This window comes from Mesorhizobium sp. M0037, from assembly GCF_040323635.1.
Lineage (GTDB): Bacteria > Pseudomonadota > Alphaproteobacteria > Rhizobiales > Rhizobiaceae > Mesorhizobium.
This window is the reverse complement of sequence record NZ_JAMYVB010000020.1, coordinates 57,672-115,342: the sequence shown is the minus strand read 5'-3', so window position 1 is coordinate 115,342 and position 57,671 is coordinate 57,672. Positions and strand designations below refer to the sequence as shown.

The 57,671-nt window shown below is 59.6% G+C and carries 45 protein-coding genes and 3 pseudogenes (2 of these 48 cut by a window edge); 25 read left to right on the top strand and 23 right to left on the bottom strand.

All coding sequences use genetic code 11. The features are described from left to right. The 3 genes from nifA to NKJ78_RS25665 form a co-directional block, all read left to right on the top strand. Window positions 1–560, top strand: partial view of a nif-specific transcriptional activator NifA gene (gene nifA, locus NKJ78_RS25675; RefSeq protein WP_352562718.1) — the end only. 1,204 nt of this gene lie to the left of the window's left edge; the window shows 560 of its 1,764 coding nt (coding positions 1,205–1,764); its start codon lies off the left edge, out of view; it ends in the stop codon at window positions 558–560. A gap of 235 nt (window positions 561–795) precedes the next feature. Further along, a complete protein-coding gene (gene hisC / locus NKJ78_RS25670; RefSeq protein ID WP_352520145.1) occupies window positions 796–1,935 on the top strand; it encodes a histidinol-phosphate transaminase in 1,140 nt (379 codons plus the stop codon). Between the two features lie 89 nt (window positions 1,936–2,024). Continuing rightward, the gene (locus tag NKJ78_RS25665; protein ID WP_352562717.1) at window positions 2,025–3,065 is read left to right on the top strand and encodes an LLM class flavin-dependent oxidoreductase; all 1,041 of its coding nucleotides are present in this window, start codon (window positions 2,025–2,027) and stop codon (window positions 3,063–3,065) included. A 555-nt stretch (window positions 3,066–3,620) separates the two neighbouring features. Here the strand turns inward: NKJ78_RS25665 and NKJ78_RS25660 are convergent. From NKJ78_RS25660 to NKJ78_RS25580, 17 genes and pseudogenes are all read right to left on the bottom strand, one after another. Next, the gene (locus tag NKJ78_RS25660; RefSeq protein ID WP_352562716.1) at window positions 3,621–5,513 is read right to left on the bottom strand and encodes an ABC transporter ATP-binding protein; all 1,893 of its coding nucleotides are present in this window, start codon (window positions 5,511–5,513) and stop codon (window positions 3,621–3,623) included. Further along, complete coding sequence (locus NKJ78_RS25655; RefSeq protein ID WP_352562715.1) at window positions 5,513–7,381, bottom strand: ABC transporter ATP-binding protein; 1,869 nt, start codon at window positions 7,379–7,381, stop codon at window positions 5,513–5,515. The genes NKJ78_RS25660 and NKJ78_RS25655 overlap by 1 nt, the downstream gene beginning before the upstream one ends. Before the next feature lie 85 nt (window positions 7,382–7,466). Then, entirely contained in the window at window positions 7,467–8,360 is an 894-nt protein-coding gene (locus tag NKJ78_RS25650) for an SIR2 family NAD-dependent protein deacylase (RefSeq protein ID WP_023712674.1), read from the bottom strand. A gap of 32 nt (window positions 8,361–8,392) precedes the next feature. Further along, window positions 8,393–8,605, bottom strand: coding sequence for a putative nitrogen fixation protein NifT (gene nifT / locus NKJ78_RS25645; protein WP_023672220.1), 213 nt, complete (start codon window positions 8,603–8,605; stop codon window positions 8,393–8,395). Beyond that, on the bottom strand, window positions 8,602–8,922 hold the full coding sequence (locus NKJ78_RS25640) for a nitrogen fixation protein NifZ (protein WP_023687354.1): 321 nt from the start codon (window positions 8,920–8,922) through the stop codon (window positions 8,602–8,604). Before NKJ78_RS25640 ends, nifT begins: the two co-directional genes overlap by 4 nt. 98 nt (window positions 8,923–9,020) lie before the next feature. Beyond that, window positions 9,021–9,215: a 4Fe-4S dicluster domain-containing protein gene (locus tag NKJ78_RS25635; protein WP_023672218.1), complete on the bottom strand. Its 195-nt coding sequence runs from the start codon at window positions 9,213–9,215 to the stop codon at window positions 9,021–9,023. Window positions 9,216–9,246: 31 nt separating this feature from the next. Then, window positions 9,247–10,725 carry a nitrogenase cofactor biosynthesis protein NifB gene (nifB, locus tag NKJ78_RS25630; protein ID WP_352562714.1) on the bottom strand — a complete coding sequence of 493 codons (1,479 nt, stop codon included), beginning with the start codon at window positions 10,723–10,725 and terminating at the stop codon, window positions 9,247–9,249. Window positions 10,726–10,949: 224 nt separating this feature from the next. Beyond that, window positions 10,950–11,107, bottom strand: a pseudogene (locus NKJ78_RS25625) (helix-turn-helix domain-containing protein); the annotation flags it as partial. Window positions 11,108–11,682: 575 nt separating this feature from the next. Continuing rightward, window positions 11,683–11,982 carry a ferredoxin family protein gene (locus NKJ78_RS25620; protein WP_352562713.1) on the bottom strand — a complete coding sequence of 100 codons (300 nt, stop codon included), beginning with the start codon at window positions 11,980–11,982 and terminating at the stop codon, window positions 11,683–11,685. An 11-nt stretch (window positions 11,983–11,993) separates the two neighbouring features. Continuing rightward, window positions 11,994–13,301, bottom strand: a complete 1,308-nt coding sequence (locus NKJ78_RS25615) for an FAD-binding protein (RefSeq protein ID WP_023687350.1) — start codon at window positions 13,299–13,301, stop codon at window positions 11,994–11,996. Window positions 13,302–13,311: 10 nt separating this feature from the next. Further along, window positions 13,312–14,421: an electron transfer flavoprotein subunit alpha/FixB family protein gene (locus NKJ78_RS25610; protein ID WP_023685019.1), complete on the bottom strand. Its 1,110-nt coding sequence runs from the start codon at window positions 14,419–14,421 to the stop codon at window positions 13,312–13,314. Window positions 14,422–14,439: 18 nt separating this feature from the next. Further along, window positions 14,440–15,291, bottom strand: a complete 852-nt coding sequence (locus NKJ78_RS25605) for an electron transfer flavoprotein subunit beta/FixA family protein (protein WP_023672212.1) — start codon at window positions 15,289–15,291, stop codon at window positions 14,440–14,442. Between the two features lie 185 nt (window positions 15,292–15,476). Then, window positions 15,477–15,857, bottom strand: coding sequence for a nitrogenase stabilizing/protective protein NifW (gene nifW, locus NKJ78_RS25600; RefSeq protein ID WP_031195875.1), 381 nt, complete (start codon window positions 15,855–15,857; stop codon window positions 15,477–15,479). Continuing rightward, window positions 15,854–17,062, bottom strand: coding sequence for a homocitrate synthase (nifV, locus tag NKJ78_RS25595; RefSeq protein ID WP_352562712.1), 1,209 nt, complete (start codon window positions 17,060–17,062; stop codon window positions 15,854–15,856). The genes nifW and nifV overlap by 4 nt, the downstream gene beginning before the upstream one ends. Window positions 17,063–17,087: 25 nt before the next feature. Then, entirely contained in the window at window positions 17,088–18,254 is a 1,167-nt protein-coding gene (nifS, locus tag NKJ78_RS25590; protein ID WP_023685015.1) for a cysteine desulfurase NifS, read from the bottom strand. Between the two features lie 36 nt (window positions 18,255–18,290). After that, the gene (locus NKJ78_RS25585; protein WP_352562711.1) at window positions 18,291–18,641 is read right to left on the bottom strand and encodes a hypothetical protein; all 351 of its coding nucleotides are present in this window, start codon (window positions 18,639–18,641) and stop codon (window positions 18,291–18,293) included. 55 nt (window positions 18,642–18,696) lie between these two features. Beyond that, the gene (locus NKJ78_RS25580; protein ID WP_023672207.1) at window positions 18,697–19,017 is read right to left on the bottom strand and encodes a HesB/IscA family protein; all 321 of its coding nucleotides are present in this window, start codon (window positions 19,015–19,017) and stop codon (window positions 18,697–18,699) included. A gap of 662 nt (window positions 19,018–19,679) precedes the next feature. On the opposite strand from NKJ78_RS25580, the gene NKJ78_RS25575 reads away from it, so the two are divergent. From NKJ78_RS25575 to NKJ78_RS25550, 6 genes are all read left to right on the top strand, one after another. Next, the gene (locus NKJ78_RS25575) at window positions 19,680–20,771 is read left to right on the top strand and encodes a hemin-degrading factor (RefSeq protein WP_352562710.1); all 1,092 of its coding nucleotides are present in this window, start codon (window positions 19,680–19,682) and stop codon (window positions 20,769–20,771) included. 61 nt (window positions 20,772–20,832) lie between these two features. Beyond that, window positions 20,833–21,381: a hypothetical protein gene (locus tag NKJ78_RS25570; protein ID WP_352562709.1), complete on the top strand. Its 549-nt coding sequence runs from the start codon at window positions 20,833–20,835 to the stop codon at window positions 21,379–21,381. Between the two features lie 237 nt (window positions 21,382–21,618). After that, window positions 21,619–22,836 (top strand): cytochrome P450, encoded by a 1,218-nt coding sequence (locus NKJ78_RS25565; RefSeq protein WP_352562708.1) that lies wholly within the window; start codon window positions 21,619–21,621, stop codon window positions 22,834–22,836. 39 nt (window positions 22,837–22,875) lie between these two features. After that, entirely contained in the window at window positions 22,876–23,067 is a 192-nt protein-coding gene (locus tag NKJ78_RS25560) for a ferredoxin (protein ID WP_081725572.1), read from the top strand. 331 nt (window positions 23,068–23,398) lie between these two features. Next, window positions 23,399–24,010, top strand: coding sequence for a nitrogen fixation protein NifQ (locus NKJ78_RS25555; RefSeq protein WP_352562725.1), 612 nt, complete (start codon window positions 23,399–23,401; stop codon window positions 24,008–24,010). A gap of 1,000 nt (window positions 24,011–25,010) precedes the next feature. After that, window positions 25,011–25,508: a hypothetical protein gene (locus NKJ78_RS25550; RefSeq protein ID WP_352562707.1), complete on the top strand. Its 498-nt coding sequence runs from the start codon at window positions 25,011–25,013 to the stop codon at window positions 25,506–25,508. 269 nt (window positions 25,509–25,777) lie between these two features. Here the strand turns inward: NKJ78_RS25550 and NKJ78_RS25545 are convergent, their stop codons facing one another. Further along, window positions 25,778–26,476, bottom strand: a complete 699-nt coding sequence (locus tag NKJ78_RS25545; RefSeq protein WP_352562706.1) for a hypothetical protein — start codon at window positions 26,474–26,476, stop codon at window positions 25,778–25,780. 313 nt (window positions 26,477–26,789) lie between these two features. Beyond that, entirely contained in the window at window positions 26,790–26,966 is a 177-nt protein-coding gene (locus NKJ78_RS25540) for a DUF6471 domain-containing protein (protein WP_352562705.1), read from the bottom strand. Window positions 26,967–27,056: 90 nt separating this feature from the next. On the opposite strand from NKJ78_RS25540, the pseudogene NKJ78_RS25535 reads away from it, so the two are divergent. From NKJ78_RS25535 to NKJ78_RS25510, 6 genes and pseudogenes are all read left to right on the top strand, one after another. Next, window positions 27,057–27,527: pseudogene (locus NKJ78_RS25535) on the top strand (transposase); the annotation flags it as partial. A 293-nt stretch (window positions 27,528–27,820) separates the two neighbouring features. After that, entirely contained in the window at window positions 27,821–29,254 is a 1,434-nt protein-coding gene (locus NKJ78_RS25530) for a hypothetical protein (protein WP_023706372.1), read from the top strand. Further along, window positions 29,247–30,062 carry a hypothetical protein gene (locus NKJ78_RS25525; protein WP_352562704.1) on the top strand — a complete coding sequence of 272 codons (816 nt, stop codon included), beginning with the start codon at window positions 29,247–29,249 and terminating at the stop codon, window positions 30,060–30,062. Before NKJ78_RS25530 ends, NKJ78_RS25525 begins: the two co-directional genes overlap by 8 nt. Beyond that, window positions 30,062–31,375 carry a hypothetical protein gene (locus tag NKJ78_RS25520; protein ID WP_023672193.1) on the top strand — a complete coding sequence of 438 codons (1,314 nt, stop codon included), beginning with the start codon at window positions 30,062–30,064 and terminating at the stop codon, window positions 31,373–31,375. Before NKJ78_RS25525 ends, NKJ78_RS25520 begins: the two co-directional genes overlap by 1 nt. Next, complete coding sequence (locus NKJ78_RS25515) at window positions 31,372–32,412, top strand: OmpA family protein (protein ID WP_031198812.1); 1,041 nt, start codon at window positions 31,372–31,374, stop codon at window positions 32,410–32,412. The genes NKJ78_RS25520 and NKJ78_RS25515 overlap by 4 nt, the downstream gene beginning before the upstream one ends. A gap of 59 nt (window positions 32,413–32,471) precedes the next feature. After that, window positions 32,472–33,626 (top strand): DUF4236 domain-containing protein, encoded by a 1,155-nt coding sequence (locus NKJ78_RS25510; protein ID WP_023672191.1) that lies wholly within the window; start codon window positions 32,472–32,474, stop codon window positions 33,624–33,626. A 33-nt stretch (window positions 33,627–33,659) separates the two neighbouring features. On the opposite strand, the gene NKJ78_RS25505 is transcribed toward NKJ78_RS25510, so the two are convergent. Beyond that, on the bottom strand, window positions 33,660–34,547 hold the full coding sequence (locus NKJ78_RS25505) for a thermonuclease family protein (RefSeq protein WP_352562703.1): 888 nt from the start codon (window positions 34,545–34,547) through the stop codon (window positions 33,660–33,662). A gap of 476 nt (window positions 34,548–35,023) precedes the next feature. Between NKJ78_RS25505 and NKJ78_RS25500 the strand changes: the two genes are divergently transcribed. The 3 genes from NKJ78_RS25500 to NKJ78_RS25490 all read left to right on the top strand — a co-directional run bounded on the left by NKJ78_RS25500 (window position 35,024) and on the right by NKJ78_RS25490 (window position 45,506). Beyond that, complete coding sequence (locus tag NKJ78_RS25500) at window positions 35,024–40,612, top strand: DUF3320 domain-containing protein (protein ID WP_352562702.1); 5,589 nt, start codon at window positions 35,024–35,026, stop codon at window positions 40,610–40,612. Between the two features lie 71 nt (window positions 40,613–40,683). Continuing rightward, complete coding sequence (locus NKJ78_RS25495) at window positions 40,684–41,943, top strand: metallophosphoesterase family protein (RefSeq protein WP_352522085.1); 1,260 nt, start codon at window positions 40,684–40,686, stop codon at window positions 41,941–41,943. After that, the gene (locus tag NKJ78_RS25490; RefSeq protein WP_352562701.1) at window positions 41,940–45,506 is read left to right on the top strand and encodes an ATP-binding protein; all 3,567 of its coding nucleotides are present in this window, start codon (window positions 41,940–41,942) and stop codon (window positions 45,504–45,506) included. The genes NKJ78_RS25495 and NKJ78_RS25490 overlap by 4 nt, the downstream gene beginning before the upstream one ends. 626 nt (window positions 45,507–46,132) lie before the next feature. On the opposite strand, the gene NKJ78_RS25485 is transcribed toward NKJ78_RS25490, so the two are convergent. The 3 genes from NKJ78_RS25485 to NKJ78_RS25475 all read right to left on the bottom strand — a co-directional run bounded on the left by NKJ78_RS25485 (window position 46,133) and on the right by NKJ78_RS25475 (window position 49,447). Then, entirely contained in the window at window positions 46,133–47,350 is a 1,218-nt protein-coding gene (locus tag NKJ78_RS25485; protein WP_352535966.1) for an MFS transporter, read from the bottom strand. A 57-nt stretch (window positions 47,351–47,407) separates the two neighbouring features. After that, a complete protein-coding gene (gene rpoN, locus NKJ78_RS25480; RefSeq protein WP_352562700.1) occupies window positions 47,408–48,844 on the bottom strand; it encodes an RNA polymerase factor sigma-54 in 1,437 nt (478 codons plus the stop codon). 69 nt (window positions 48,845–48,913) lie between these two features. Continuing rightward, window positions 48,914–49,447 carry a peroxiredoxin gene (locus NKJ78_RS25475; RefSeq protein ID WP_352562699.1) on the bottom strand — a complete coding sequence of 178 codons (534 nt, stop codon included), beginning with the start codon at window positions 49,445–49,447 and terminating at the stop codon, window positions 48,914–48,916. Window positions 49,448–51,106: 1,659 nt separating this feature from the next. Between NKJ78_RS25475 and NKJ78_RS25470 the strand changes: the two genes are divergently transcribed. From NKJ78_RS25470 to NKJ78_RS25440, 7 genes and pseudogenes are all read left to right on the top strand, one after another. Continuing rightward, on the top strand, window positions 51,107–52,309 hold the full coding sequence (locus NKJ78_RS25470) for a cytochrome P450 (protein ID WP_352562698.1): 1,203 nt from the start codon (window positions 51,107–51,109) through the stop codon (window positions 52,307–52,309). Between the two features lie 91 nt (window positions 52,310–52,400). After that, entirely contained in the window at window positions 52,401–53,690 is a 1,290-nt protein-coding gene (locus NKJ78_RS25465; protein ID WP_352562697.1) for a cytochrome P450, read from the top strand. Then, window positions 53,674–53,817: pseudogene (locus NKJ78_RS30835) on the top strand (ferredoxin); the annotation flags it as partial. The gene NKJ78_RS25465 and the pseudogene NKJ78_RS30835, both read left to right, overlap by 17 nt. 168 nt (window positions 53,818–53,985) lie before the next feature. Beyond that, entirely contained in the window at window positions 53,986–54,828 is an 843-nt protein-coding gene (locus NKJ78_RS25455) for an SDR family oxidoreductase (RefSeq protein ID WP_352562724.1), read from the top strand. Beyond that, window positions 54,828–56,171 (top strand): cytochrome P450, encoded by a 1,344-nt coding sequence (locus NKJ78_RS25450; RefSeq protein WP_352562696.1) that lies wholly within the window; start codon window positions 54,828–54,830, stop codon window positions 56,169–56,171. The genes NKJ78_RS25455 and NKJ78_RS25450 overlap by 1 nt, the downstream gene beginning before the upstream one ends. 121 nt (window positions 56,172–56,292) lie before the next feature. Next, the gene (locus NKJ78_RS25445) at window positions 56,293–57,294 is read left to right on the top strand and encodes a polyprenyl synthetase family protein (protein ID WP_352562695.1); all 1,002 of its coding nucleotides are present in this window, start codon (window positions 56,293–56,295) and stop codon (window positions 57,292–57,294) included. A gap of 145 nt (window positions 57,295–57,439) precedes the next feature. Continuing rightward, window positions 57,440–57,671 carry the 5' portion of a hypothetical protein gene (locus tag NKJ78_RS25440; RefSeq protein ID WP_352562694.1) on the top strand. 1,319 nt of this gene lie beyond the right edge of the window, so only the first 232 of its 1,551 coding nucleotides appear in the window; its start codon is at window positions 57,440–57,442; the stop codon falls past the right edge of the window.

Sequence of the window (57,671 nt, the reverse complement as noted above, 5' to 3'; positions counted from 1 at the left end):
TCAACGTGGTTCCCTTGCTGGTACCAGCATTGCGCCAAAGGCGCAGCGATATTCCGCTCCTCGCAGCTGAGTTTCTCAAGAAGTTCAACGACGAGAACGGCTGTACGCTCACCTTCGATCCGCGTGCGATTGAAGTGCTGATGAAATGTGAGTTTCCCGGCAACATTCGCGAGCTTGAAAATTGCGTGCACCGGACAGCGATCCTGGCCGAGGGACTGTCAATCGGGAGAAACGACTTTGCCTGCTCCCAAGGCCAATGCTTTGCCGAGGCGCTGTGGAAGTGCAGATCGGGCAAGGCCGCGCTGCAACCACCGCCGATCCTGCCGGAGTCAGCGAATTTGGCCACGCCCCCGGACGAGGCCGCCAGTTCGGCCGCGACTAACCCGCTTGCCGGCGCAACCCACCCAATTGGCGCGAGGACGCCCGATATAGAGCGCGTCATTGCTGCCATGGAAAGATGTGGCTGGGTGCAGGCAAAGGCAGCGCGCTTGCTTGGGCTGACCCCGCGCCAGATTGGCTACGTGCTGAGGAAATACGGCGTCGAGATCAAGCGTCTTTGAAAGCATGACCCTGGGCATGAGCTGAGCCGCTTAGCGCCTTGGCGCCGCGCAGCGATGCAGATCCGCGTCCGCGTCAACTCGATTCGACCGAGGACAGCCTGGCTGAATTCCCATCTCAGCCGGCGCTGCGCCCATTGTGTGAAAGGCAACCCTGCCATCGTCAATCCCGTCCGCCATGTTGCTCTCGTTGCGAGCTCATACGGATGCCCCCTGTGTGACTGAAACGGAGTTAAATATGTCCGACGCAAAACTGCAAACTGTGCTTTCGGCTCTTTCGCAAGTGACACGACAGTTGGATGCTCTGCCGTCCAACGGACCAGCGCCGGACGCAAATTTTATCAAGCTGAATACGAATGAGAACCCGTTTCCGTTGCCGCCAATCATAATGCAAAGTGCAGTGGCGGCCCTCAAGCGCCAGTATCTATATCCGGATGACGATAACTTCAGATTGAGGGAAGCAGCGTCCAGCACCTATGGCGTTTCCAGGGATCAGGTCATCGCTGGCAACGGGTCGTCTGAACTGCTCGGACTGATCTACAGAGCTTTCCTCGCACCCGGCGACAAGGTTGCGATGATGTCGCCAGGGTTTTCGTTCAACCGCAAACTTGCCATGCTTCAGGGCGCTGAGTTCCTCGAAATCGGATGTCAAGCTCATTCCCTGCCAATGGAGCAATTGCTTTCCGGTGCGGCAAAAGATGCCAAGTTTATTATGTTGGCCAATCCAAACAATCCGACCGGAACATTCCTCCCGATAAGCGATATCGAATGCCTCGTAGCACAATCGGACCGCTTGATTGTCCTCGATGAGGCCTACGTCGACTTTGCACCCGATCACGGACTGCGCCTCATCAGCCGGTATTCGAACCTTCTGATCTTGAGGTCATTCTCGAAAAGCTATGCCGCCGCTGGCATTCGCGTCGGTTTCGGTTTCGGTCACCCTGAAATTATTGGAAGGCTGCGAAACATCCAGAACGTCTTCAACATGAACGTGATCGGGCATGCCGTTGGTATCAGCGTGCTTGCGCATCGCGGCGCCTACGCAGACAACCACAAGCACATCAAGGATGAACGAGAGCGAGTGACAGTTGCACTATCGCAACTCGGATTTTCCGTAACACCCTCCCGCGCAAATTTCTTGCTGGCCCGTGTGCCCGCGGGACAGGACGGCTCATGGTGGCAAGCAGCATTGGAGAGGCAAAAGATACTTGTCGCGTTTTTTCCAGACAAAGGCTTGGAACACTGTATCCGCGTCAGCATCGGCACAAAAGAGCAGATGGATGAATTTCTTGCTGCCGCTGGCGACATTGCCGGAAGCTTAACGGTGCCAAGCTCCAGGGGCAGGGAAGCGTCAGGCTCTGCTTCTTCGTTACGCTGACGCTAATCGGCGATCACACACATCTCTTCCGACTTGCTTGGTGATCCCAGCAAGAAAACAGCCTGCTTTTAAAATCGGGGACTAAAAGAGTGACAAACGTCTTTCCTTCAAACCTAGCTTTCGGCATCTTCGATCATTTGGATGAGGATGGCCGCGATATAGGCCGGCAGTACGAAGATCGCCTCATATTAGCAGAGGCGTGCGATCAGCTAGGGTTCTATGCCTATCATCTCGCAGAACACCACTGTACTCCCCATGGGAGAGGTCCATCGCCGAATCTGTTCTTATCGAGCGTCGCCCAGCGCACCCGGCGCTTGCGTCTCGGACCCTTGGTGATGCTGCTTGCGCTTTATCATCCGCTGCGTGCGTTCGAAGAGATCTGTATGCTGGACCAGTTGAGCGGTGGCAGGCTCGAACTGGGCATAGGGCGCGGTGCTCTCCCGACCGAATTGGGCTACTTCGGGATTGGTGCGGACGCGGTGCCGGGCCGTTATGCCGAAGCCAGCGAAATTCTTATGCAAATACTTGTTAATTCGAGGGAGGTCGGCACGCTATGCTATCAAGGCCGCCATTTCGATCTCAATGACGTTCCTTTGACGCTAAGACCTCATCAGCGTCCACATCCGCCCACATGGCTCGCTGCCAATCGACCCGAGTCCGCAGCTTGGGCCGCTGCGAATGGAACAAATATCGCGTGTGTAGGACCTTCCTCTTCTGTTCGCAAAACTACTGATGCGTTCCGCGCCTATCGAGAGGACAACGCAGGCGGGGGGGATCAAGGGCGATTTGTCGGATTGCTCCGCATGGTCGTGATTGGGCGTTGTGACACACATGCCTATTCGCTCGCGGCACCTGCTTACGCACGCTGGCTCAAGAGCTTCCAATTCCTTTACGAGCTTAACGCTATCCCCACTCCACCAAACTTGCCGCTGACCTTCGATGCGGCAGTCGAGAGTGAATTGTGCGTGGTAGGATCAGCAGAGTCTGTGCGAAAAGCTCTGCTAGATCAGTTGGAAGAGGCAGGTGCCAACTACCTGCTTTGTCAAATGGCATTTGGAAATCTGCCGCTAGATGCTTCCCTTTACACCGCGAGGACCATTCAATCCGAAATCATGGCTCGACTTGGCTGACCATGTGCTCGAGCTTGCACGTGGTGGGGCAGGCAATCGGGAGTAGGCCAAACTGACGACGAGCAGGCGGCACAGAATACCAGCTTTGTGCGTTGGCTGGCGTCTGGGCCATCGTGTGAACATGCACGATCCTAAGGAGAGGGTAGCCGAGCGCGTCACGATGCCGGCACGCGTCTGCTCGTCGCGCTGGCGCTAGTCGTTGCCCATAGCCAGCCCAGGAGGTTCTTCTCGCCCGGTGCGGCGTCGGTGCGGCGCCCATTGATCCAGCTTCATCAGCGGCCCGTCGGTAGCAAAGCCGTCACTCGCTACGGCGCTATTGGGGGCGCGCTCGCGAGCGGCTTTGCGACGCCGAGCCAACACCTCGAGCGAGCTCGCCCGATGGATGGTGGTGCACCGCGGTCGGATACGATGCTGGAGGAAATCGTTCGCAGCCGGTCTTCACGAACTGCGAGGAGTGCTCGTGCTTGAATGCTGGCTGCTGGCCGGATGCGGTGGCCTGAGTGGTCTGCGGACACGCCCGAAAGTCAACGCCACTACCACAAGGCCGCCAAGATGTCAGGTCTGAGAGCCAGCTTGGACAGTGGTATCGTGTTCGGGAAGGTCGTCGAAGGAGGCGTAGTTGAGATAGTAGAGTTTGGAATACAGGCCGCCCATGGCTATTAGCTCATCGTGGTTGCCAGTCGCAACAACTTGGCCATTCTGAAGCACGACGATGCGGTCGGCCCCCCGGACCGTGGCGAGACGGTGGGCGATGACGAGGCCAGTCCGCCCTTCAAGCAGCTTGATCAGAGCCTTCTGAATCTGCAATTCCGTGTAGCTGTCGATGTTGGCGGTAGCTTCGTCGAGCACGAGGATCTTGGCGTCAGCGACGAGGGCGCGGGCGAAACTGATAAGCTGGCGCTGGCCGAGAGATAAGTTGTCGCCGCGTTCGCCAAGTTGGGTCTCATACCCGTCAGCGAGGCTCATGACGAAGTCATGCGCGCCGACGGCCTTGGCCGCCTCGATCACCTTGTCGCGCGTGGCTTCCGTCTTCTGGTATCGAATGTTCTCGAAGACCGTCCCGGTGAACAGGAATGGCTCCTGCAGCACCATGGCGACCTGGCGGCCGAGCGATTCCTGGGTGAGGTCGCGTACATCATGTCCGCCGACCAGCACCTGACCCTGCTGAACATCATAGAAGCGGTGGACCAGGGCCATCGCACTCGATTTGCCAGAACCGCTCGGTCCGACTAGTGCGACCGTCTCGCCCGGATTGACCTTGAACGAGACATTTTTCAGAACCGAACGGTTCGGATCGTAGCCGAAGGTGACGTCCCTAAACTCGACCGAGCCGTCCATTTCGGGCGAAAGCACCTCGGCATTGGGTTTGTCCTTAACATCGATCTTGACGTCGAGTACATCGGTCAGGCGCTTGCCTGAGGCCATGGCGCGCTGCATGACCGAATATTGCAGGGTGAGTGAGCGGATGGGGTCAAAGAACCGCTGGATGTAAAATAGGTAGGCTACCAACACGCCCACATCTATACGGCTATTCATGACCATCGAGCCGCCGACCACAATAACGGCGGCCAAGGCGAGGCCGGTGATGCCATCGACGAGGGGGACCATGACCAGTGCATATCTGGCAGCGACCAGGTGGGTCCTGAGGTTGGCATGGGCCCGATCGTCAAAAAGACTGAAATTCACCTGCTGGCGGTCCATCGACTGTATGGTCCGCACGCCGTGAATGGCTTCGGCCAGCGCGCCATTGACGACGGAATTGGTTTCGTGTGCAGCCATGAAGGCATCGCGGGCACGCGGCAGCCAGACAATGCGGACGATTACCAGGATCGGCAGAACCGACAGCGTCAGGAGGCCGAGGCGAAAGTCGAGCCACAGCATTACGAAAACGATGCCGAAGAGAAGCGCAACATCGCCTAGGGAATATACCGAGGTTTCCAGGAACTCCTGTATGGAGTTAACGTCGCCTTGCAGGCGCGACATCAGGCGTCCAACCTCGGTCTTGTCCATGAAAGAGAGCGAAACCTTTTGCAGATGGCCAAACATGGCGCGGCGGATGTCGAACAGGACAGTTTCGGCCATTTTCCCATCCAAGGCTTCCTGCATGTAGCCGGCGGCGAAATTGACCAAAATCGCCGAAACGAACGCGCCGACGGCCGCAAGCTGGGCTGAGCGATCGGGCCTTGCCGGGTTCATGCCGAGGTCGATCGCGTAGCGGATGATCAAGGGGATGAGAAGCTGCGTCCCGGTGAAGATCAGCATCGCGACAATCGTGACAACTACCTTTGCCCGGTAGGGATGGACGAAGCCCCAGATGCGACGGAGGATGCTCTTGTCGAAAGCCCGGCCGAACATCTCTTCCTCGATCCGGTGCGAGCCGACGACCGCGCGCGGAGGGCGTCTGCCGTCGTCACGTTCGGCTTCGAGTTCGCCGGGGCCCTGGTCCATCAGCGGGCGCCCCCATCCTGGCTAATAATGCTATCACCCGGGCGCGTCTGGAGATCGTAAAGGGCCCTGTAGCGTCCCCGCTTCGCCAGAAGCTCTTCATGCGTGCCGCGTTCTACGATTTCGCCCTTTTCGACAAAAAGGATTTGATCGGCATGCTTAAGCGCACTCAGCCGGTGCGCGATGATGATCGTCACCCGATCCTTGGCGAAGCGCCGCATCGCCGCGCGAATGCGCAGCTCGGTGCCGGCATCTATCGCGGCCATCGAGTCGTCGAAAATGATGACGGAGGGGCGCAGCATCATGGTGCGAGCAATCGTGAGACGCTGGCGCTGGCCGCCAGAGAGAGAAACGCCGCGTTCGCCCACGACCGTCTCATACCCTGCCGGGAGCCCGAGGATGTAGTCGTGGAGCTGGGCGAATTCTCCAGCGCGTTCAATTCGCTGTCTCTTCGCCCAGGGATCGCCATAAGCGATGTTGTTCTCGATCGTTGTGGTGAATAGGAACGCATCCTGCTGTACAACCGCGACCGCCTTGCGAAGGCTCTCGAGGGTGACATTGCGTACGTCCTGGCCGTCCAACGTGATGGCGCCATCGGTCACGTCGTAAAAGCGGGGGACCAGATGAGCCATCGTCGATTTGCCGGAACCCGGCGGACCGACGATCGCGATCGTCTCGCCTCTCCGGGCCTCAAAGCTGAGGTTCTTCAGAATGGCGCGGTTTTCGGCGTTGGGGTAGGCAAATGAGACATTGTGGAAGCGCAGAGTGCCGTCACTTATCTCAAGCGGTCTGGCCTCGAGAGCATCCCTGATTGTGATCTCCTGATCGAGGAGACCGAAAAGCCGCGAACCGCAGCTAGAAGCGCGGGCAAACGCATTGACCATGAGACCGATCTGGCGGACTGGCATTTGCAGCATGGTCATGAAGGTCAGGAAGGTCGCCATGGTTCCGACGCTGATCTCGCCAGCGACGAGCTTGTTGCCACCGATCCCAAGCACCAATCCCATTGAAAAAAAGTAGGACAAGGTCATCGCCGACGTGTTTGGTACGTAGATGTCAACGAGATCGTTGGCGAGGTCGAGCGCGTTCTTGGAAGCGCCGTCGAACTTCAGCATCTCATAGGATTGAGCCGCAAAAGCGCGGACCACACGGATACCTGCGAGATTTTCCTTCATCACGCGGCTTAGTACCGAAAGGCGCTCATAGAGGTCGAGCCAGGTGGCGCGCAGCCTAAGCTGTGTGGTCGATGAGCGCCAAGCGACAAAAGGCACGAAGCTGAGCGCGGCCAAGCCGAGCACGGGATCGGTCGAGATCATCATGTAAGCGCCAATCCCGATCAGCATCGCCAGCAGGAGCACCCGCATGAGCCCGGTGGAAAAAAACATCCGCACGCCTTCGAGATCGAGCATTCCGGCGGTTATCAGATCGCCTGAATGGACCCGGTCGTGAAAGGAAAAGCTGAGACGCTGGATCTTGTCGTAGTAGGCGAGCCGCAATTCGTACGCGACATGATGCCCGACGGCTTCGGCAAAATAGTTCTGCGCCATCGTGAAAACGCCGCGTAGCGCGCTGACGGCGAGCAGCAGGAGAGCCGGGGCCCAGAGCGCTTGTCCTGCCGCGGCCCCCGCGACACCGCCCCCGATAGCTGTCTGGGTCTGGTCGACAGCCCGGCCGAGAAGCTGGGGAATGAGCAACTGGAGGATTGCCGCCATGATCGTCGAGCCCATAGCGAGGGCAACCTGCCACGGATGGCGCAGATTCATACGCGTGATGCGCAACAGCGTACTCAAATCCCGGCCCCAGCGCGCCGCTTCAACATGGGCCAACGAATTCAGTGCGTTCGTTGCGCCGCTGACAGCTTCACTGTTCACGGGTGTATTCCCGACTGCATTTTGCGCCTTCGAGGAAAGCCGAAGCAGACATCATCAAAGGCATCCGCCATTGTTAATCCCGTCCTCAACCTGCAGCCGTGCCCGTTCCCACAAGCCGAGCCGCCGCTTGACTTAGTGGCATGTCGATCACCGTGATTCCGCTTGCCGCAAGGAAACGCGCTTCGTTTCTGGTCAGGGTTTCCGCGTCCATTACGGTGCAATAGGGACCGCGGGAGCGCTTCATGATCTGTCTGGCGTAGGTGCGCAGCATCTGATCGTTGAAGCGGCAGCCAACGAAGAAAAATCCACGGGTGATGCGCCGTTCCTTCACAGCGTCTGGGATCGGTGTCTGGATATCAATTTCGGACAGGACTTCGACGTAGTCGGAATCTGCGACGAGAAAGTTTTGCGCGGGCGTAATACTCCCGTGAGGTGAATAGAGAACCGTCTTGGCCCCCAATCGGGGGTCGAGCTCCCTCCCGGACAAATCGTAGGTTTTCGTCCAAATGTTGCCGATTTCATTCGCGCGCGTGACGCCTTGTATCTCAACGACGTCCGTTCGGCCCGTCTCTACCAGAGCCGTGCGCATCGCGCTGTCATACCAGCTGTCGATGATGAGGGAGAGTGGCAGCCTTGCGAGCCAGGCGTGGAAGGGGGTCGGCCCCACCGGCGCTGCGAATATGTCGGTCATCCAAGCTTGAAGGGTCCGGCGATGCCGGCGCTGTTCGATGAACTGCGCAACCGACCACATATTGGTGCGGATCCTGGAAGGGGCAGGAGCCCGTGCGTTGAGTGCCGCGGCAACAACCTCCGGGGTATGCGGCACAGGCGGTTCCACACAGTTCAACTCAAGAAGACCCGGACCGAGATAGGGGATCACCTCATCGGCGGCGAGCGCTCCCTTCGCCAGGTCAAGCAGCTTTTCAGCAAAACTGTCCCGCACAATGACGAGGTGGCCCGATGTCAGGATCGTGTTCATCTCGTTTCCTCGCGACGCACCTAGGGGCAGCATCAGCCCTCTTCGGAAATCTTCCTTGCCTCGACGGTGATCGGCAGACGCGTATCATGTGGGAGATCGGGTAGGAGGAGCCGCCACCCGTTCCTGAGCGTGACCGTTCCGCCCCACAACTCTTCCTTCTCCAGTTTGATGATCGGCTCTTCGAGGTCCTTTTTGGGGACATACGCCGACAAACCAGCATCGGTCCTGCGGATCATGACTTTCATCTGGCCGTCCCTTCATTGGTATTGCTTTCAGCACTGCAGGGCGCCTCGGCCTTGTCGAGGCTCATCAGTTCACGCGCTCGCATACCGACGACGGTGCCACGGTCGATCCACTCGACCGCATAGATGAAGAACTGCTGGAGAAAGGTGCCAATGTCGCGCACATATCCCTCGTCCCCCTTCCGCACGAGATTTTCGCCGATCTCCCTGCCAGGATAGGTGCCGTCATTCTTTATGTGGCGAGTGGCACGTACCCGCTCTCCCGGCATGAATCGTGGAGGCCTGCGGATTTCGATCTCCTCTTCGCGTCCGAGCGACATGTCCGTTCCCTGATTTCTCTTGCGGCTGAGATTGCGAACAAGGCGTTCCAGGCGTCCTGCGTAGGCAGCCCCCAACCATGTCGGCAGTCCAATGTCCGTTACGCAGGAACGCAGGTCTTCGGCACCGGACATACCGAGGCACATTGCTGCGCATCGAAGACCCCCTCGCATTCGGTGCACTTCTGTGACTCGATCACGTAGCTCTCGCCTTTGAACTTGATCGCGCCCGAAGGACATTCGAATTCGCAGGCGCCGCATTGGGTGCATTGGGATGCGATGATCTTGAAAGCCATTTTAACTCCTGGTCCGAATGAATGAGACAGCTCAGGCCGTCGCCGCGAGTGTGGGGGTCCCAGACGCGGCGATGTAAATCGCGCTGATTGCTGTCTCGATATAGTCATGGGCACAGGCGTCGGTGGCTCTGATTCCGGCCTCCGCGAGCTGATCCTGCGGGCAATTTCCGATCTTGGCGCACAGCACGATATCTATGCCTTGAAGCGCTGCGATGACGCCATCGAGGGCGGCTTCTGCGCCCCAGCCGCCGAGGCAATACTTGTCCACCTTCCGATGCCCGACGAAGCTGATCCCTTTCAGCGAGGCTTGATAAACCTGGAATTCCTTCGCATGGCCGAAATGCTCATTGACGCGGCCGCCGCCCTTGGTCGCCACCGCGAAGAGAAGGGACTTGCCGCGGCTCGCTGCCTTGACCAATCCGATCGCTTCTCTCCTAGCCTCGACGTGATCACGGCGCTCCTCCGCGACCAGCTCCCGATAGGCCTTGCGTTTGCTGGCATCGTAGGTGACCTCGCCGGGAATCCGGTCGACTGTGAATTCCTGGCCACGATCTTCTCCGAGCAGGCCCACGGCATCTGCCCGGCACTGCCGGCAGTGCCGCATCAACTGGGCGCCACCTTCGACACGATCCTGAAGAGCCTTCATCTCCATTGCGTTTGGGCCGCGCTGCCCGCTCAGACCGTAATGCGTGCCGTGGGCCGGGTCCGAAATCAGCGGCATAAGGTTGTGCAGGAACGCGCCTCGCTCCTTAATCCATCTATTCACCTCGATCAGATGCTCATCATTCACGCCCGGGATCACCACCGAGTTGATTTTGGTGAGGATGCCCCGCGCGGTCAGCATCTCCAGGCCCAACATCTGCCGCTGGTGCAGGATCCGGGTGGCTTCAATGCCGACGTAGCGGCGATGATCGTGAAAGATCCAAGGATAGATCTTTGCACCGACCTCAGGGTCGACCATGTTGATCGTGATCGTCACGTGATCGACATTCATGTCAGCAAGCTCATCGACATGGTCGGGCAGCGCCAGCCCATTCGTGGATATGCAAAACTTGATGTCTGGGATTTCCCTGGCGACCCTGGCGAAGGTCGCCTTCGTCTTCTTCCAGTCGTAGCAGGCGTCGCCCGGTCCGGCGATGCCGAGCACGGAAAGCTGCGGCACCTCATTGGCGACCGCGATCACCTTGCGTAGCGCCTGATCGGGCGTCAGCTTTTCAGAGGCCACCCCAGGCCGGCTTTCGTTGGCGCAGTCATATTTGCGATTGCAGTAGTTGCACTGGATGTTGCAGCCCGGCGCGACCGCGACGTGCATACGCGCGAAATAGTGATGCGCCTCTTCTGAAAAGCAGGGGTGATCCTTGATCTTCTCCCAGACAGCCGGATCCGTGTCGTCGGGCTTTGTCGACGAGCCGCAGGACGAAGACGCGCAGCCCCCGAGTTTCATGGTGCCAAGCAACTGGTCACCGAATGTCGTGCTGAGGCTCTCAAGCGAAATTGCCGGTGCAGACATGAACGGCTCCGTTGCTGCGTGATGTCGCAGTTCAATGCGCAAGAGCTATGCCAGCTCAAAGAGCTGTTTCGGTTCACGAATAGGCTTCTCGTGTCAGATTCCTTCGGATTGCTGCACACCTTTGTCGGGCTTACGACAGTGGACAAGCAAATAGGGTCGCGAGGCTAGCAGCCTCGGGCGCGCAGAGTGTGAGCGAGACCACTCCGGGCTGCTTACGCTTGACGTCATCGCGACGTCTGGAATTTCTTCACCCTGATACCATGCCGGCGCAGGGCGTAGCCGATTTGCCATGGCGTGAGGCCGAGGATACGAGCCGCCCAGGCAGAACCCAACCGGCCTTGTCAATCGCGTCGATCAGCCGGTTGCGTTCCGTCAGATGCGGGCGACAAGCGGCATGGTTCGGATGCGGCCGTAAGAGGAGATACCTTGCTGCGGAGGCGCCGATGCGACTGGCCGGCAGCTGCAATTCGCTTGATCTGTTACGGCCTGTGATATGAGGCGGCGAGTGCCTGATTGAGGTGCGTGGGTATTGCCGGCAGTGCCGGCAATCTGCGGCTCTCCTTCAGCGTCCAGGACGACGATCGCTCAATTACCCGTCTGCAGAAAGCGGGCAGGACGTTCACGACAATTGGCCAGCGTATGGCGAGCGTAATCTCCAGCTCGCTCGGGGCGGTCGGCACCTTCACATATCGTAGAGTCCCTGAGCGGGTATCTGCTTAGGGCATGCTGGATGGGCGGTTCAGGGCCTCGTCGACCCGATCTGCGGCCCGGTGGCTCATAGAGACGGACTTCAGCGGTTGTCGTCCAGAGTGAACCTGCATTTTTTATCTGAGGCTGAATTATGCAAGAACAGTATTCGTGCAATTTCTCTTCATTTAGTGGCGATTAAAGCAAAAATTGGCATGGCCGAGACTCAGCTGTACTGGATGATCGCCGCCTTAAGTGTGCGTGCGCCGGTCATCCGAATTTAAAGAGGATTCCGAAACCGCCGCGTGGATAGTTCCACTCGATCTCACCACTCGCCTCGCACAAAATCCGGCAGGTGCCGCACTCCATGCAGCCGTCGGCAGTGATCTCCACTTGACCCTTGTCGTTCAACTCATAACATTTCGCCGGGCAGACGTGGGTCAGCGCGAGCAAATTCGCGCTCGGCTTCTGGTGCGGTCGCACTTTGATGTGCGGGCGGCCGGAATCCACCAAGTAGCGGTTCTGGTAAAGCTTGTCCTCGACACGTGACTTCGTCGCTGCGCTGGTCATATCGTCTCCCCTCAGCGCCACGCCAATGCAAGGCGGACCGCGTCGCTGACCAGCCCCCAGCGCGAGCGCGCCTTGATGAAGGCCGCCGTGGTCGCCTTTTCCTTCTCGATCTTCGGCGTGCCGTCGACACGCATGAAGTTCTGCGCAGCTTGCGACATCAACCGAGGATAAGTCGTGAAATAATTGCTGGAATTGGTGTGGAGCAAGGCCGGCATGTCTTTGTATTTCCTCAGGTCCTTGACCACGAAGGACTTGTCCAGCATGGCTTTGTAAAGGGCGAGATTCCGTTTGTTCATCGGACCGTTGCGGCTCTTGACCTCGACGATTGCCTCAGCCGCAATGCGGCCGGAGGTCATGGCGAGGTTCGAACCCTCGCGGTGAATCGCGTTGTTCAGTTGCGCGGCATCGCCGACCACGACCCAACCATCGCCAAAGAGCTGCGGAATAGCCTTGTAGCCGCCTTCGGGAATGAGGTGTGCGGAATATTCTTTCACTTCCGAGCCGGCGATCAGCGGCCGGATCGAAGGATGGCTCTTCAAGGCATCAAGGAGAACGTAGGGGCTCTCGACCATCGCGGCAAAATCGGAGACGAGGCAGCCAATGCCCAGTGAGATGGACTCCTTGTTGGTATAGAGGAAGCCGAGCCCGGCCATGCTGCGGGAGGTCGTGCCCACCGCCTCGATCACGCAGCCCTCATCGCCCTTTACGCCGAACCGCTGCTCAATGACCTCTTCGGGCAAGAAATGCATTTCCTTGACGGCGAGGGCCACGGTTTGCGGCTTTGGCATCTCGCGCAGGCCGGCTCGAGTGCCAAGCAGTCCGCAGACACCTTCTGCGAGAACGACCACGTCCGCGTAGATGGCCCCGCCCGCCCGGTCTGTGCGGACGCCGATCACCCTGTCCTTGGCATCACGGATGAGTTCCGTCACGGTCGTCTCGCACAGAACGGTCGCGCCGGCCGCGCGCACCTTACGCGAAAACCATTTATCGAACTGGGCACGGATGATCGTGTATCGGTTGGGCTTCGCCTCATTGAAGTCGTCCGACCTATAGTGAATCCCGGTATGGGATGTGTCGTCCATCACCCAAAGCCGCTGTTCAACCAAATGCCGCTCGAGAGGCGCATCATCCCGGAAATCCGGGATGATCTTCTCCAGCATGTTCGCGTACATGATGGCACCCTGGACATTCTTGGAGCCCGGGTATTCACCCCGCTCCAACTGCAGCACCTTCAGGCCATGGCTGGCCATGGTGTAAGCAGCTGCGTTTCCGGACATGCCTGCCCCAACAACAATGGCGTCGAAGTTTTCCTCGATCATGTCCATCCCCTTAGCTCGAAAGCTTATCGCGACTGTGGGGCGACAGCCGCCGGGTGAAGGCTTCCGTCAGTGCGGGCAGGAAGCGGATCGCGTCGGTGACGATTCCGAGGTGAGCGAAATCGAAAATCGGCGCGTTCGGGTCGGTGTTGATGGCCACGATGAGATCCGCCCCCTCCACGCCAACCCGATGCTGGACGGCGCCGGAAATCCCGGCCGCTATGTAAAGCTTCGGCCGGATCGTCTTGCCAGTTTGGCCGATCTGCCGATCAGCTGGCATCCAGCTCTTCTGGACCAACGGACGCGAACAGCCGTGCTCGGCGCCGATTGCTCGTGCGAGGTTCTTCACAAGCTGCAGGTTCTCCGCCGCGCCAAGACCAAGGCCTCCCGCAACCACGACGTCGGCATAGGCAAGGTTTGCCTTCGCCGACTGATTGTCCGGCAGGAATCCGAGGACTTTGGTAGCGATCTCGTCCTCGGCAAGCGAAAGCTTGTGCCGGATGACACGCCCGACCGGTTTATCCGTCCGCTGCGGCATGGGCATGACCCTCGGCCGCACGGTCGCCATCTGCGGGCGGAAATTGAGCGTATAGATCGTGCACAACAAGGAACCGCCGAAAGTCGGACGCGTGGCGGCGAGCGAACTGTCGGTATCCACATCGAGTTCGGTGCAGTCGGCCGTGAGCCCCGTCTGCAAGGTCGTCGCCACGGAGCCGGCAAGATCCCTGCCCAGTGTGGTGGCACCGAGAAGAAGGATTTCGGGTTTGTGGGTATCGACCAGATCCGTCAGCGCCTTGGTGAAAGGTTCATTCCGATAGTCGGCGAGCAGGGGCGCCTCGGCGATGTAGACAAGGTCAGCGCCATACGCGAATGCTTCGGCAACGGCGTTCCCGACGGCCTCTCCCGGCGGTCCAAGCACGACACCTGCAAGCTGGACCTGAAGCTTGTCTGCTAAGTTGCGGCCTTCGCCGAGCAGTTCGAACGATACCGGATGGACCTCGCCACGTTCGAGCTCGATGAAAACCCAAACGTGCCGGTAGTCCTTGAAATGGGCGGGCAACTCCTTCTTTATGCCGGCGCGGCCGGCGGCAGGGCGAGGGGTTTCTCCGTTCGCGGTCGACATCGTTTTTGCTCCTTGCCGTCACGCGCCGCCGTTAAAGGCGAGCTCATGTTCCAGCGCCGGCTGGCGGGTGAAGATTGCGGTGATGAGTTCGTCAGCGACATCGCGCAAGGCCTTCTCGGCGGTGTCGATTTGTGCCGCCTTTTCAGCTCGAGCAGGAGGGGCGAAAACACGTTTGACGACCGTCGGTGAACCGCGCAGGCCGCATTTGGTGAGATCCTCAATGCCGGCGTCGGCCGCGCTCCATTTCAAGACCTGGCTGCGCGCGGCGCACAAGGCGTCCTGGATCGAGCCCCGGCGGATCTCGTTTGTGCCTTCCAGCATGGTGATGAGGCAAGGGAGCCTGCTCTTCAGCATCTGTGTGCCGCCTTCGGAGCGGCGCTCGACCTTGATCTCGCGTGCAGCAAGGTCGACAGAAGGGATCTTCGCGACATAGGTCAGTTGCAGGAGTCCGAGGCGCTTGGCGATGCCGGGCCCGACCTGGGCGGTATCGCCATCGATCGTCTGCTTGCCGGTGAAGACGAGGTCTGGCGTGCCGAACGTCTCGCCAATCTTCGCGATTGCCTGGGAAAGGGCGAACGAGGTTGCCAGCGTGTCGGAGCCGGCAAAATAGCGGTCGGTCAAGAGCACCGCTCGGTCGGCGCCGTAACCGAGCGCCTTGCGCAGCGCGTCCTCTGCCATGGGCGGACCCATGGTGAGCACAGTGACTTCGCCGCCATGTGCGTCGCGCAGTCTGAGCGCTTCTTCGAGGGCGAACAGGTCGTAAGGGTTGATGATGGTCGGAACACCCTGGCGCATGATCGTGTTCGTGACCGGATGGACCCTTATCTGTGCCGAGTCCGGCACCTGCTTGATGCAGATTACGATGTGCATTGGCGGTTTCTCTAGGCTCCTGTCTGGGTGCGGCATTGCGGTTATCTCCTTGATCCGCATTATTCGTGCCAAGTCTCTTGAGCTCCCCCTTTCCTACAACTTCGGCTGGTTGCTTCTGACGGCGCTGTGGTGATGACCTGATTTGGCGGCTGCTCGACATTGTCGCGTCGCACCCTTGTCGCCGATCATTCCCGTCCGAACCGCTTCAGTACCGAGTCGAACGGAACAAAGGTGTGACCCGGCGCGGCAGGTTTGTTCGGATCGTGGTCCTTGAGCACCTTGAAGATCCGATGCGTGAGCGGCGAGGAAATCGCAAAATCCTCGTAAGCGCGTTCGAGCGTCGCGCGCACCCTCGCGGCAATCACCTGGTCGGGCAGACCGGAGAAATCTTCTTCGGCGAGGTATTGGCCCACACGCTTCATGATATGGAGCCGCGAGACATTCAGTACCTTCGGGTCATAGGCGACGCCTAGGGCTGAGAAGAATTCCTCTGCAGCCGACAAGCGCTTCAGTCGTGCGAGGATGTCGGTGACATCCATGGGGCGGCTGTCAGCGGAACAATTCATTGCATTCTTCCTGGTCGCAAAACTGTGGCCTCTGTGCGCTCGCGCACGGCTGACTTGGACCCGCACAGCTCGATGAGGGATGCCTCGCTGCACATTCCATCGTAGAGCTCGACCAGTCGAGTTGCAGTGACAGTCGATTTGGTCTCGACCGCCTCGCGCCGGACGCGGGCCACCATCGCGGCTGCCAGATCCGGGTCGAGATCGCGACCGCTTTCGCTCAGCACATGGGCAATCGCAGTCGCGCCGGAATGCTTGCCGATGACGATCCGCCGGCAGCGGCCCACGAGAGTCGGATCGAGCCCCTGATAAGTACGCGAGTCCTTCAGCAGCCCTGCGACGTGAATGCCGGATTCGTGGGTGAAAACATCGGCGCCGACGACCGGCTTAGTGGCTGCGGTCTGCCGGCGGGCGGCCCAAGCCACCTGGGCGGCGAGGCCGGGCAATGCGGTCAGCTCAATGCCGGTGTCTGCGCCGTCGAAGATCGCCATTGCGGCGGCCACCTCCTCCAGCGCGGCATTGCCCGCACGCTCGCCGAGCCCCAGGACGGTGACGGAGGCATGGCGCGCGCCTGCGCGGATCGCCGCCAGCGTGTTGGCGCCAGCAAGTCCGAGATCGTTGTGCGCATGAAATTCAAGGTCGATTGGAGACTGCACCACGAGCTGGGCGACAAGTTCGAAGGTCGAAAACGGGTCGAGAACACCGACTGTGTCGGCCAGCCTCACGCGGCTTGCGCCGGCGCGTGCGGCCGTCTCGATGACGCGGGCGAGATGATCCCGATTGGCCCGCGAGGCATCCTCGCAGCCCACCGCGACGAAGAAGCCGGCGGCGGCGGCGCGCCTGACCATATGATCGATGACCTGGAGCGCTCCCGCCTTGTCGAGGCCGAGCTTGGCGGCAAGTTGGATGTCCGACGCAGGCAGCGACAAATTGACCGCTTGGACGCCGCTCTCGATCGCTGCATCGAGATCCAACGACGTCATCCGGCACCAGGCCATGAGCCGAACCGGAAGACGCCGCGCTACCACGGCGCGAATTGTTTCAATCTCGTCGACGCCCATGACCGGCGTGCCGATCTCGATCTCTGTCACGCCGGCCGCCGCAAGAGACTCAGCGATCTCCAGCTTTTCCGTCGTGGTGAAGGCGACGCCCGGCGCCTGCTCGCCATCGCGCAAGGTCGTATCGTTGAGGGAGACATGACCGGTCATGACAGGCAGCCTGTTCTTCTGCGGCTCACGCATAGACCGGACTACCCGGCCCAGAACCGGAAAAGCTGCGCAGCTTCCCCACGATTCCCGGCATGACCTCGAGCACCCGGTCGATGTCCTCTTCGCTGTTGTCCCGCGCCAAGGAGAAGCGGACTGCCGCGTGTGGCGTTTTCATCGCGCTTAGGACATGGCTTGGTTCCAGAGAGCCGGAGGTGCAGGCCGAGCCAGAGGAACACGCGATGCCAATGCGGCTGAGGAGAAGTGGAATTCCATCACTTTCGACATGTTCGAAGGAGATGTTTGCGGTGTTGGGCAACCGTTGCAAGGGATCACCAGTGACACAGGTGCTTGGGATGCGCTGGAGGATCCCGCCCTCCAGGCGATCGCGGAGCGACTTTACCCGTGTGGTCTCGTCGTCCATGAATTTCAAGGCGAGTTCGGCCGCCGTGCCGAGCCCGGCTATGCCGGGCGTATTCTCGGTTCCTGCACGCCGGTTGTGCTCTTGGTGACCCCCCTTGATCAGCGAATGGAAATCGACGCCACGTTTTACGAAAAGCGCACCGATCCCTTTCGGCCCGTGCAGCTTGTGGCCGGAGAGCGACAGCATGTCGATTGCGGTCGACTTCAGGTCCATCGGAAGCTTGCCGACCGCCTGCACAGCATCGGTATGGAATAGGGCGCCCACTTCCTTGGCCAACTCGGAAAGCCTTGCCACGGGGAAGATCACACCAGTCTCGTTGTTCGCCCACATTATTGACACGATTGCAACCTGTGGGGTGAGGGCGGCCATATAGGCGTCGAGATCGAGCCGACCACGGCAATCCACCGGGATCCTGTGCACCTTGAGGCGGCGGGTCTTCTCAAGATGCGCGCAGAGCGTCAGCACGGCGGGATGCTCGACCGCGGACGTCACGATCTCGGTTCGGTTGGGCGCCGCCTCGAGCGCTGAAAGAAGCGCTGCATTGTCGCTTTCTGTCCCACCCGAGGTGAAAGTGATCTCATCCTCGAACTCCGCGCCGATCAGAGCTTGCAACTGCCTCCGCGCCTTTCTCACCGCCGCACTGACTGAGGCGCCAAGAGCGTGTGCCGACGAAGGGTTGCCGAATTGATCCCTAAAGAACGGCAACATCGCTTGCACGACCTCAGGATCGACCCGTGTGGTTGCGTTGTTGTCGAGGTAGACAGGCTTCATAGGTGCGATCCTCAGTTAAACAGAATGACGCGAGCGCTAGACCGACTCGTTGAGCCTCTGGCGCATGCCGTTGATAATCATTTGAACTGGCAGCGCGCGCAGGCGCCCGGAGTGTTTGACGTAAACCGGATCTCCGTCGATATGGACATGTTCGCCGTGGCCGTAGGTCAGCCGGCAGGTAAGGACGCCCGAACGCGATAACGCTACCGATGAGCCGAATTTGGCGCAGCGGCGCGATTTGTCCGCAAGCAGCTCGGGTGCCACCAGGAACCGAGCTGCTTCGGGAGGCGACGTTCTTTGAATCCTACTGGGAGCGAATGGCGGTCCCGAGATCGGCTTTGACCTTGTCTTGTTTTTTAGGACGGGGACATCTGTTGTGCCGGCCATATAAGTCTCCTCTGCCGCAAAATCACTCTGTCGGCCGCACAGGCGCTTCGGGCGTTTAACTGAAGGACTTGCCGCAGCCGCACTTTTCGCGCGCATTGGGGTTATCGAAGACAAAACCGGAAGATTGGAGCCCGGTGAGGAAGTCGACGGTCATGCCGGCTACATGGGGTTGGGAGCCCGCGTCCACGAACAGCTTGACCCCATCTGTGTCAGTGATCGCGTCGCCCTCGCGCGACACGCTCTCCAAGCCCATTAAGTATTTGAAGCCTGCGCAGCCGCCGGCCTCGACCATAATGCGAAAGCCTTCCGCCGGCTCGCTGGCACGGCAAAGAGCAGTCTTGAAGGCGGCAACAGCGTTGTCGGTGAGCGTAATCATGGCTCCATTCTCCTCAGTCCGCGACCTGCTTGCCCATCACGTTGCATGCACCGTGCCAAAGCCAAAAAACGTTTCAACACAGCGCGGCATCTCTCGCACTGGTGCCTCTTGATTGCTGATAAGGTGTCGGCCAATCGACACGTGCTGTCGGGTTTGTCGGGTCCGGCACGAGGGATGTTGGCCTGAGTTCTTGGGTGAACTCACATCACCAAGGACAGAACTTCTTCTGAGCTTGCCTCGGCGCAATTGGCACGGTTTTTGAAGCTCCGTTTGGCGAGACGGCAAGAGCATGCCGATCCACAACCATGCCGTGGGTGTGGATGGGGCGAAGCAAGGGAGTAACATGTCAGGACCGTGGTCAGATACGCGTTGTTGGCAAAGCAGCGCCGCTCGTGGCATCCGAATGCCCGCTTGGCCGATTGCGACAACATCCATACTGGCTCACCACCGCCCAGTAGCCGCCGACCGGCTCGATGGGATGCCATCGGCATGTGGCTGCTCGCCGGTTTTCGCATCGGTGCGACGCCGTGCGCACGCTGTCCAGCGACACCTTGTTCATGGGCCAGCAGCAGATCAGGATCGAGCATTTCGGCGCGCCTAATCGGCTGAAGATTCCCGGGCAGGGCAGATGATCCTCACACGTCGTAGAAACAGGGGTAAGCATGGACCAACGCGAGAAACCGTCGCCCGACGAAATCCGGCGGGCGTGCAAAGACAATCCGAAGATCCGGGAGCATGATCTCGCCGCTCGATTGGGCATTTCGGAAGCCGAGTTGGTCGCGGCGCATTGTGGTCACGGCGCGGTGCGCATCGAGCCGCGCGTCGATGATCTGCTGACCGGCCTCGAAGCGGTCGGCGAGGTGATGGCGGTCACCAGCAACGAAAGTGCCGTGCACCAAAAGATTGGCGTCTACGGCAAAGTGGTCACCGGCAACCAGCATGCCATACTGCTCGGCGACCAGATCGACCTGCGCATCTTCCCGAAAGCGTGGGCGTATGGCTTCGCCGTCGAGAAGCGCGAGGGAGCCGAGATCCGCCGCAGCCTGCAATTCTTTGATGCCACCGGCGAGGCGATGCACAAAGCTCATCTCACGCCCGCCTCGAACCTGCAGGCCTATCAGGATCTGACGGCAGAGCTTGTATCCTGCGACCAGGAGCCGATCATATCGCTCGAGGCGAGCGGGGCGCGCGATAACGCAGTGAGTCCAGACCACGCCACCACGGTCGACGACCTACGCGAGCACTGGGGCCGGCTAAGCGACGTGCATCAGTTCTACCATATGTTGAAGACACTGAAGCTCAGCCGCTGCCAGGCGATGCGTATGGCCGACGAGGATGACGCCTGGCTACTCGACAATGATGCCGTTGGCGCCCTGTTCCAACAGGCGGCGGAAGACGAGATGCCGATCATGTGCTTTGTCGGCAATCGTGGTTGCATTCAGATCCATTCCGGCCCGATCAGGTCGGTCAAGCAGATCGGGCCGCGGATCAATGTGCTCGAAGAGACCTTCCATCTGCACCTTAGGACCCATCGCATCAGCGAGGTCTGGGCCGTGCGCAAGCCGACGAGGGATGGTCACGTCACGTCCATTGAAGCCTATGGCGCGGACGGCAAGATGATCATCCAGTTCTTCGGCACGCGCAAGGAAGGCGAACGCGAGGGCAGCGACTGGCGGTTTCTGGCCGAGAGTCTGCCACGCGTTCCCGGTCCGACCTCCAGGGGTGTGTTGACTGCCGACAGGCCCTCGGATTGAACCGGCCGCGATAGGACTCAGCACCACATTCCGACAGCGGCTCGCGAGCAAATTTAGGTCCATGAGCGGAAAGGATGCCGTCGTAGCGCATGCGCATGGTCAGGTGATGCACGCCGGAATGGACCGCATCGATACAGTCAAGCTGGTCCCCGGTCGGCACCGGTGCGCACGAGTGCATCGCCGTCTGACCGAAAAGCCTTGCAGCGCCTGCGAGCGAAAAAACGCATACGCCATCAGCGCCGAACCGAAGCGCGGCTTGACCTTTTTGATATTTCCGATCGTCTCGCGCAAGCGCCGTCGGGTCTTCTCGGACCGCACCCGATCCTTGCGCTGGATCGCGTCGTTGCTCAATCCGGGCCGTGCGAGCGATCTACTCGCTCGTCGACCGGCAGGCTGTGCAGCAACAGCCAAGCCGAACAGGCCGATGTCGCGGGGTCGACAAAACCGACCACGGATGTCGGTTGTCGGACGTTGTCATAAGAATGATGGACAGGTGATCATCAGCGGCGGACCCAGCGCAGGCTGGCATTGCTTGGTGCAGCGCCATGGCTACCCCTATCCGGCACGCGACTTGCTTCGACAATTTGATCAGCAGGGCAGAGGTGATTGACCAGTCTCTCAACCCTAACGGGGATAAGCGGCCGCTTTGCTTCATGACCGGAGCGCGGCGGAGATGCCCCTCTGATCGACTTCGCAACCCATCTCATCCGCGCTGGTGCAGGTGGGCTGTATCAGGCGACAGAATCTAGAAGGCACCCGACAAGAGACGTGCCCATGCTGGAAATCGACTTTATGAACAGCGGTGCAATCTCAATCGAGCCATGAACGCCAATGTAGAGAAAACAAAATGGCGACCAACCCCGTTCCAGATCATGTCCCGCCCGAAATGGTGAGGGACTTCAGCCTGTTTACATCGCCAGGGATGCCACCAACACCCAACGGGGATCCACACGCAGCTGTCGCTTGCGTACATGACGGGCCTCCGATCTTTTACTCCCGCTACAACACGCAAGATGGCCGGGGTACCTGGGTCATCACCCGTGCCGCGGACCAGCGGAAGGTGCTGCAGGACGCAGAGACTTTTTCCAGCCATCGCAGCATCTTCTCCTCGATTCTGGGTGAAAACTGGCCGACGATCCCGCTTGAGCTCGATCCACCGGCCCATGGCGTCTTTCGCTCACTGCTCAATCCGCTGCTTTCGCCAAAGCGGGTGTTAGCTTTGGAACCGGCTGTCCGCGAACGGGCGGTCGAGCTGATCGAAAGGATCGCCGCGTCGGGAACAAGCTGCGAGGTGATGAAGGATTTTGCCTTTCCTTTCGCGGTGAGCACCTTTCTTCGCTTTCTGGGGTTGCCTGATGACCGACTCGATACATTCGTTGGCTGGGGGAAAGATCTGCTCCACGGCGACGATAAGGAACGACCTGTGGCTGCCCGGACGATCGTGGCATTCATCGACGAACTTGCAGCCATGCGCCGCGACGAGGCGGTTGACGATTTCATGACCTTTATCGTGCAGGCACAGGTCGAGGGCCGCCGGCTGACGGACACCCAAGTCCGCGGCATCGGCGTGCTTGTCTTCGTCGCTGGGCTTGACACGGTCGCAGCAGCTATAGGCTTTGACTTGGCGTACCTCGCACGCAACCGCAAAGATCAGCAATTGCTGCGGAGCGAACCGGACCGCATCCCGCTCGCAACCGAAGAATTGCTGCGGGCCTATCCGCCCATTCAGTTGATCCGCGTGGCCACGAAAGATATCGACTTCGAAGGCGCGCCGATCCGGAAGGGGGACTATGTTTCCTGCGCCACGATGATTGCCAATCGTGACCCGGCGGAATTCGAATGCCCCAACACGATTGATTTGGAGCGGGAGGACAACCGCCACGCAGCGTTTGGCTATGGTCCCCACCGTTGCCTTGGCTCACACCTTGCCCGGCGGGAGATTGTCATTGGCCTGGAGGAGTGGCTGGCGCGCATCCCGGCTTTCAGGATCAAGCAGGGTACGGCGCCGATAACTTCTGGCGGCCATGTGTTCGGGATCGAAAATTTGGTCCTGGACTGGTCTTAGGCCCGCCCCGAGCCGGGCACAGACAATGGAGGCAGCGCCATGCGCATCATCGTCCAAAAGGCCAAATGCCAGGGCCACGCGCGATGCGCGGCGCAAGCGCCGGACATCTTCAAACTCGATAATGACGGTTACATCCTGCCTGGTGACATTGAAGTTGCGGAAGGGGAGGAACTGCCTGCATCCCGAGGCGCGCGATCCTGTCCTGAACGTGCGCTGGAACTCACTCGCTGACGCTCTGGATGAGACGGCATTCAACCGTGAGTCTGGCGGCTTGAACCATGTGGCCGCACTCAGCACGCGGCCTTGTCCTGCACGGTCCACGTCCAACTCTGCGGGGGCATTTCCGGCGCCAGTGTTCCCCGTGAGGCGCAAACGGCAGGGCAGGGTTCGCGAACAACTCTTCCAATCACACAATTTGCGTCAGAGCCGATGGACCAGACGAGAATTGCCGGACTACTCGACGCGAGGCGACCGGAGTGCCACACCGAAGAACTGCCCGACCCATGTTGCGGCAGGCCGGGTCTGTGCATGATTTGATAGGACCATAGCAGGAGAACGCACCATATTTGCCCAACATTATGCCCGGCTCAGCATCGGCCAATGGCCGCAGCTGGAGAGGAGGTTCGACCAGCATGTGCTTGCCTGTGTGCTTTCACGTGCGCTCGAGGAGATCGAGGCCGGCGAGGCGACGGCGACGGAGGCAACCGGACTTTCGCGCGCCGAGTTGCGCGATGTCCTGTCCCGCTGTTTCCCTGCTTTTCCTATCAACGCGTTTGCCTTGGAAGAGGGGAGCGAGCCTGAGCCGGATCTGGAAGAAGAACTTCTGCGCGGACTGCTGCTGGCGCATGCCCGGCCCGACGACAAGGCAAGCGCCCGCTTCGCCAAGATCATCGCCCGGCGTGCCATGCGCAATGACCACCTCTGGCAAGACCTTAGCCTTTTTAGTCGAAGCGACCTCGGCCGCCTGCTCGCCTCGCATTTTCCGACGCTGGCGGCCGGCAACACCCAAAACATGAAATGGAAAAAATACTTTTACCGAAAGCTCTGCGAGGCCGAAGGCTTTTCGCTGTGCAGCTCCCCCAGTTGCCGGGACTGCAATGATTTCGAAAGCTGCTTCGGCCCGGAGGAAGGCGAAAGCCGCCTCACACGGACCAAGGACAACGCCCAGGATTGAGAGCCGCTTGCGTCAGTCGTACAGCGTCAGAGCTCGCGCCGCGCCATCTGTCTGTTGTCAAATCTCGACGGACGCCTTGGGGGATTTGAATACTGTGCGCTCGCGATGCTCGCTTCGGCGGGTCGTCGTCATGGCAGGCGCGAGTCGAATGTTTGTTAGATGCCGCCACAACCTAAGCTGGCATCATCAATCGCTACAAGCGCAAGGAGTTGAAGGACACGTTGCGCGATCTTGAGCAGGCCGGACTTGGTGACCAGCTCGTTAGGTTTTCCAATTCATGAGTGGCTAGAGCGATGGCTGTACTGGCGTTCGATCTCGTTTATTTTTCCGGCCTGACGGCAGACCAACTGCTAGGCAGCGTCATCTCACTTCTGGCGTGTTTGCTCCTTTATAACGCTCTGGCTCCGGACCGAGTTAATCGATAGGTCGGCGGCCGCTCGGCGTCACTGCTAATGCCCTGATACGATTTTAGGAAACGGGGTCTGCAGTGTTTTCTTCCGCTTCGGCGCCACATAGCTTTCAACCAGGCGAAATGCTCGACGTCGACAGTTACCAGCGGCCGTAGGTTGATGGTCACCGTGTTTGGCGCTCAGAACTTCCTCCGTGCTAGTCAATGGCGAGCATCGGAAGCGATTTTGCAGGTTTTGCGCTGACGGGATTCTGGCTCGGCCCGCCGGTCGGGTTCGTCAAAAGGTGCTAATATAGCGTTGTATGTCCGATCGGCGGTAGTAGCCGCTTACTGATCGCCGGACGGTCATCCCTGAACCTTGTTGCACCGCACCTGGAGTGCTTAGGGAATGATATTATCTGACAAATGGAAAAATCACGTAGGAGCCAAAGTAAAATTTTATTATATCTGACTCCTGAGAATTACCAAGTAATGATCCAAGAACGAATCTTTCGCGGGCCGTTAAGTTGTTTTTCAACTCTAGTGCGTCACTATGGGTCCGTAGGTCCCAAAAAATGTCCCATCCTTTGCAGGGCAACAAGGAGGCGTACTATGGCAAGAATTTTTGAAATTCTTATGGGCAGTCTGACTGCCGGATCTGTTCTCGTAATTCTTTGCATGCCAGCGACTGCAGCTGGAATTAATGTCGGAGGCGTCCGCGGGGTATCCGTCGGCAGCGGAGGCGCCAGCGCTAATGTGGGCGGCAACAGCGGCGCTACGGCTAGCGTATCCCTAGGCGGTTCTGGGGCAAATGCCGCAGCCTCCGTCGGCGACACTGGCGGAGCGACTGCTTCCATCGGCACCGGCGGCGCCAATGTCGGTGTCGTCACCGGGGTCGGTACCGACGTAAATGTCGGCGTTGGAACCAATCCAGCCGCCAACCCCAGCAACCCGACCGCTTCGAGCAACCCGAATCTGGCTAGCGTTGTCGGCGATATGTCGAACGCCCAGGTCACTCGGATGAAGAAGCGCTGCGTCGAAGTGCTTAGCAACGAAGATACCTATGATCGTGACCTGCGCCGGCTCTGCTTGCTGATCTCGCGCCGCTAACCAGCGACCCCTTTCCGACCTGTCGGGGCTGTCGACATGACACTCTCCAGTTCCGGCAGTGGAAGCCCGCCCGCCGAAAGGTTGGCGGGCTTTTACAGTCAGCGTTTTTCCATCCGCAGCAGGCAGGATGTTTAGGCACTTTCGCGTATGTAAACGTTGACAGTTAAGGCGCTTTCGCCTCGTAGGCAAGTTGTGTAACGCCTTGTTCTTGAACAAAAAATGTGAGAACGCCTAGTTGCTTAGGCGAGAAGCGCCTTGCCGAGCGGATATCAAAAATAAACATTGTAGCGATCTTGCAACCGCCCGAGGCCGCTTTTACGCGTTCGGAGCAAGTCTAAGGCCGATAAGTCATCGTTTTGCTTATGTCTCTTCACGTCACGGCGGCGGTAGGTGTAGCCGGGAATGTCCTGCAAATGGAACGTATTGCCGGCAGGCGAGTAGCGATAGAAAATCCGAATTGGTCGGTGATCCCGTTGACGCTCGTATAAGTGATCTCGCCATACAGATACATATGGAAGGGAACCCGCCCCTATGTGAGTATCGGACAGGAAAAGCTCATTCAGCACATTGTTTGTGATAGGGCCGCCGCGATCAAAAGCTGCAGGGCTAAGAGCATCGTCTGCCCCGAGCACCCGTTCAACGTCATTGATTTCTCCGGGATGGTAATGCGGAGTTGGCGGCAAGTTGCAAAGCCGGAGGCTCGCCCGAATCTCGTTTATGATGGCAGGAGCGCGTCCGAAATTCTTGATCGAGTATGCCGCTTCCGGAATTGGTCTTTTGTTGTCGGGCTTGTCAGCCCAATCGTGCGTCACCCCCACCAACGGTTTGGTGGCGGTGACGAACAAATACGGGCGCTCGATATCGAGCAAAGCCTTTTCGGCAATGTCGGCGCTGCGCTGGGTGTGCCTAGCAGCCTCTTTGGCGTAGTAAGCAGCGGCCATAGCAGCGGCGAGCGTGAAAGCACCCACGATAGCGCCAATGGTGGTCCAGTTCGCCGACTGTTGGGCAGCGTCGGCAGCGTTCCACCGGGCACACAGATCGGAACTGCGATCATCGTGACCTGCTTGGCATGGTTAGTGTAACTTGGGGTTCATTTGCCTGTTGGACTGGCGGAGGACTCGCCGCAACAGGGTTGCCTATGGTCTCTTGATGCTGTTCGGAATGTTGGGGCTGAGTGCTCTTGCGCTCGTCTGGCGGTAAAGCCGCCCCGAGTAAAACTACTCCGAAAGCCGCAATGAGGATGCCCCGATAGCGTCTAAGCATTGCAGTAAGAACGCAGCGCTAAAGCCCCCGGCTTATTTTGTTGTTCAAATTACGCTCGGTTTCATGAATGTCCATAGTCGCCAATTTTTCGGCGAGTTGGGCATAGGTAACGCCCTTCCGCTTCAACTCTGACTTCAAAAGGTTCTTGGCTTTCGTCTCGTATTCGACGGTCTGCGGGTCGTCCTTGCCTGCCATAGCCTCGCCTCAAAAAATATCATCACAGTCGGTGGTACAGGCCCCTGTATTTGGCGATACAAGCCCCGCATATAACCGGATATGATGACAATAGCCCAACACTTCCTCCTTTCCGCCGAAAGCCGCTCCCTTTCTCTGAAAGAGATTTACAAGGGTGGGGAGGAAAAGGCTTACGACGCGTTCAAGCGCCTTCGCTGGGCTTCGACTCAAGGCGAGCCTGTTTGCCGGAAATGCGGGTGCCTGGATCATTACGACATTCCGACCCGTCGCAAGTTCAAGTGCGCCGCTTGCGGGGGCGCAGTTCTCGGTTACGAGGGCACGATCTTCGCCTTGGCGCAAGCTGTCGTTTGTCGATCTGCTCGCCGCGATCTGCCTGTTTGTTAACGGCGCGAAGGGCATGTCGGCGGTCCAGTTCTCTCGCGATCTGGACGTGCAGTACAAGACCGCCTTTGTGCTGGCTCACAAGCTGCGCGAAGCCTGTCGGCTGAAACCAGGAACGAAACCCTTGAAGGCGAGGTCGAGATTGACGGCGCTTACTTTGGTGGCGTGGTGCGCGCCGAGGGCGTGCGCTTCTGCTACTGCGCGAACGCCTCTGGAGTCGATTTTTAGCAGCTCATTGGCGTGATCTTCAGTTCCTTCGCCACAAAGCCCGGCGGAGAAGAGTATGCTGCCTGGCCTATTCATTGGCCCAAGTCCGCTTGCCACGGCAGCTATCGTTGTCATTTTTACATCAGACGACCGTCTCGTGAGCAGTGGACCGCAAAGTTGCGAAGACGCAGTTGCCCTTTGCTTCTACTGTGCATAGAAGCCATTTGTGCGGGCAGAGGTACAAAAATGGGTGCGGTGCTGTGGGAATAAAATTCGAAAAGCTAAATAAACTGCGGGAGTCTCTACTAGAGGCAAATCACGATTTCCGCGCCAGCACCCAATTGTTCAATAGCTTGGATGTCGCGAAAATTGATCGCGAAATGGATCTTGAAGGTCGTGGAACGCAGCGAGGCGAGGCTAACCAGCCCCCGAAAACGGCCAAGAATTTCGACGATATAGAGCACACAGTTATCGAGAGGGTCGAGGACGAAAAGAAGGCCGCACATCACACACTCGAAGACAGCCTACAGCTACTCTCCGGCCGATTGGCTGGCCTCGACTTTGAAGAGCAGTTTGGTCTAATCCGTCAGGCGAACGCCGCCAGTGTTTCCGATTTCAAGGCCTCGATCGCGGTGGGCCTGGACGAACTTCACGGATTGCGCAAATCGCTCAACGATGCGGAGAAAGAACACGACTGGTTCAAACAGAAGCACGGGCTTGTCCGGGCTGTGAGGGTTCAACACGGAGCGGCCCATGTTTTCCGAGTGTCCCTGCTAATCTTCCTGTTCCTCATTGAAACAGCGATGAACGGAAATTTCCTCGCAAAGGGAAATGAACAGGGATTCTTTGGCGGGCTCCTCGAAGCCGCCGCTTTCTCGTTTTTGAACATCGGCGCCGCTCTGCTGTTCGCAATATTCTGTGCACGCCTGGTGACTCACAGATCGCTTTTTGTGAAGTTGATCGGCGCGCTGTCGATAGTGGCCTATATCGGCTTGGCATTGACCATAAACCTAGCGCTTGCGCATTACCGCGAGGTTAGCGGGTCCTTTGTGGACGGAGCCGGCGTCGAGGTCGTGCGCAGCATGCTCGCCAATCCGGCTGGCCTTATGGACGTGAAATCCTGGCTTCTGTTCGGCATTGGTCTCATGTTTTCGATCTTTGCGTTTATCGACGGCTGGTTCGTTCTCGACCCATACCCGGGCTATGCGGGTGTCGAAAACAGATTGGTGGCTCGCCGGGAAGACTACATCGAGCGCAAGAGCGAGCTCATCGAGGCTCTGCAAGAGGTGCGCGATGAGCACAACGAGAAGGTGGAGGACATCGTCAAGCGGCTGGGGAGCAGACGCAGGGAGCATCGAGCGATCATCGACCATCGGTCGAGGCTGCTGACGCTCTTTGCGCAGCATCAAGACCAGCTGGAGCGAGCCTGCAACCAGCTTCTCTCAAAGTACAGGGAGGCCAATTTCCAGGCCCGCACAGAGCCAGCGCCAAAACATTTTGCCACACCCTACAAACTTGAGCGCATAAAACCCCTGATATCGTCCGACGATGAATGGAGCGAGAAGGACCTGGGCGCCTCAATTCGTGACGCGCAGGAAGAACTCAACGCTCAGGTGCGGCTCATCGGGCTGGAATGCGAGCGCGGGATCGAACAGTACCGAGATCTCGACAAGCTTCATCCGGATAGCGTGAATGGCTAGGCGGGGTCGCAGAAGAAAGAAAGGCAGTGGCGGCACAATTGTCGCAGCAGCCGGATTGGCCGTGCTGTCGGCTGTGATGCTGGCCGGTTTTGTTTGGATGTGGTCGAGATCCGGGAAGGACCAAATCGACATCAGCACGAATTGCCCACTGAACGGACCTGTGAGCCTGACAGCGGTCTTGATCGACGCCACCGACCCGATTTCGCCGATAACCATGGCGGATCTGAAGAATGAATTCCGCAAGACCATTGGGCGCGTCGAGCCTGGCGGCTATCTCAAGATATTGACGCTGGGCGCGAGGCCCGGCGACCTGACTGTGATGTTTGATGGATGCAACCCGGGCGACGGCTCGACGGTCGACAGCTGGACGAACAATCCGTCTCGGCGGCAGAAGAAATGGGAAGATGCGTTCGAGGACCCTTTGACGAACCTTCCCGACCAGATTCCCAATGGAGAATCCGCGAGCCAATCTCCGATCATTGCCGGAATTCAGAAAATCAAACTGTCGCTATTCGATAGCAGTTTGGCGAAAGAGACCGCTAAGCGAATAATAGTCGCGTCAGATATGATCGAACATACGGCGCTGTACTCACAATATCGTTCGGGTCTCGATTATCAGAAGTACCTTGATAGCGCGGCTGACAGGACTTACGGGACATCGCTCGATGGCGTCGGGTTTACGATACTCTACGTCGATAGGGCGAAGAAGCCATTTGGCTCTTTCGAACATGCAGAGTTCTGGACCCGGTGGGTTCAAAGCCATCATGGTGATTTTGAGAAGCTGGTAGGGTTGGAGGGGTTAAACTAATGGCCAAGAAGCGAGGGGAGTCGTTCTTAGGACATCCGAGCCTGCCCCTTTTCGTCTTTGCGACGCTAACCCTGGGTGGCTGCGTGTTCATCGCAATAGCCAAGCTGTCGGGCGTAGACCCTATAATGGCGGCGAGCGCACCGGTGTGCCTGATGCTCATCTATCTTGCCGCGTCCGTCTTCACCGGCAAGCTACGGCTCCACGATGAGCAAACAGGCGACAATCTCTACTACATGGGTTTCCTGTTTACGTTGACGAGTCTCGGCGTATCGCTGTTTCAGTTTGGTTCCGAAGGATCCACCGACACAATCGTGAGGAACTTTGGTATCGCGGTGACGTCGACGATCACGGGCATTGCTTTGCGGATCTTTTACAATCAGATGCGCCGCGATCCTGCCGACATCGAACGGACGGTCAGGCACGAACTCGCGGATATGACGCGGCGTGTAAGAGCCGAGATGGAAAGTGTAACCAGGGAATTCGCTGACTTTCGCCGCGTAAGCAATCAGATGTTGGAGGAGGGTTTTGCCGAAATCGCCGTTCAAGCGGAGCGGAACGGAGAGCACATAAGATCGGCCCTGGATAAAATCGCGATGGAATCGATCAGACCAGTTCAAGAGGCCTCGGGAAAGCTCAGCAATGCTTTGAGCCACAATTTTGGGCAGATCGAAAGTCAGTTCTCGTCGATCGCACAGCGCGTCGAGGCGGCAGCCGATCTGCTCGACAAAGCCAACAGCTCAATGTCCTCTTCAGTTGGCAGACTGGGTGAACAGGCCGAAAGCGTAGCCACCAAGTTGGAGAAGGTTGTCGTCCCTGATGAGGTCCTTAAGAACGATCTGGCGCCGATGGTGAAACTTCTTGGCAGCGCGGTCGCTCAGTATGCTGTCAAAACAGAGACGGCTTCGCAGGAACAGCAAGCCCGCATGGCGGGCATCGTTGATGCTGTGGCTAAAGTGGCCGCAGGTGTGGAAAAGGCTGTGGCAGCCGCAGAGCAAACAGCGGAGAGCGTCCAAGCGCAACAACGCTTGACCCAGGCGCTTGCCGCAGTGGTGCAAAAGCAAAGCAAGGACACCGGAGACCTTGTCGCAACCTTGGCAGGAAGAACCCTTCACGCGCCGAGGCCTGTTCCCCCTCTCAACGCTCCTATCGCGATTGAACAGCCACTGGCAGATCTGGCCGCAAATGACACCGTCGAGAGCGCACCAATTCGGGTCGAGCCTGAGCCCCAACCAGACGCTTTCCAAACTCTGGGAAGCGAGCCTCCCGCCGAACGAACGGAACCGCCTAAGCGAACCAGTTGGTGGGGCAGGTGAGTGACGCTGGCGGGACTTCGGTCGCCTTCGAGCGCAAGGGTTTTGGCCGCGGTTTGATACTGGGCCTGACCATGGCCGAGACGATGCTGCTTTTGGTGTTCTGCCTGTTGCTAGCAGCCGGTGCTATCATCACGAAAAAGCAGAAAGAGACCGATGAGGCACTGCGAGCCACTCAATCAAACAAGGAAAACGTGCAGAGGCTCGAAGCCGAGAACAAGCGGCTTCTGGCTCAGATAAAAGCGGTGTTTCAGCCCACGAGGGGAGGAACCGTTCCCGACGAACAATGGCGCGAGCTGGTCCTGGCCAAGGATGCTGTTAAGTCGGTCAAGGAAGCAGGTATTTCTCTGGAGGAGGTCGTGCGAAATGCCCCTGTCGCGAAAGTCCTTGCGGACAACGACATAAGCGTTGATCAGACCAAGGCCATGATAGATGCGGCGAAGGTCTTGAGAGAATTTGGTTACGCCGGCACCGACAAAGGGCTGCAGGATCTGGCTGATGTGCTCAAGGAGGCTGCAGAGCCGACGCAAGCAGCAAAACCTCACGATTGGCCGCCGATCATCAGTCTCAGCGAACTGGATGGCTATAATTTCGATACCGGAAGCGCAGAGCTTTCGAATGCCTTCAAAACAAAGTTGCGCGATCTTGCGAAGACCATCGCCGGGACTGCGACCTCGTACGGTGTCGACGTGATTGAGGTAATTGGACACACGGACGAACAGGCAATGGCGGGCGAATCCTCCAACATGGACAAGGGGCTCCAACCGGTCCTGTCAGGGAAAGTGGAAATCGGCTCACTCCATCCCGCCGACAATGCCGGTCTTGGGCTGGCCCGCGCGATTTCAGTTACAAGTGTGCTCAGTGACATGCCCGCATTAAAGGGGTTTACGATTTTGCCGATGTCTGGTGGTCAGCTCATCCTGCCCGGCGATCATCTCACCGACGGAGCGCAGATTGGCGATGTACGGGCTCGAAGGCGCATCGAGATTAGGGTGAGGCAGCGATCAAAATTGGCGCCGGTTGGTGGCGCCAAGCCATGAATGGGGACGAGAGACTGGCGCCTTAGTCGGTACGGCAGTTGAGTTGGGGGGATTGGGCTATGGGGTTTTACGTTCGAAAATCGATCAGTGCGGGACCATTCCGCTTTAACTTTTCGTCCGGTGGGGTTGGCGCTTCCGTTGGCGTGAAGGGCCTCCGCATCGGCACTGGGCCAAGAGGTCACTACATCCACGCCGGCGTTGGTGGGCTCTACTATCGTGGCACTTTAGGCAAGGCCAGCGCGAAGAAGGTAGTTCAGCTCTCTCAGACCCCATCTGCGCCGCAACCCCGTCCACAATCCTCGCGCCCGGAATACGTCTCTGACGGCGTCGTGATGAGAGAAATCGAGTCCCGCGATGTGGTGGAAATGCGTGACGAGACATTCGCCAATGTGCTCGATGAAATCAATGCCAGGCAATCGCAGACGCGGCTGTCCGTAGCACTCGCGGTTTTGTTCGGGATTGCAGGTTTCCTTGTGGGAACCAAGCTCGGAGGTGCCGCACCGGTGCTGGGCATCGGTGCCTTTGTGCCGGGTATGCTCATTGGCAAATGGTTTGACAGTTACCGCCGGGTGAGTGTGCTCTATTACGATCTGGAAAAAGACGCGGAGGCCGCCTACGGGCGACTTGTCGGCGCGTTCGAAACTCTCACCGGCTGCGCAGGAAGATGGCATGTCGCTGCCGGCGGCAAGATAGAGGATCTGACTGCTTGGAAGCGAAATGCCGGGGCCAGCATGCTGGTCGACAAAAAGCCCACGACACTTACAAGCTCCTTGCCGAAGGTTGTACGCAGCAACGTTACTCCTCCTTCAATCCATGTGGGTCGGCAGGTGCTCTTCTTCATGCCTGACCTAGTGCTGGTGAAGGACGGAAACCGATACGGCGCAGTCGGATATGCCGATCTGCAGACCCAATTCGCCCCGAGTAATTTTATCGAGACCGGCAAAGTTCCATCTGATGCGGAGATCGTGAGCTACACCTGGGCTCACCCAAACAAAAACGGCGGGCCTGACAAGCGCTTCAAAGACAATCGGCAGATCCCTGTATGCCGCTACGAAGCGTTGCGGTTTTCTAGCCCGTCCGGACTTAACGAGCTGGTGGAATTTTCCAAGACAAACGTCAGCCAGCCCTTTTGCCAGGCTCTATCGGCACTCGCGCAATTGCATCGAAGCTCCGACCGCCAATTCATAACGCTAAATGCGCACACTAGGGAGTGATGGTTGGGGATGGGCTCAAAGCGTGAGCCCAGGTCAGCAAACGCCTTCGCACGGAATCCCGTCGCTATCTCGATCCAACTTGCTCCCCCATGAGCAGTTGGCGAGATACCAACGTGCTTCTTCGCAAGATGAAATCTGCGTGCACAAGCGGCGAGGTTGGCATGAGTAGCTCTGTGCTACTTGGCGACGGCTGACAAGCCCAAGGGGGCTTTTGGTTGGGCTCGCAGATTCGGCATGTTGTTCGCGCCAATCCCAAGGGTTGTCAAACGTCCCAATCCAGATTCCAACCTTTGCGGTTTCAGCATTAGTTTGCTGTTGCGCATAGGCGCCGTGGCTATAGCGGGGCCAGTCCAAGGCTTGGCCATGTCCGACCATCCAGGACGCGGCGCTGACACCGTCCGCGCGCCGACAATCACCGACGAAGCGACGGTACCGATCCCATGAAACAAATGTGCATTGGACAGGCTGCGAAGCCGCAAGGAAATTCGCCAATGCTTCGGCCGCCCGGCGCCCGCAGGGGTATTGATGTGCGCTAGCGTCATTGCAGTATTGGCGGCTTTCGGGTGCATCGATGCCGTTGAAGCGGACGCGCTGCCCGTGGATCTCTATCGTGTCTCCATCAATCACCGATGCTATGCCTACTATCGGCGCCCGTCTCGACCCGGCCGAGTTTGCTATATCGAGACCACGTAACTGGTCACCCGAGCCTGTAAAATAGTGGGTCGCGTAAGCAGCCAAGGCCACCACGATCACCAGGATCAGAGGCAAGCGCACATCTGTAGAGAAACGTCTGCGGACGATTGGTTCAGCGCCGCGCCTTGGTCGCGCGCGGCGACGATGAGAATAGCGATTGTTATTCAATTTCCGATCCTTTGCGAAACGCAAGCTGCATGATTTGTAACGTGCCTCTGCACCATTCATAGGCGCCTTTTTCGCTGGCGCTGGTTTGCCTTGTAGTTCGGCGCTTTGAACACCATGGTGCCTTCGCAGATCAGCCCGAAGTCACGACTTTGTAGTTACCTTTTCCGTAAACACGACCATCTTTCCGCGCTGGAGCCTACAAGTTTTCTCGGAATGAAATAGGAGGCCGATTCAAAAAGAAGTCGGCTTGTGCGCCAGTTGGTCGTGGCCGGCGAGGCGGATGCCAGAGCTGCCAACACCTCGTCCACACGTATGATGGCATTTTGTCTGAAAGGGAACCTCGAGATCAAGGTGGGGATGCGAAGTGTCCGGAACATTAAACAAACATCCGCAATTTTTCCACCAAGCCGCAGTGCTCACAATACTAAACGATTGAAGTGTTGGTGGCAGCCATTCGAGGTTGGAAAAACCAGCATTTTATGTTGCGGACAGCCCTTGTCTAGGCTCTATGTGTCCAGCCTATCAGGGGGGTGTGAGTGTCGGAAGTTGAAAAATCGGTCTTCCAAAGCGATCTGCCTTTAAAGGAAAAGCTCGAGCGAGCCAGGATGGAATTGCTCGACCTTTCTGCTCGCAACCGACTTTTGAATGTGCCACGGTTTTCAAAGAGCGCGAAGACGATCGATATTGTCGACGAGAGGTCGTCTGAGATCTATCGATTGCTGGTGAGCGAAGGAAAGGCTTTTACCTTCCTGGCCGGCAAGCCGGATCGGCCGAAGGCAGGCCAGGTTGAAAGCAGCCCTCCAGACGAGGAAATCGACTTTTCCCCCGTTGCTCTTGCTCAGCCTGAGGACGAAGGATTCGACGACAGAGGGGTATCTGCGCGACATTCTGACACCAAGCTTCAGACGAGGATGACCCCAACGGGGCTGCAGCGCCGGCTCCTTGATCTCTACCACGATGCCCGCACACTTGAGGAAGAGCAGGGCGTCAATATCCTCTTTCTGGCCCTTGGCATGCTGAAGTGGATTGACCCGAGCAACAAAGAAAACATCCGTCAGGCTCCTCTCATTTTGGTCCCGGTACGGCTGGAGCGAGGGGCCGCTGGAGAAAAGTTTCGGCTGCGAGCTCGTACGGAAGATCTTACCGCAAACCTCTCCTTGGAACTCTATCTCGACCGCATTCACAAGCTCGCCCTGCCGCGTTTTGAAGTAGGAGACGACTTCGACGTCTCGGCCTATCTCGAAGGCGTTGCCGAAGCAGTGTCGACCAAAGAGGGTTGGCAGGTTCTTGCCGATGATATGGTGCTCGGCTTCTTCTCGTTCGCTAAGTTCTTGATGTACCGTGACCTGGATCCGGATCTCTGGCCGGATGGCGCAAAGATTATCGAACAACCGAAGATCCGCTCGCTTCTTTCAGATGGTTTCGAAACACGCGAACCGCTGATGTCGGACGACATTGCGATTGATCCGCATATCGCGCCTGCCGAAATGTTGCATATCGTCGACAGTGACAGTTCTCAGACGCTGGCGATCCATGATGCAAGAAAGGGTCGCGACCTCGTTATCCAAGGTCCTCCCGGGACAGGAAAATCGCAGACGATCGCAAACATTATCGGGTCGGCCGTTGCCGATGGAAAGACCGTGTTGTTCGTTGCGGAAAAAATGGCCGCACTTGAGGTCGTAAAGCGACGGCTTGACACTGCGGGGGTGGGGGACGCCTGCCTTGAGCTCCATAGCAACAAGGCAAACAAGCGCATGATGCTGGAGGAGTTGCGGCGCACCTGGCAACTCGGATCGCCTCGCGGACAGCTTGCTTCTTCCCTTACTGAACGCCTGCTGGAGGCTAGGGATAAACTCAATGCACATGCTACAAGGATGCATGTTCCATTTGGAAGGTCCGAACTCACTCCATACCAGGTTCTTGGCCAGCTAACCCGACTAAGGCAGAACGGGCAAAAGACAGTTGATATTGAACTTGAGGATGCCACCGCTTGGACGAATGAGGGTGTCTCGCAACGTCGCAAACTTCTCGATGACGTGTCTCAGCGGATCAACGAGATCGGCTTGCCGATCCACCACCCATGGCGGGGAGTTGGCCTGGATGTCGTCCTACCAACGACCATTGAGAGGCTCGTCCCACGCATTGCGTCGTCGCTGGATCAAGCAAAGGCTCTGCACGCCAAACTGGCCGATATTGCTGAGCGGATCGAGGCGAAGCCTCCGCAAATCCTCAGCGACAGCGGCGAGGTAGAAGATCGCGCTGAGCTTCTCGCGTCCGCACCTGGACTTCCTGCCGAGGCGCTAGTCTCGCCGGTTTGGGATGAGCGTCCAAAGGACATTGCATCGCTTCTCTGGACAGGAACAGATTTCAACCGCAAATCCGAGGAACTGTCGGAGCAGTTGGTGGCGACGGCTATCGACACGCCAATTGAAGGTCTCGAGACAGAGCTTGCTAAGCTTCCTTCAGACTTTCCGAAAGATGGTTTCGTTCGTGCGCGCCAGCTAACCGTGTTGCTCCCACGCTTAAGAGAAGAAGCTGAGCGGCTAAATCAAGAACTGGGGTCTACGGTTTTACCGGACACGCTTGCAGGACTCCTCAGGTTAGTGATGACCGGCGAGAGAGTTGCGGCAGCCCCCGATGCGAGCCCTGAGGCATTCGCAGCCACAGTTTGGGACTCCGGGCTGGAACAGGCTGGTGACCTTGCCGACAGCGTAGCAACGCTAGAGACTGCTAGAGCCGAGCTTCAGGGCAAAGTTGTTGATGCCGCGTGGAGTACCAACGTGGCCGCGGCGCGGCAAGCGCTCGCCGAGAACACGGGAATATTGAAAGCATTGAATGGCGACTACCGTCGTGCCACTGCACTTGTGCGGACTATTTTGGTGGCCCCTAGCGCGCCTGCGGCGGAGATAGTGGGTCTCCTCGACATTCTAATGAAGGGCCAAGCGGCCGCAGCAAAAGTGCGCCAAGGCGACGCCTTTGGCGGTTCCGCCTTCGGAGCCGATTGGCGCGGTGAGAGATCGTCTTCGGCACCACTCCAGGCCTTAGTGGAGTGGATGCGCACGCTGAGGGGACTTGGCTCGGAACCGCGAATTATAGCCGGGCGGATGGCGGAGCGCTCTGAAGCGGGCGCGCGTGCGGTCCGAGTTCGTAAGGTGATCGACATCGGTCAGCCGATTATCGAGGGGTTTTGGAACGATTTAGGCCACCTTGCGTCATCCCTGCAAGGTGACGTGGCTTCCGCCGAGCGGGCCTCGCTGCAAATGATGGAAGCGAAGGCAAGCACTGTAGCTCAAGCCGATGACGCGTCACGACAGGTTCTGACTGACGTTCCAGATCTGATCAGTGAGCGGGTGGAGATACTACGCCGACTAGGCAGACTACAAGCGCTTGATCAAGAGATCGAGGACGGGGAAAGCCTTGGCAAGTTCGCATTCGGCTCGTCGTGGCTCGGTCGAGGATCCGATTGGGCCGCTCTCGCGCAAGCCGAACTTTGGCTGAGAGAAAATGGCTCAATCCGGCATTTGGCTGCGCGGTTGCCTGAAAGAAAAGAGATCGCAAACTTGGCGCGTTCAGCGCGTGAAGCGGCCCAAGCGGCAGCGCGGGAATTGAAGGCGCTTGCAGGGGATTTGAAAGCCGATGCTCCCTCCTTGTTTGGAGTAGACGATTTTCCAGACGTCGCGATAGTCGAGGTTGTTTCTCGACTGGAGGGGTGGCTTGATCATCAGGAACAGCTCTCAAAATGGGTTGCCTATGGAGAGCGATCCGAAACAGCCCGAAAGGCTGGACTGGGACAGTTGATAGACGGCCTGGCCGACGGCCAGATTACTACAGGATCGGCGCGATCAGTCTTCGATATGGCCTACTACGAACGAATGTTTCTAGCGATGGCGACCCATGAGCCGGAGCTGGCAAGGTTCGACGGGGAATTGCATTCCAGGGCTGTACGTGACTTCGCGGATCTGGACCGACAGAGGATCAAGGCCGGTGCCATCGAAGTTGTGACGGCTCATCACCGAAAAATTCCTTCAAGAGACGGCGGAGCTGGACCAGTCGGACTGCTTCGTTCTGAGATGGCGCGCAGACGGGGCCACATGCCTATCCGGCAGTTGATGCAGAAGGCAGGGCCTGCCATCCAGGCACTCAAGCCAGTGTTCATGATGAGCCCGCTTTCGGTGGCCCAATTCCTGTCGCCCGGCAGGATGTCCTTCGATCTTCTTGTGATGGACGAGGCGTCTCAGATACAGCCTGTGGACGCGCTCGGCTCGATCGCCAGGGCCAATCAGGTGGTCGTTGTTGGCGACGAACGCCAACTGCCACCCACGACATTCTTCGCCAAGGTGACAGGCTCGCAGTCTGAAGATGACGAGGGTGAGGGCGCGCAGGTCGCCGACATCGAAAGCATCCTCGGCCTGTTCACGGCCCGCGGCTTGCCGCAGCGTATGCTCCGCTGGCACTACCGTAGCCGTCACCAATCTCTGATCGCCGTATCGAACAGCCAGTTCTACGAGAACCGGCTTTTCATCGTGCCAAGCCCCTATACCCAAGAGGCAGGCATGGGGTTGCGGTTTCATCATGTGCCAGAGGGGGTCTTCGATTCCGGTGGCACAGGAACCAATCCGGTAGAGGCGAGAGCAGTAGCCGAAGCGATCATCCGTCATGCGAAGGTGAACCCGCGAGAGACTCTAGGCGTTGCAACATTTTCGGTTAGCCAACGCCGCGCGATCCAGGATGAACTCGAAGGGCTGCGGCGACTAAATCCCGATACGGAGGAGTTCTTTCACGCGCACCCCAGCGAGCCATTCTTCGTCAAGAGCCTTGAAAATGTTCAAGGCGATGAGCGCGACGTGATCATGATCTCAGTGGGGTATGCCAAGAATGCGCAGGGGTACATGGCCATGCGTTTCGGCCCTCTTGGTGCGGAAGGCGGCGAGCGTCGGCTCAACGTCCTCATAAGCCGCGCCAAGCGCAGCTGCGAAGTATTCGCGTCCATCACAGACGAGGACATCGACCTGGAGCGTGGCAAAGGGAAAGGCATCTTCGCCTTCAAGCTCTTCTTGCACTACGCGAGAACAGGGCGAATTTCGCTTGCCCAGGCCACGGTTCGCGAAATGGATTCAATCTTTGAAGAGCAGGTAGCCAACGCGCTAATCGGAAAGGGTTACCAGGTTCATGCTCAGGTTGGCATTGCAGGCTTCTTCATCGATCTCGCGGTTGCTGATCCGGAGAGGCCAGGCCGCTATATTCTTGGCATCGAATGTGATGGCGCAGAATATCATTCATCGCGCTCGGCCCGAGATCGAGACCGGCTACGGCAGTCTGTTCTGGAAGACCATGGTTGGATAATCCATCGCATCTGGAACGCTGACTGGTTTCAGAGGCCACGCGAGCAGCTGGAGCGAACCATATTAGCGATTGAGGCTGCGAGAAAAGAGCTCGATGAGCGGGCCGAATTGGGGGTCCAGAGAAATCGTGCTGTAGCCGTGCAGGTTGTCACGGTCGACAGAGGCAACGTGACGGAAATCGGTCTCGAAAGCACAAAGGGATCCGAGATACCCAATCGAGCCTACGAAGAGGCCGAACTAAACCGACCGGGATCGTTCGAACTCCACGAGACGCCCAGCGGAATCATGGCCGGACTGGTCGAGCAGGTGGTGGCTATAGAAACACCAATCCATGTCGACGAAATAGTTTCGCGTATTCGGGGCGCGTGGGGTCTGCAGCGGGCCGGTGGCAGGATTCAGGATGCAATCGAGCGAGGGGTAGGCATAGCGCAGAGAGGTGGTGCAGTAGCCCGTCGAGGCAGCTTCTGCTTCAAGCCAGGTGCTCCTGTTCGTCTCAGGGATCGCAGCGGCGTCGTGTCCGCTGGATTGCGCAAGCCCGAAATGATTGCGCAGGACGAAGTCGCCCAAGGCGCCATGGAAGTCGTGAAATCCAACCTCGGTGCGACGGAGGAAGAAATCGCAATAACCGTTGCGAGAATGCTGGGCTTCAAAGCCACAAGTGCACAATTGCGGCAGTTGATTTCAGCTGGGGTCGCCGATTTGATTGCCAAGGGCTTGCTGCGGCCCCAAGACGGTTTGTTGGTGGCCGGCGAGTCCGCGAGCGAGGCATTAGCTGAAGTGTGACCGGGCATTGTAGAGCCCTCGTTGCAATCTCTGTTGAAGCTCGGAACACCTCTTTTGCTGGCGGAGGCCGAATGGCATTTCGATTCGTACACACGGCCGATATTCATCTCGACTCGCCGCTGCGTTCGCTCGCGATGCGTAATCCCGATCTTGCCGGGCTCGTGGGCGACGCCAGCCGCCAGGCATTCGTTTCGATAGTGGATCTCTGCCTAGAGGAACGCGTGGATGCGTTGGTAATAGCCGGCGACTTATACGATGGTGATCAAACCTCGATGAAGACGGCGCGGTTCCTGGCAGCGCAGATGACACGCCTGCACCAGGCCGGCATCAGGGTTTTCAAGATCCGCGGCAATCATGACGCCCTGTCGCGGATTTCCAAACAGCTGGTGTTTCCTGACACCGTGACCATTTTTGGCGGTCGTGCTCAGTCGGTATTGCAGACAGCCGGCGGTGTGGACGTCGTTTTCCATGGTTTGAGCTTTGCGAACCCTAAGGCGCCGGACAGCCTGCTGCCCAAATATCCGGCTGCTCGCGAAGGAGCCGTCAATATTGGCATCATGCATACCAGTCTGGCCGGATCGCCCGGTCACGACGTTTACGCGCCCTGCAGCATCGCTGACCTGCACGCCCACGGTTTCGACTATTGGGGGCTTGGCCACATTCATCTTCGCCAAGTCCATTCCGGCGCAAGCACGGTGGTGATGCCGGGAATACCGCAGGGGAGGGACATTAACGAGGCCAGTGAGAAATCAGTTTCCCTAGTAACGGTGCGCGACGACCGTTCGGTGGAGGTCGAGGAAAGGCTGACCAGCGTTGCGCAGTTCGAGCGGGTCAGCGTCGACCTTACCGGAGCAGTTGAGTGGCCGGAAGCCGTCGCGCGTGTTCGCTACGCACTCGAAGAGATGCGGGCCACCGTCCGCTCGCGTCATGCTGTGGCCCGCGTTGGCCTAACAGGAACATCACCACTGATGTGGGCGCTGATCCGCGACAAGGACCTCCTTCTTGCCGAAGCCGAACAGGCTGCGGAACAACTGGGCCATACGTGGGTGGAGAAGCTCGAGCTTGACCTCGCGCCACCTCGGGCGGAGACGGCCGAGGATACTGCTGATCCGATTTTCGAACTCGAGCAATCCATGCGCGCCGATGCCACCTCGGATGCCTTCCGCGCCGAGGCGAGGGCGTTCGTCCAAAGGATGGTCGCCGACCTTCCGGCCGACGGACGGGATTTTGCTGGGAAGGACGAAGCCGGGCTGGAACGGTTCCTCGATCAGGTGCTTTCCAAGGGCGCAGACTTGGTGACTTCCCGCCTTAAGTCCGGTGGATCGTCATGAGGCTGCAGCGCCTTGACCTCATTCGCTATGGAAAGTTCACCGATGGTACGATCGACTTCGGACCCAAACCGGAATCCGGACCTGATCTGCATATCGTGTTTGGCCTGAATGAGGCCGGCAAATCGACAGCGCTTTCCGCCTATCTAGATTTGCTGTTCGGCATCGAGGAACGGAGCCGCTACAACTTCCTGCATGAGTACAGCGCCATGCGCATCGGTGGGGTGCTGGAACTGGCCGGCTCCGAGCACACGTTCACGCGTACGAAACAGCGTACTAATTCGCTATTGAACGCGACGGGCCAATCGGTGAGCGAGGTGGCGATCACGGCGCATCTCGCCGGACTGTCGCGTGACGCTTACACGACTATGTTTTCACTCGATGACGAGACGCTGGAAGCCGGCGGAAAATCGATCCTGGAGTCGCGGGGCGACCTCGGCAAGCTCCTCTTCACGGCCAGCGCCGGTCTTGGGAACGCAAGCGATACGTTGAACGGCCTCGAGGCCGAAGCAGACGCGCTGTATCGGAAGCAGGCGCATGGCACCGAACTGGCGCTGCTGAAGAAGCGCCTTGTTGACGTGAAGTCGCGCAGGGATGCGATCGACACACTTGCATCGACCTATGAGGGGCTGGAGGCCGAACGTCTCGATGCATCGCAGCAGTACGGCCGAACCATCAGCGACCGGGCGGTGCTGGTGGCCAGGCTGGATACCATTGCTCGTTACGTACGTGCTGCGCCGATGCTGGCGGATATGCGCCGCAAGATTGCCCGGCTGGATCAGCTGCCGGACATCACCTCCCCAGCCCGGACATGGACGGGAAGTGTCACCGAACTGATCGATGACGATGCCAGCCTCAGAACGCGACTGTCCGCAAACATCGATGAGGTCGAGCGGCTGTCGGCAAAAGTCACTGCGGTCGACGAGGACGAACGGATCCTGTCGATTTCCGAACGCATTCGCAGCCTGGCGGAGGGCAAGGTGCGCCATACCGCGGCTGGCTTTGACTTGCCCACTCGCAGGATGGGGCTGCAAATCCTCAACAACACCGTGGCAAGCTGCCTTGCCGCGTTGGGCCGGTCTTCCGAGCCGGATCCTGCCGCACTGCTTCTGCCTGCCGTCACAGTTGGCGTCGTTCGCGCTATGGTCGAGCAGAGGTCCGGTATTGCTACGGGCGCGCGCGCCGCCCGCGACGAGGCGGCGGCAGCACTCGATGCGTTGCAGGTGGCAAGGCAGCGGGTCGGCGAGGAAAGGGCGGTGCCCGAACCCGCCAGGGCAAGGCTGGGCTCGGCTTTGTCGAAAGCGCGAGCAAGCGGACACAAGGCAGAGATCAAGACGGCTCGCGAGGCGGGAGATGCGGGAACAATCCGATGGAAGGCATCGCTGGCTCGCTTGCGTCCATGGAACGGAGATGCCCTCGCTCTCGCCAACGTTGCGGTTCCGAGCGCCGGGCAGATTGCCGCCTGGAAGACAGTAGCGTCAGTACTGGCAAGGAACACCGCGGTACTTGCCGAACGCCTCGCCGAATACGAGGGCAACCATGCAATGCTCGCCGCACGATTGGATGCCCTTCGAGCCTCGGTCGACGTTGTCGACGATGAAGCGGCTGCCGCCATCCGCCGTCTCCGCGATGATGCGTGGGCAACGCACCGCGCAGTGTTGACTGGTGACACCGCTGACGATTTCGCCGTGGCACTGACGCGCGATGACGTTGCCAGCGCAGGCCGGCTGGCCGGCGCGGCGGATCTGGCCGAGATCCGGGCAATGACGCGTGCCCTGGCCGAGGCCACGGCCAACCTGTCACGAAACGGCATCCAAAGCCAACAGCTCGTCAAGGATGCGGATACCCAATTGTTGGAAATCCGTGTGGCCGCTAGCGAGCTCCTCGGAGAAGCCCTGGAACCTTCGTCTGAGCGCCTGATCGAAAGGATCGAGGATCAGATCGAGGCGCGCAGCGATGCGCTCGCTGCCTGGGAGCAGATCGAACTCGCCCTGGAACCTTCGTCTGAGCGCCTGATCGAAAGGATCGAGGATCAGATCGAGGCGCGCAGCGATGCGCTCGCTTCCTGGGAGCAGATCGAACTTGCTCGCTTGAAAGCCGAGCGAGCCGCTGACGCCGGCGAGCAGATACACTTGGAAATGAGAGCGGCGCTGGAAAGCGTCGGCATAGTATCAGAGCCCGGCGACACCCTCGAAGCAATCATGGCCATCGCGGAGCTGTTTCTGGACCGGCAGCGCAAGGTGGACGCCGAGTATGCCGAGGCGCTCAGAATGGTGAGTTCCAAAGAAGAGGATCTAGCTGCCCGACGGGTTGCGGTAGGGGTGGCGGAGCGTCGCGAGGAGGAATGGCTGGCCGGCATTACCGAAGCGCTCAAGGGAACGTGGCTCGAAAGCGGTCTGTCCGCGTCAGGCGTTGGCGCTGTGCTCGATCAATTGGCCGAACTGTCAAGAAGCCTGCAGGAACGGGAGGATCTGCAGCTGCGTATTGACAAGATGGAGGCCGACAGGGCCAATTTTCTGGTCGAGGTCATCGCCGTTGCGGTCGAAGCCGACGAGCCGACGAAGGATGGCGAGCCGGAGCAGTTGGCCACCCGCCTTGCCGAGCGCCTGGAGCGTGCCGAGCGGACACGTGAAACGAAGGCAAGCCTCGGCAACGAGCTGAAGCGCCTCAAGGAGGCGCGCGAAATCCTCGACACCGAGATTTCGGCACACGAACGCCGCAAGAATGAAGTGCTGGGCGTCTTTGGCGTCACCACTCTGTCCGAGGTAGTCGAACGCGACGAGCTGCTGCGTGAGCGCGACGGCTTGCGCACTACCGTCGCCGAACTTGAGGAACGGGTAGTGGCGGAACTCGCAGTCGATGGATTCGACCAGGCACGCTCGATCCTGGAAGCGATCGATTTCGACAGCCTCGCGGTCGAGAAGGCTGAGGGCGAGCAGCGGCTTCGCCAGTTCGATGAAATCATCCAGCAACAGCTGATCCGACAGACCCGCGCGGCAGACAAGTTGGACGCCATCGGCGGTGACAGCGCGGTTGCCCGCCTGGATGCCGAACGGCGCACAACCCTGTTGGAAATCGAGGAGAAGGCCGTTCGCTACATTGAGCTGAAGCTTGGTATCATGTCGGCTGGAAATGCTTTGCGGATCTACCGTGAGAACCACCGTTCGGGGATGATGGCGCGTGCATCAGACGCATTCAAGCTAATGACCCGTGGGCAGTATTCAGGCCTTACAACCCAGCCCGTCAAAGGCGAGGAGGTTCTCATCGCGGTGCAGCGCGACGGGCAATCCAAGCTCGCTGAAGCGCTTTCGAAGGGCGCGCGCTTTCAGCTCTACCTAGCACTGAGGCTCGCCGGTTATTACGAGTTCGCCCAATTCCGGCCCTCGGTTCCCTTCATCGCCGACGACATCATGGAAACCTTTGACCATATTCGCTCGGAGGAAGTTTTTAGATTGTTTGGGGAGATGGCGAACACAGGTCAGGTCATCTATCTCACGCACCACAAGCACCTATGTGAAATCGCCAAGGCTGTTGTGCCACAATCTACCATTCACCAGCTGGATTAGGCTCGATTAGAATTCGCGTCAAAACGGATCAACTAACCAACTCGGCTGACATAGGAACCTTCGATCGAATCCATCATGACGTCCCATAGAGGCTGAGAAATGCCTATTTTGTTCTGCAATGTTGCGTGGATGAACGACTTCGCCGGGCGGAGCGCGGATGACCCGCCTCTCGGTGGCGGGGCATTTCGAGTAAGCAGGGTTATTGCGCCGAAGAATGCAACTTTGTTGCAGCCAATGACGGTTACGTTTACGTCGCTTCGAGACGATTAAGGGCGAATTGGATCGGCAGGTGCGCCCACAATATGGGTTCAGTTCAAGGGGCGTAACCCGCCCAGCACTACAAGGATAAGATCAGGTCGCTAGGACGCTCGCCGAAAATGCATTCGTGCTGCCCCGGAGGGATAGGCACCGTGTCAAAGGGTGGAGTGGCCAGGCAAGCTGATGGTATGCGAACGATACGACAGATCGATCCGCCAGAGCATTCGTCAAGAGAGTAAAGGCATTATCGAAGGCGAGCCAGTCGCTCCCGTCGGGGCATCGCCCGCAAGCGGAGGATCGCGCCGCGCCGTGCATGCGATTGGACCTCTCGTCCCGCTGCGCTGCTGAGATCTCTCCTGTCAGGCGGTCTAGGTTCCGCGCTTCGGGCCGAGCAGGAAAACTATGAGGGCAGCGACGAACGTGGCAACAGCACTGTAGGCAATGGCGCTGGCGATCCCCGCATTCTCCACCAATAGCCCGCCGAAAATCGCGCCGGCTGCGATTGCCACTTGGAATGCAACGACCATCAGCACACCGGCGCTTTCGGCCTGCTCGGGAACGGCCCGCCGCACCATCCACGTCTGTAATCCCACCGGCACCGCGCCGAAGGCAAAGCCCCACGCGCCAACCGCAATCCCCGAGGCGAAGGCCGATGCTCCCGCCGTCAGTAGCGAAACAGCCGCTATCCCTATGAGCAGCGGTGCAAGGGCCGCGACTGCCTTGAGACTGTACTCGGCCAGAAGCCCGCCGGCCAAATTGCCGAAGAATCCGCCGATGCCAAAAGCAAGCAACACAAGCGAGATCGTCTCGACGTCAAGCGCGGGAATCTTTTCGAGGAAGGCGCGGATATAGGTGATTCCGGCGAAGTGGCCGGAAGCGACCAGCAGGATGACAAAAAGCGCAACCTTGACCATCGGAATTTTTGCCACATCCAGCAGGCTTCGGACGCTAGTCACTCCAATCGGAGGCAGTCTCGGAATGGTTATGAGCTGCACGAGCAGTGTAGCGACGCCGCCGGCTGCGGCGAGCATGAAGGCGCTTCGCCATCCCCAGATATCGCCGACATAAGCGCCGATTGGAGCTGCGCAGACGGTAGCTACGGAAACGCCGGTGAGGATGGTCGACATAGCGCGAGGCAGGAGGTGGCTTGGAACGAGCCGCATCGCCAGTGCTGCCGACATCGACCAGAAGCCTCCGAGCGCTATGCCGAGCACGACGCGTGCAGTCAGGAGAACCGCCAGCGACCACGCGCCGGCCGCCAGAACGTCCGACAGGATCAGCAGGACCGTCATGGTCCACATGACGGTCCTGCGGTCCAGGCGCTTTGTGATGATGGCCACCGTCGGCGCCGAGATCGCCCCGACGATAGCTGTCGCCGTCATCGCCTGCCCAGCCGCTCCCTCGCTGATACCGAGATCATGCGCGAGGGGCGTGAGCAGGCTGACAGGCAGAAACTCTGCCGTGACCAGCCCGAAGGTGCCCAAGGAAAGCGAAATGACGGCACCCCATGCCGGGCCAGACGGTGGGACTGGCTTTTCTGGGTCGTGCAGAACAGCGTTCATAACGCCTGCTGCGGATCGGGTCATGAACGAAGTCTCCACTTTGATGCAATGCAACGTGATGTTGGCTGCCTTGACCCAAATCTAAAAACACAAGCGCATTTCCCGGCGGCGTTGTACGGAGGAGGGGATGTTCATTGCTTCGCGATACTTTGTGACGGTGCGACGCGCAACATCAATGCCGGTTTCCTTCAGCCGGACAGCGATGTCCTCGTCGGAAAGCACGTCGCCGGGAGATTCTGCGGCAATGATCGCTTTGATCCGATGCCGGACAGCTTCGGCAGAGTGCGCATCGCCGCCTTGGCAGGACGCGATCGCGACGGTGAAAAAATACTTCAGTTCAAAAACTCCGCGCGGGGTAAGCATGTACTTGTTCGAGGTCACCCGGCTTACCGTCGACTCGTGCACGCCGATCGCGTCAGCGACGGTTCTAAGATTGAGAGGCCGCAGGTGGGCGACGCCATGTTCCAAAAAGGCATCCTGCTGACGCACGATTTCAGCCGCAACCTTAACAATCGTCTTGGCGCGCTGATCGAGGCTGCGGATTAGCCAGTTCGCGTTTTGCAAGCATTCTTCGAGAAATGCTTGATCTTTCGAATTTTGGGCAGTCTGACGCGTGACTTCGGCATAGTAGGTTTGGTTGATCAGCAGCTTCGGCAGCGTGGCGGGATCAAGTTCGATCTGCCACCCGCCTTGCGGCGAGGGCGTGACCCAGACGTCGGGTACGATTGATTCAGACGCACCGGATTCGAATCTGTTCCCAGGCTTTGGGTCGAGCGCACGAACCTCATGCATCATGTCGAGAAGGTCTTCTTCATCGACGCCGCAATGCTGCTTCAGCGCCTCAAAATCGCGTCGCGCAAGCATTTCAAGATGGGCAACCAAAGCTGCCATTGCCGGGTCGAGCCGGTTTCGCTGGCGCAACTGGATCTCGAGGCATTCTCTGAGACTTCGCGCAAAAACTCCCGGTGGATCAAATTGCTGCAAGGTTCCGAGAACCCGTTCCACAACAGCCTCATGGACATTAAGGCTCTCGGCCAGCTCCAAAAGGTTTGCCCGAAGATAGCCAGTGTCTTCTAGATCGGCGGCAAGCTGGCCAGCGATCAGCCGCTCCTGTGGTGTGAACGCAGTGAGGGCGATCTGACGAGCGACGTGGTCGTGCAATGTTTCGGCGAGGGTGGCAAACTCGTCGAGGGAAGGGCCATTGCCCGGCGGGTTGTTGGTCGTGTTGCGAAGTGATTTCCATTGACCGAGCCGTTCAGGCGACCCTGCCCCGGTCAGTCCTTCAACGGCGTTTGCACCAGGGCCGAGAGGCTGATCCGCTCCTGAAATCGAAGCATCGTCAAAAGGCCCGCCATCGTTTGACGCAGATTCCAAGAGCGGGTTCTTCTCGATTTCCCGCTCCACGAACTGATGCAGTTCGGTATGCGCCAGTTGCAGCAAGCGAATCGACTCAATGAGTTGAGGCGATGCGACGATGGATTGCTTCTGGCGCTGAAACAGGCTTGCTGAAGATTGCATGGTGAGTGCGATAATCCTGTCGAGGAGCCTCTTGGGGCCTGCAATGGCGCCAGTGAGACGTTTTCTAGGTCATGCGGCGGCTTTCAGCGTTTCAAGGACGTTTTGCGGGGATGAGACGCCATACGGGTCGGCCTCGCAGTTGTCGGAGAAACCTTCCTCCTCGAACCAGTGCTCCACCACGCCATTGTTGATCAGGGCGGCGTAACGCCATGAGCGCATCCCGAATCCGAGATTGTCCTTGGCAACCAGCATGCCCATCTTGCGTGTGAACTCGCCTGAGCCATCGGGGATGAGCTCGACCTGCTTCAGGCCCAAGGACTTCCCCCACGCATTCATGACGAAGGCGTCGTTGACTGAGAGGCAGTAAATCGCGTCAATTCCCTCCTTCTCAAACTCATCATAGAGCTCTTCGAACTTGGGCAATTGGTAGGTCGAGCAGGTCGGCGTGAAGGCGCCAGGCAGCGAGAACAGGATGACGCGCTTGCCGGCAAAGTAGTCGTCAGATGTCTTTTCTTCCCAGCGATATGGATTTGGCCCGTCGACCGACTTATCGTGAACACGCGTGAGAAAGGTGACGAAGGGAACTTTCTTTTGAACTGTCATCAAGTTGCTCCTAAAGAAGACTGCGCTGAATTCTGGCAGAGGCTGGCGCAATACCGGGCAAAGGCTCGTATCCCCGGCACGGAATGAGGGCCTCGCGGCTCGCAACCTCCTTTTTTTCCTCCCGACGTACGGGAACGTCCTGGCTGCTGGCCTTTGCCATCCGAACGCAATCGATCTGAGCGAGCTGGACACCGTCGAGCCGCTTGCTTTCCACGGCTATGGCGCCGGAAGCGGGATCGGTCACTAGCGATAGTGCGTTTGGAAAAAGGATAGCGGCCGGAAGGAGCCAATATCGCAAAGCATGTGGGGGCCTGAAATGTCACTTCACGCAACAGACCCGCGTCACTGGACTCCGCGTCACTGGACTGGTTCAGCATGTTGTCGATATGTGACAGTGACCCGCCGGCCTTGGCTTGGGTGACGACCCTTTGACAAGGCTTTTCGGCACTCACATGCTGAACAGAACCGGCAAACCGCATTTGCGCGCGCGGCCCGTGTTGGCGCGCCGGCATCGGACCAGCCATGCGCAAAGCGGCCACCCAGAACGGACTTCCGGAGGAGACGATGCCCCGATGTTCAGCTGGAAGGGGCACCGTCTCCTCAGGCCACGGTCTGGAGCTTCGCGTATCGGGCATGGCACAAGTCGCTTTCATCGTGATTTGATGGTGCTCTAACCAGGAGCAGCAAGCGGCGTGCCATTTGGAATAGAGGTGCCGTTGGACCGCCCCCTTTCTTCTCGGAGGCCGTGTCTTGGAAGATCGGGCGCGCGCTATAACCGCCTCGTCACACAGGCAACAACGATGCTGTATGGTGCGGATATTCGGCGCTTCGGCCCCGGCTGGGCAAAGAAGACCGGAAGCCGAGCCGATGCACTACCTGAGGCTGGCGGGCACTCCAGTCATTGCGTAGCGTGTGCCGCTAGCGTTCATTGGTGCGCCGGCACGGCTATCGCGAACATGCGCCTGTCGCAGCGACCATGAGCGGGCGCTCTTGGGCAAGCGCCTTGGCCCCGTGAGGATCGAATTCCCCAATCGTGTCTGTTTGCCGCCCTCTTATGTTCGAAACTGGACCAGAATGTCGCTAGCATGACCTAAAGGTCGCCAAGGCGTTCTGTCCGACACTGTTCCGTCGCCTTTGTTGGCCCGCGACACCGGCCTATTTCGCCTAGCTCTTCTCTGGCCTCAGGCTAAGCCCGTAAAAGCATCACAGATTTTTTTCTTAGGTCGGCCAAATTGGCACGAGTTTTGAAGCCTCTTCGTTGCGGGCCGGGAGCCGCCGACCGACTTTCATTTCGTGGATGGCACGAATGGAACGAAGAAAGAAAAGCAAAATGTCAAATCCGCGTCGGATAGCGTCTATGGGCATGGTGTGCTCGGCGAAACCGCCCTTACCCAACAGCTCGCCGCCCTTGTCGACCCTTGCGCAGGAAAGCTTGGCCGGCGGCGGCTCAAACGCTCACCGCGCCGACTTTGTCCTGACCTCGAAGGTGCAAGATAACGTTCCGCATCTCGCCGCGCGATGTGCCTAGACAGTTACGCGTTAGCCGTTCTTGATAATCGGTCTTCCTTCGGAGGACGTCATCTATATGCCGTCTTAGGTCTTCGCTGCCGCAGCGCCCGCCGGTCACCTTCCGCCCTCGCTATTGAGTGAAGTGCCACCATGTCAGAACAACCCTTGCCGACGCTGCCGATGTGGCGTCTCGATCACATTGAGCCATCGCCCGAGATGTTGGCGCTACGCACCAATGGTCCGATCCACCACGTGCGCTTCCCGTCCGGGCACGAAGGCTGGTGGGTCACAGGCTATGACGAGGCCAAGGCGGTGTTGACCGACGCGGCGTTCCGGCCCGCGGGAATGCCGCCGGCGGCATTCACCCCGGATTCGGTGATTCTCGGTTCGCCAGGATGGCTGGTCTCGCACGAGGGGGGCGAGCATACGCGGCTACGCACGATCGTGGCGCCGGCCTTCAGCAACGGCAGGGTGAAGCAGCTCGCGCAGCAGGTGGAGGCGATCGCCGCGCAGTTGTTCGAGACGCTGGCGGCCCAGCCCCAGCCCGCCGATCTGCGGCGCCACCTCTCCTTTCCGCTTCCTGCGATGGTCATTGGCGCGCTGATGGGCGTGCACTACGAGGATCACGCCTTTTTTGCAGGGCTGTCCGACGAGGTGATGACGCACCAGCATGAAAGCGGCCCGCGAAGCGCGTCGCGGTTGGCCTGGGAAGAACTCCGCGCCTACATTCGCGGCAAGATGCGGGACAAGCGCCAGGATCCGGGCGACAACGTGCTGACGGATCTGCTCGCGGCGGTCGACCAGGGCAAGGCGACCGAGGAAGAGGCGATCGGCCTGGCGGCAGGCATGCTGGTGGCGGGGCACGAGAGCACCGTGGCACAGATCGAATTTGGCCTGCTGGCCATGTTCCGCCATCCGCAACAGCGCGAACGCCTGGTGGGCGATCCATCCCTGGTGGACAACGCCGTGGAGGAAATCCTGCGCATGTACCCGCCGGGCGCCGGCTGGGACGGCATCATGCGCTATCCGAGGACCGACGTGACCATCGCGGGCGTGCATGTTCCCGCAGAGAGCAAGGTGCTGGTCGGCCTGCCGGCGACGTCGTTTGATGCGCGCCATTTCGACGATCCGGAAATCTTCGACATCGGACGTGACGAAAACCCGCACCTGGCGTTCTCCTACGGGCCGCACAGCTGCATCGGCTTGGCGCTAGCCAGGCTGGAACTCAAAGCGGTGTTCGGTTCGATCTTCCAGCGCTTTCCCGCGCTGCGCCTGGCGGTGGCGCCCGAAGAACTGGAGTTGCGCAAGGAGATCATCACTGGCGGGTTCGAGGAGTTCCCGGTGCTCTGGTGATGCGCGGACGCCACGAGGAATCGCGATGCCCTCGAATTGCCCGCGCGACTGCCGCGCGCCGATCAGATCAGCCAACCAACAGGTGACCAAGATGGACGTGCAAGAAACCACGGCAGCATGCCGGGACGCCTTCGCCGAACTCACGTCGCCAGCGTGCATCCAGGACCCGTACCCATTCATGCGGTGGTTGCGCGAGCACGATCCGGTACATCGCGCGGCGTCGGGCCTCTTTCTGTTGAGCCGCCACGCCGACATCTGCTGGGCGCTTAAAGCCACTGGCGATGCTTTTCGGGGGCCGGCACCAGGCGAACTGGCGCGCTATTTCCCGCGTGCGGCGACCAGCCTGTCGCTAAGTTTGTTGGCGTCTACTTTAGCGATGAAGGAACCTCCAACGCATACGCGTCTGCGCCGGCTGATCTCGCGCGATTTCACCATCGGCCAGATTGACAAGCTGAGGCCGACCATGGCTCGCATTGTCGCGGCGCGCCTGGACGGCATGGCGCCCGCGCTGGAGCGCGGGGAGGCAGTGGACCTGCATCAGGAATTCGCGCTGGCCTTGCCCATGCTGGTTTTCGGTGAACTGTTCGGCATGCCCCCGGACGACATTCTCGCGCTCGTCACCGGCATCAGCGCCATTCTGGAAGGCCTGAGCCCGCACGCCAGCGATCCGCAGCTCGCCGCGGGGGACGAGGCCAGCGCCAGGGTGCAGGCCTACTTCGGCGACCTCATACAGCGCAAGCGCACCGATTCCCGCCACGACATCGTGTCAATGCTGGTCGGCGCACACGACGACGATGCCGAGACGCTGTCGGATGCGGAATTGATCAGCATGCTCTGGGGCATGCTGCTGGGCGGCTTCGCCACCACTGCTGCGGCCATCGGCCATGCTGTCCTGGCGATGCTGGCGTATCCCGAACAGCGGCACTGGCTGAAGGGAGATGCCGTGGGGGTGAAGGCATTCGTCGAAGAAGCCCTGCGCTACGACGCGCCCGCCATGTTCAGCTCCATTCCGCGTATCGCCCAGCGCGACATCGAAATGGGCGGCGTCGTGATCCCGAAGAACGCGGACGTGCGCGTGCTGATCGCGGCCGGCAATCGCGACCCGGACGCCTTCGCAGATCCCGATCGCTTCGATCCCGTGCGGTTCTGCGGCACCAGTCCTGGCATGTCGATCGACGGGAAGATCATGCTGACCTTCGGCCACGGCATCCACTTCTGCCTTGGTGCGCAGCTGGCCCGGGTGCAGTTGGCCGAAAGCCTGCCGCAGATCCAGGCGCGCTTCCCCACGCTGGCATTGGCCGAGCAGCCGACCCGGGAGCCCTCCGCGTTCCTTAGGACGTTCCGCGCGCTGCCGGTGCGGCTGCATGGGCAGGAGGGCTGAGATGCGCGTCGTGGTCGATCAGGATCTGTGCGGAACTACCGGACAGTGCGTGCTGACGCTGCCGGGCACCTTTCGCCAGCGCGAACCGGACGGCGTGGCCGAAGTGTGCGTGGCGACGGTCCCGCAGGCGCTGCATGACGCCGTGCGGCTTGCGGCCAACCAGTGCCCGGTCGCCGCCATTCGGGTGATCGAAAGCGACGCCGGCCATGACGAGCGCGCCAGCGCCGACCCTGCGCCTTCTCCGGCGCAGGCCGAGCGGCATGCCCCCGAAGAACAATGCAATTCAGGAGGCACGATGGGACGGTTTGAAGGCAAGGTGGCCGTGGTGACCGGCGCCGGCGCCGGCATCGGCAAGGCATGCGCTCTCGCCATCGCGCGCGGGGGCGGCAGAGTGGTGGTGGCCGACATTGATGGCTCGGCGGCCATCGCCTGCACCGCGCAGATCGCGGCCGATGCAGGCCACGCGCTGCCCATAGCCATGGATATCGCCGATGACCAGGCGGTGGCAGCACTGTTCGAGACGGCGGAGCGGCACTTCGGGGGGGTGGACCTGCTGGTTAACAATGCGAGCGCCATGCATCTGACCCCGCGCGACTGCGCGATCCTCGACCTGGACCTGGCAGTCTGGGACCAGACCATGGCGACCAATCTGCGCGGCACGCTGCTCTGCTGCCGGCAGGCCATCCCACGGATGGTCGCCCGCGGCGGTGGCGCGATCGTCAACATGTCGTCGTGCCAAGGGCTCAGCGGTGACACGGCGCAGACGTCCTATGGCGCGTCGAAGGCGGCGATGAACATGCTCTCGGCTTCGCTCGCCACCCAGTACGGTCATGCGCAGATTCGCTGCAACGCGGTTGCGCCGGGTCTTATCATGACCGAGCGTCTCCTCGCCAAGCTGGACGAGTGCATGCAACGGCATCTGCGCCGGCACCAGCTCCTGCAGCGCGTCGGCCGCCCCGAGGACGTGGCCGCGCTCGTGGCGTTCCTGCTCTCCGCCGATGCTGCGTTCATCACCGGCCAGGTCGTGTGCATCGATGGCGGCATGCTGGCGCATGTGCCGACATACGCGGACGGTGGCAACAGCTGCGCCGCGCGCCCTGCCGGCGATACCGAATCGGCGACGGCGGCGCGCTGCTGATGGACATACTGCTCAACCCACTCAACCGTCGGCACCGGCTGCGATCCGACATCCCGGTCATGCCCGGCGCTTTCCCCCTGGTCGGGCATCTTCCCGCCATTGTCTGCGACCTGCCGCGCCTGCTGCAACGCGCAGAACGGACGCTGGGCAGCCACTTCTGGCTGGATTTCGGCCCTGCCGGACATCTGATGACCTGTGTGGATCCGGACGCATTCTCTCTGCTCAAGCACAAGGACGTGTCCTCGGCGCTGATCGAAGAGATCGCGCCCGAATTGCTTGGCGGAACGTTGGTTGCCCTGGACGGCGGCGCTCACCGGCAGGCTCGCGATGCCATCAAGACAGCGTTCTTGCCCAAGGGGCTGACCCAGGCCGGGATCGGCGACGTGTTCGCGCCGGTCATCCAGGCGCGGGTGCAGGCGTGGCGCGCCTGCGGCGAGGTAACTATCCTGCGCGAGACCGGCGACCTGATGCTGAAGCTCATCTTCAGCCTCATGGGAATCCCCGCGCAGGACCTGCCGGGATGGCATCGCAAGTACCGGCAATTGCTGCAGTTGATCATCGCGCCACCGGTCGACCTGCCCGGATTGCCTTTGCGGCGCGGCCGCTCCGCCCGCGACTGGATCGACGCGCAGTTGCGCCGGTTCGTCCGCGATGCGCGCGCGCATGCCGCGCGCACCGGGTTCATCAACGACATGGTGAGCGCTTTTGACAGCAGCGACGGTCCGCTCTCCGATGACGTCCTGGTCGCGAATATTCGCTTGCTGCTGCTTGCCGGTCACGACACCACTGCCTCGACGATGGCCTGGATCGTGATCGAGCTGGCGCGGCAGCCTGTGCTGTGGGACGCCCTGGTCGAGGAGGCGCAACGCGTGGGCGCGGTGCCGACCCGGCACGCGGACCTGGCGCAGTGTCCGGTCGCCGAGGCGCTGTTCCGCGAGACACTGCGCCTGCATCCGGCGACCACGCTCCTGCCGCGTCGCGCGCTTCAGGAATTGCAACTCGGCCAACGGCGTATTCCCGCGGGCACCCACCTATGCATCCCGCTGCTGCATTTCTCGACCTCGGCGCTGCTGCACGAGGCGCCTGATCAGTTCCGCCTGGCGCGGTGGCTGCTACGCACAGAACCGGTCCGGCCCGTGGACATGCTGCAGTTCGGTACCGGCCCACACGTCTGCATCGGCTACCACCTGGTATGGCTGGAAATGGTGCAGTTCTGCATCGCCTTGGCGCTGACCATGCACAAGGCCGGGGTGCGGCCGCAGTTGCTGAGCGACGTCGAAAAAGGCCGGCGCTATTACCCGACCGCACATCCGTCCATGGCAATCCGCATAGGCTTCTCATGAGCTGGCGTCGCACGCCCTGTGTGGCAAGGCAGCGGCGCCGGCGGGGCGCGGCATTGCTGCACTCAGCGCACGCACTCGTGTGACGACTTGCGCTCGCCGTGGCCGTCTCAGCTACAAGGACATGAACAACATGCAAACCGGTTCCACAATACACGACGACCGAACTGGCGTTTCCGCATTCGGCGGGTTGGGCGCGCAGGCGCGCGGCGCATCTGGCGGGCTGCTCCCGGAGATCTGGATGCAGGACGGCGCAAAGCGGGTCGAACAGGCGCTGGCGCGTCTGCTCTGCGCCGAAGACGACGGTAAGACAGAGCTGATGGCAGCCATGCGCTACGCCACCTTGCATGGCGGGAAGCGCACCAGAGCCTTGCTCTGTCTGGCTGCCGGCGCACTGGCGGGCACGCCGGCGCACATGCTCGACGACGTCGGTGCCGCCATCGAGATGATGCACGCCTGTACCCTGGTCCACGACGACCTGCCCGCGATGGACGACGACGTGCTTCGCCGCGGCCTTCCGACCGTGCACGTAAAGTTCGGCGAAGCCACTGCGATCCTGGTCGGCGATGCGCTGCAGGCCCACGCCTTCCTGACCCTGGCGAGCCTGGATGCGCCGGGCGACAATCGTATCGCGCTCGTGCGTGAACTGGCGCAGGCGGTGTCCGCCGAGGGTGCCGCAGGCGGGCAGGCCATGGATTTGTCGCTGGTCGGAAAGCACGCCGGGCTGGACAGGATCCTGGCGATGCACCGGATGAAAACCGGAGCGCTAGTGCGCGCGTCGGTTCGCATGGGCGCGCTATACTCCATCGCGGAGGATGCCGCGCACACTACGCTGTACAGTGCACTCGATCGCTACACCGCCTGTTTTGGCCTGGCGTTGCAGGTGGCCGACGACATTCTCGACGCGACGGCGAATACCGCGACTCTTGGCAAGACCCCCGGCAAGGACGCGGCCGCGCAGAAGCCGACCTGCGCGTCGATCATGGGGTTGCAGGCAGCGCGCCAGTTCGCGCTGTTTTTGTTGCACGACGCCGGGGAGGCCATCGCCCCTCTGGGGGCGCGTGCGGAAGGGTTGGCGCAGATGCTGCAGCGGGCCAACGTCTATCTGTCCGCGCCATACGCATGAGCGCGCCCATCCATAAGGACTTGCCGCTGTGCTGCTGCGATCGGCCGGCGGGCGCTGCATGCTGCACTGTGTCCGTGTCGGCGGCGACGTGCGCGGCGTCTGCCCGTTTCTGTTCTCATAGCCCTCTGCAGAAGGAAAATCCCGCGTGAACGCGCTGTCCGAACAGATCCTTTCCGAATTGCGCCACCTGCTGAGCGAGATGAGCGACGGCGGCAGCGTCGGTCCTTCCGTATACGACACGGCGCGAGCTCTGCAGTTCGACGGCAAAGTCACCGGTCGGCACGAGGCATATGCGTGGCTCATCGCGCAGCAACAGGCCGATGGCGGATGGGGAGGTGCGGACTTCCCGCTGTTTCGCCATGCGCCCACCTGGGCGG

What these genes read in the sequence shown, in the direction of transcription:
- hisC (WP_352520145.1), top strand. Translation starts at nt 796, where the DNA reads ATGTCCGACGCAAAACTGCAAACTGTGCTTTCGGCTCTTTCGCAAGTG.
- NKJ78_RS25660 (WP_352562716.1), bottom strand. Translation starts at nt 5,513, where the DNA reads ATGGACCAGGGCCCCGGCGAACTCGAAGCCGAACGTGACGACGGCAGA.
- NKJ78_RS25650 (WP_023712674.1), bottom strand. Translation starts at nt 8,360, where the DNA reads ATGAACACGATCCTGACATCGGGCCACCTCGTCATTGTGCGGGACAGT.
- nifT (WP_023672220.1), bottom strand. Translation starts at nt 8,605, where the DNA reads ATGAAAGTCATGATCCGCAGGACCGATGCTGGTTTGTCGGCGTATGTC.
- NKJ78_RS25640 (WP_023687354.1), bottom strand. Translation starts at nt 8,922, where the DNA reads ATGTCGCTCGGACGCGAAGAGGAGATCGAAATCCGCAGGCCTCCACGA.
- NKJ78_RS25635 (WP_023672218.1), bottom strand. Translation starts at nt 9,215, where the DNA reads ATGGCTTTCAAGATCATCGCATCCCAATGCACCCAATGCGGCGCCTGC.
- nifB (WP_352562714.1), bottom strand. Translation starts at nt 10,725, where the DNA reads ATGTCTGCACCGGCAATTTCGCTTGAGAGCCTCAGCACGACATTCGGT.
- NKJ78_RS25620 (WP_352562713.1), bottom strand. Translation starts at nt 11,982, where the DNA reads ATGACCAGCGCAGCGACGAAGTCACGTGTCGAGGACAAGCTTTACCAG.
- NKJ78_RS25615 (WP_023687350.1), bottom strand. Translation starts at nt 13,301, where the DNA reads ATGATCGAGGAAAACTTCGACGCCATTGTTGTTGGGGCAGGCATGTCC.
- NKJ78_RS25610 (WP_023685019.1), bottom strand. Translation starts at nt 14,421, where the DNA reads ATGTCGACCGCGAACGGAGAAACCCCTCGCCCTGCCGCCGGCCGCGCC.
- NKJ78_RS25605 (WP_023672212.1), bottom strand. Translation starts at nt 15,291, where the DNA reads ATGCACATCGTAATCTGCATCAAGCAGGTGCCGGACTCGGCACAGATA.
- nifW (WP_031195875.1), bottom strand. Translation starts at nt 15,857, where the DNA reads ATGAATTGTTCCGCTGACAGCCGCCCCATGGATGTCACCGACATCCTC.
- nifV (WP_352562712.1), bottom strand. Translation starts at nt 17,062, where the DNA reads ATGACCGGTCATGTCTCCCTCAACGATACGACCTTGCGCGATGGCGAG.
- nifS (WP_023685015.1), bottom strand. Translation starts at nt 18,254, where the DNA reads ATGAAGCCTGTCTACCTCGACAACAACGCAACCACACGGGTCGATCCT.
- NKJ78_RS25585 (WP_352562711.1), bottom strand. Translation starts at nt 18,641, where the DNA reads ATGGCCGGCACAACAGATGTCCCCGTCCTAAAAAACAAGACAAGGTCA.
- NKJ78_RS25580 (WP_023672207.1), bottom strand. Translation starts at nt 19,017, where the DNA reads ATGATTACGCTCACCGACAACGCTGTTGCCGCCTTCAAGACTGCTCTT.
- NKJ78_RS25575 (WP_352562710.1), top strand. Translation starts at nt 19,680, where the DNA reads ATGGACCAACGCGAGAAACCGTCGCCCGACGAAATCCGGCGGGCGTGC.
- NKJ78_RS25570 (WP_352562709.1), top strand. Translation starts at nt 20,833, where the DNA reads ATGAGCGGAAAGGATGCCGTCGTAGCGCATGCGCATGGTCAGGTGATG.
- NKJ78_RS25565 (WP_352562708.1), top strand. Translation starts at nt 21,619, where the DNA reads ATGGCGACCAACCCCGTTCCAGATCATGTCCCGCCCGAAATGGTGAGG.
- NKJ78_RS25560 (WP_081725572.1), top strand. Translation starts at nt 22,876, where the DNA reads ATGCGCATCATCGTCCAAAAGGCCAAATGCCAGGGCCACGCGCGATGC.
- NKJ78_RS25550 (WP_352562707.1), top strand. Translation starts at nt 25,011, where the DNA reads ATGGCAAGAATTTTTGAAATTCTTATGGGCAGTCTGACTGCCGGATCT.
- NKJ78_RS25540 (WP_352562705.1), bottom strand. Translation starts at nt 26,966, where the DNA reads ATGGCAGGCAAGGACGACCCGCAGACCGTCGAATACGAGACGAAAGCC.
- NKJ78_RS25525 (WP_352562704.1), top strand. Translation starts at nt 29,247, where the DNA reads ATGGCTAGGCGGGGTCGCAGAAGAAAGAAAGGCAGTGGCGGCACAATT.
- NKJ78_RS25520 (WP_023672193.1), top strand. Translation starts at nt 30,062, where the DNA reads ATGGCCAAGAAGCGAGGGGAGTCGTTCTTAGGACATCCGAGCCTGCCC.
- NKJ78_RS25510 (WP_023672191.1), top strand. Translation starts at nt 32,472, where the DNA reads ATGGGGTTTTACGTTCGAAAATCGATCAGTGCGGGACCATTCCGCTTT.
- NKJ78_RS25505 (WP_352562703.1), bottom strand. Translation starts at nt 34,547, where the DNA reads ATGAATGGTGCAGAGGCACGTTACAAATCATGCAGCTTGCGTTTCGCA.
- NKJ78_RS25495 (WP_352522085.1), top strand. Translation starts at nt 40,684, where the DNA reads ATGGCATTTCGATTCGTACACACGGCCGATATTCATCTCGACTCGCCG.
- NKJ78_RS25490 (WP_352562701.1), top strand. Translation starts at nt 41,940, where the DNA reads ATGAGGCTGCAGCGCCTTGACCTCATTCGCTATGGAAAGTTCACCGAT.
- NKJ78_RS25485 (WP_352535966.1), bottom strand. Translation starts at nt 47,350, where the DNA reads ATGACCCGATCCGCAGCAGGCGTTATGAACGCTGTTCTGCACGACCCA.
- rpoN (WP_352562700.1), bottom strand. Translation starts at nt 48,844, where the DNA reads ATGCAATCTTCAGCAAGCCTGTTTCAGCGCCAGAAGCAATCCATCGTC.
- NKJ78_RS25475 (WP_352562699.1), bottom strand. Translation starts at nt 49,447, where the DNA reads ATGACAGTTCAAAAGAAAGTTCCCTTCGTCACCTTTCTCACGCGTGTT.
- NKJ78_RS25470 (WP_352562698.1), top strand. Translation starts at nt 51,107, where the DNA reads ATGTCAGAACAACCCTTGCCGACGCTGCCGATGTGGCGTCTCGATCAC.
- NKJ78_RS25465 (WP_352562697.1), top strand. Translation starts at nt 52,401, where the DNA reads ATGGACGTGCAAGAAACCACGGCAGCATGCCGGGACGCCTTCGCCGAA.
- NKJ78_RS25455 (WP_352562724.1), top strand. Translation starts at nt 53,986, where the DNA reads ATGGGACGGTTTGAAGGCAAGGTGGCCGTGGTGACCGGCGCCGGCGCC.
- NKJ78_RS25450 (WP_352562696.1), top strand. Translation starts at nt 54,828, where the DNA reads ATGGACATACTGCTCAACCCACTCAACCGTCGGCACCGGCTGCGATCC.
- NKJ78_RS25445 (WP_352562695.1), top strand. Translation starts at nt 56,293, where the DNA reads ATGAACAACATGCAAACCGGTTCCACAATACACGACGACCGAACTGGC.